Raw genomic sequence first — 57,671 nt, forward strand, 5'->3', positions numbered from 1 at the left:
AAGAACGAGGGAGAAGCATCGAAAGACTACATCACCGGCATAAAGGATGTGACCGAGGGCAGCGAAGCCGCAGGCGAAGTGGTGAAGACAATCGTCTACAGCATCAACGGCACGCAGCTCAACGCACCGGCCAAGGGCATCAACATCATCAAGGAGGTTTATGCCAACGGCCAGGTGAAGACCAAGAAAGTGATGGTTAAATAACTACAGGAAACCAACCCTGACACCGGCGGCGGGCCTTGTGGCCCGCCGCTTTTTCATTGCCACAAACCGCCGGCCATGGCCACAAACGGATGCCGACACCTGCCGCTCAAGGCTGCCGTAGGCCTTGCAAGAGGCGAAGGCTGCAACGGCAAGGCCAATGGGCGGCAGCGACGCCTGCAAGCGTGGCGAAGCATGGGTGACAACCGGCATGGACATAAGGGCAGAGAGGCGCAGCCAGATTGACGCTTGCGGGTAGTGGCGGCAGCCATGCCGCGGAAAGGGGCAACCGCCGGCCGGGGCCAAACGATGTAATAAAAAATCATGCCACGGGCCGCATTGCGCAATGGCCTGTGTGCCAGCGCATTGCGACACGGGCCGAAACGCCCGCCAAAACGGCCCGCATGGCCATCCCGAACGGCCCGTATGGCTCAGTGATATGGGCCGTTTGCCATGCCCGCAGAGCCATGCCGGCAAATTGGCTCGCCCATTGTAAACAAAAGCTACGGTGCATAAGCCATGGCCGCCGGGGCAAAAGAGGGACGGGCACGGGCATTTTATCCAAAATCAAAGAATCTTTATCATAATACCAAGTATAAACCATTGTGAGGTAAACAATATTTTATTAATTTTGCCAACGATCGACCTACCAACACAGACTAATAACCGACCGTGCCCAAAAAGGCAAGACATTACTAACAAAAAGAACTAAATTATAGTACTAATCAAAATAAACAATTATGAGAAAACTTTTTATGCTCACTGCCTTTTTTGCATTGACGATGAGCGCCAATGCAGAAAACAGGAAATGGGACTTCACCAACTGGAGTTCGGCAACGTTGCAAAACCTTGCCGCCGACGCCCAGACCAACGGCGGAACAAGGTGGACGACAATCGAAAAAGCAAGCGGCGACGGCGAGACCAACGGCAACTGCTATTGGTATGTGCCCGAAGAAGAGACCGAACTGGCAACAGTTGCCAACGGCCAGACTACCACAATAACCGAGACACAGGGCCTGGTGTTCAACTGCAGCGGCAGGTCGCTCGCCCTGGCCGTAAACTACCAGACCACCTGGGACGGCCTCGGCCCCTACTCAGGGCCCAGCTACCTGTGGATGGGAGGCAAGAACAACAAGTTCACAATAAAGGGTGTCAAGCCGGGAGCCAACATCACCATGGACGTAGAGTCGCACAGGCTCACCGACGGGCGCGGCGTGTCGCTGTCGGTCAACGGCACGGCCATTGAGATAATAGAAGGCTCGGAAAAACCCAAGGAGCGCACAACGTGCGTATGGCAGATACCGGCCGACATATCCAACGGCGAGCTGGTCGACGTCACCGTGACCAACAGCAACGGCTGCCACATATATTACATCGACCTGCAGGAAGACGCCCCGGCAGTAAACGGCGCCAAGATTGCCTACGTGTTCAACTCGGGCTACAACAACTACGACGCCTCTAACGATGCCTTCAGGGACATCATCGAGAACAACAGCGAGTTTACCAACATCACCTTCGACGCCCTCGACGTGAGCCAGGAGGCCAACAGGAAAACGCCCGACGAGCTGAAGGCCTACGACGTGGTGGTGGTGAGCGGATACATGCCGGCCGACGACCAGTATGCACCGACGCTGCGCGAGGCCATCGCCTACGTGCCAATGCTCAACCTCAACCCGCAGCTTTACGCCACATGGGGCTACGGCACGCCCAAGACAGCAGACTCTCCGTCGCTCGACGTGGCTGAAGAAGCGCTCGACGACGCCCTGTTCAAGCCGTCGAACGAGTCGGACAACTACATCACCGACGGCAAGCTTGCATTCTTCGAGGAGGGTTCGGCCACCGGAGTCGAGATACCCGAAGGGTCATACTTTGCAAACGACCGCGTGCTGGCAACCGTAGGAGGGGCCACCGCCATCCATGAGCACAACGCCGGGCGCAACACCTACATGCTGATACCCTACGGTGCCGACAACCAGTTCTACGCCGTGAGCATAGTAGACATTCTGACCAACGCCATCAAGGAGCTCAACTACTCGAAGAAGGAGATAACCAAGGCTGCCACGCCGAAGTTCACCGAAGACTACAAGCAGATGAACACCGACGTCACCATAGCCTCGGACACCGAAGGAGCCAAGATTTACTACACCACCGACGGCACCACCCCAACAGACGCGAGCACGCCCTACACCGGGCCGGTGAACATATCTGAGCCCGGCACCACCATCACGGCCGTGGCCTACGCCGACGGTTACGACCCCAGCGAGCCCGCCACGCTGAACGTGGCACTGCACGAGACATCGGCCATGCCTACCATCACCACGGCCGAGGAAGACGGCAAGGCCATCGTGACGCTGACAAACAACGAGCCCAACGCCACGCTCTACTACAACTTCACGGGCGTGAAGGATGCCAAGGCATCGTCGGTTTACACCTCACCGATAACGATAACTCACCCCACCACCATCTATGCCTTCGCCGGCGAAGTGCTCGAGGCCGAGAAGGTTGCGTCTGAGCTCGCCTCGAAAGACATCACCATAACAGGCAAGGAGGTGCGCCTCGACGTTGTGTCACACTTCGACGCCAACGCCGCCGACTGGTCGCTGGGCGAGAGCAAGACCAAGTACTACACCGAAGGCGAGAAGAACGGCTACAACTACTATGAGGTTGTGTCACACGTAGAGGAGCTTCCCGACGGGCGCGACACCACCATCATCGACAGCAAGGAGCCGCTGTGGAACCTCACCGTTGTCAACCCCGGCAAGGGATGGGAGGCTAAGACCTACGGCCAGGGCATGCTCTGGGAGCGCATAACCATATCGGACGACATCTCAGACGCCAACACCGACAAGCGCTACCGCGGCGAGACGGCATTCGACCAAGGCGCTTCAGACAACTCGGTGACATTCGGCAACATACGCAAGAGCGACGGTGTGGAGAACGACCCCTACTCTTGCCACATACAAAGCACCGAAGCTTTCCAGGGCCCGTTTGACATAGTGACTTACGTCGGCAACGCCAGCAGCAGCAACCAGCCCAAGGCTGCACTGTTCATCAGCACCGACACCCTGTCTGAAGACAACTGGACGTTTGTAGACTCGGTGTACTTCTCAAAGACGCAGCGCTACATCAAGAAGAACATAGCCAGCTACGAGGGCACCGATAAGGTGTTTGTAAAGCTGCAGGCTGCATTCTCCAGTGTCATGGTATTCGACATATACATCATGAACCATGGCGAACTGAGCGGAATAAAGGATGTTGACGAGGCCGAAGAAGCCACAGGCGAGGTTGTGCGCACGCTTATCTACAGCATCAACGGCACACGCCTCAACGCACCGGCCAAGGGCATCAACATCATAAGGGAAGTGTATGACAACGGCAGCGTGAAGACGAGGAAAGTCGTTGTAAGGTAATACCGACGGCTGCCAAGTGGCAACCAGGCACACAAAAGAGGGGGCACCTGAATAACGGTACCCCCTCTTTTCGTATCAGCACTTGCCTCCGTGGCGGCAGGACGAGGTCAGAAGGCGAGTTGGCGGCCGCGATAGAAGTCGACCAAAGCCACCTGGTACAGATACTCGTAGCGCGACTGCGCCAGGTCACTCTGTGCCTTCATGAGGTTGTTCTTGGCCTCGTTGAACTCTGTTATGGTAGCCTTGCCGTTCTCATATTTTGCCTGTGTCAGGCTGAAAGCGTCTTCAAAGCTGCGCAGGGCCGCCCTGCAACTGACATATTTAGCGCCAGCGTTGCGCGCATTGAGGCAGGCCGTCTGTATCTCTTTGTACAGGTTCTTCTTCACGTTTTCCAGTTGCAGCGCCTGCGTCTGCCGGTCTATGCGGGCTGCCCTCACGCTGTTACGGGTCTGGAAGCGGTTGAACAGCGGCACATTGAGGCTCAGCCCCACATACTGGCTGAAGTTGTTTCGCATCTGGGAGGCAAAGCTTGAGGCACTATACCCCGACGTACGGTAGTAGTTAGTGCCCAGCCCAGCCGTGAGCGACAGTTGCGGATAGAATGCAGCCTGGGCCACCTTTACACTGTAGTCGGCCCCCTTCAGGCGTATCTGCTCGGCCTTCACCTCGGGCATTATGCCCAAAGCCTCGGCATATACAGCATCGGCGGCGGGCAGCGACGAGCACCGCGCCTCCATCCCGGCGGTGTCGGGCAACGCTATGGCAAAGCCTTCGGCCGACTGAAGTTCGAGCAATTGCGACAGCGCAAGCAGCGACAGGCTGCGGTTTCCCTCTGCCTGCGTCGCCGTGAGACGGCTTTGCGCCAGCGTGGCTTCCTGCTGCGAGAGGTCTGCCGGGCTTGCCTTGCCGTGGCTCTTCATGGCCCGCAGCCGCTCCACCTGCATGGAGTCGATGGCCACCTGGCGGCAGGCCACGCCCACAACCTCCATGTCGTAGAGCGCCTGCACATAGGCCTGGGCCACCTGCACCCGCACGTCGTTGCCGGCTTTCTCAAGGTCTGCCGTGGCCGCCTCAAGGTTCAGGCGCCCCAGCTTTATCGAGTTGGTTATCCTCATCCCGGTAAACAGCGGCACGCTTGCGCCCACAGAGAACGATGTGCTGCTCGTGTTGGTGTTTGTATATGTGTTGTCTTCGGTCAGTCCGCGGCCGAACGAGAAGTTCTGCCCGGCCGAAGCGTCGACCGAGGGCAAGCGACTCCACTTGTCGGTATTTAGCTGCACGTCTTGCTGCATGAGCCTGTTCCGGCTCTGCTTAATGCTGATGTTGCGCTCCAGCGCACGGTCAATGCACTCGGCCAGAGTCCATTCGGCCCTGCCGGGGGTGGCTTCGCCCTGCTGCGCCACAGCGCTTGCAGAACCCAGCGAGAGCGCCGCCACGATAACGAAAATCTTGTTATGCACCATAGCCTTGCCTCCCGTCAATTGTCATCGCTGGCCACCTGCTGCGGCCCGCGCACGATGTCGCCGGCCTTGAGCCCGCTTTTAACCTCTATCTTCACCCCGTCGCTCAGGCCCGTCGTTACGCTGCGGCTCACATACTGTCGCTCCTTGCCTTCGCCCCGGGCCACATAAACCAGCGTGGAGTCGCCCTTGAACTCTATCGCACTCTCCGGCACGGTAAGCACATGGCGGGCCTCGTCGAGCACAATCTCGGCGTTGGCACTGTAGCCCGAGCGCATGCGGCCCTTGCCGTCGAGCCTCACCGCCGCCTTGATCTCAAACTGATTGGCTCCGTTGTTCTCGACAGCCTTGGGTGAGATGTACTCCAGCACGGCATCGAACGAAAGGTTCTCCAGCGCCCCCACGGTAATCTTCATGTGCTTTCCGACAGCGAGGCGGCCCACTTCCGTCTCGTCCACATTGCCGCGGAATATCAAGTCGCCCATGTCGGCCACCATGGCTATGGTCGTACCGTCGTTGAACGTGTTGCTCAGTATGACCGAATTGCCCACCTTGACAGGAATGTCGAGAATGATGCCCGATATAGTCGAGCGTATGAGAGTGGAGCTGGCGTTGGCATTGCTGCGCGATATGCCGTCGCGCACCACCTGCAGCGCGTCTTCTGCGGCGGCCTTCTCTTCGCGCGCCTGCTCCATTGCCTGCCTCACCTTGTCATACTCGTCGTCGCTCACCAGGCGGCGTTCGTAGAGCGCCTTCTCACGTCCGAAGTCGGTGGTGGCCTGCTTCAGGTTTATCTCGGCCAGCCTGACACGGCTCTGCGCGGAGCTAAGCTGGCTCATGTCGGGTATCACTTTCACCTTGGCGATGACCTCGCCGGCCTCTACCCTGTCGCCCGGCTCCTTCATGATCTGGCTTATTATGCCGCTTATCTGCGGCTTTACGCTCACCTCGTCGCGCGGTTCAATCTTCCCGGTGACGATGGTTGTCTTGCGTATGTCGCCCACCGTGGCCTTCAGTTCGGTGTACACCACAGGCTTCGGCCGCGATTTCTGATAGAGGAACACAAATGTCCCGATGAATGCCACGGCCACCAGTGCCGCAACAATGAGTTTGGAATATCTTCTCATATCTGTTGTTGTTAAGTTACATTTACATCTGCCCACAAGCCGGGCGCAGTGGCTTTCCAGGCCGCCACGCCTCGCAGAGGCAGCCCATACGGATGCGGCCCGGGGCCGTAGAGGCACGCTTCGGCCCTACTCCTCGCGCATGGCGTCTACGGGCTTCACCTTCATTGCCCTCCAGGCAGGGGCCAGTCCGGCCAGTCCGCCGAGCAGGCAGAGCATCGACGCGGCCGCGAAAGCCGTAGAGAAGTCCACCTGGAAGCGGGCTGCGGCTATGCCGTCGGTGGTTGAGCCCAGCTCTATCATCTGCAGGATGGCCACGCCCAGCATGATGCCGCTCATGCCGGCAACGGCCGTGAGCACCACGCTCTCGGCCACTATCTGCCCGAGAATCATGCGCGGCGTGGCCCCTATGGCCCGCCGTATGCCTATTTCCGAGGTGCGTTCCTTTACCGTTACCATCATAATGTTGCTCACCCCGATGGCCCCGGCCAGCAGCGTGCCCGTGCCAACGAGCCAAACCAGGAAGTTGACACCGCGGAAAAGATTGTCGAGCATGGCGAAAAGCACCTCGGTGTTGAACACCATCACGCCCTGCTCGTCGGTGGGGTCAACGTTGTGGGAGCGCGCCACCACACTGCGGATGCGCCCGGTCAGTTTGCTCATCACCACCCCGCGGCGCCCCGTGACGGCGATGACGTCGACCTGAGAGCCACGGTTGTAGGCCCGCTGCACCACGGTTATGGGCACCGACACATTCTCGTCTACAGGCCCACCGACGCTGACGGAGTTGCCGGTACGGAAGTCTACGCCCACAATCTCGTAGTAAACGGAATCGATGCGCATGGAATGGCCGCACGGGTCGCCCCCTTCGGGAAACAGGTCGTTGTAAATGCGCTTGCCAATGACGCACACCTTGCGTCCCTGCTCCATGTCGAGGGCATTGAGATAGCGGCCGTAGCGTATCTTGGGTGTCTGTATGTCGGCATATTCCGGCGTCACGCCCGACACGTTGCATGAGGCGGTGTGCTCGCCGTTGACAGCCCTCTTGCCGCCCACGAAGAGCACCGGCGCCACCCTGTCGAGCTGCGGCACCTGCCTGGCCAGGCGCTCCACGTCGCGGTAGTCCATGCTCCAGCTGCGCCCTTTGGGCAGCCCACGGTATGCCTTCGACGTGGGCTGTGCCCACACCATGGCCGAGTTTGTGGCAAACCCGGCGAAGTTGTTCTGCAGCAATTCCCTCAGCCCGTTGCCCCCTCCGATGAGCACAATGAGCATGAACACGCCCCAGAACACCCCGAAACCGGTCAGTATGCTGCGGCTCTTGTTGCGCATGAGCGAATCTATTATCTCTCTGAAATTCATAATCGCATTTCTTTATCAGGCCATCGGCCTGTGTTTCACTGTATGCCGCTGTGGCGGCAGCCGCGCCGCCCTGCCGCCGCCACCTGGCCTGCGCGTTGCGTCTCGGCCCCGGCCGCTCCCCCGGCGGAGGCTGCCTTGTGTAATTATTTTTCGCCATCCGCGCCGCTCAGCCCATCATACTGATTCTCAGGGCTTTGCGATACGGGCCGTATTGCACGGCCAAACGGCCCGTTCTGCACTGCCGAATAGGCCGTCTTGCGGCGCGATATGTGCCGTTTGACCGCGCCGTGGCGCGAGCGATGCCGGGCGGCCTCTATTTTGTCGGCATTGTTTGCCACCGCCGTCAGTTTTCCTTGAGCGCCTCGATGGGCCTCACGCGGGCAGCCCGGCGCGCAGGCACCAGCCCGGCCAGCGTGCCGGCCAGCACCATCACGAGCGTGGCCTCTATACACACATCGACGCCCACGGTGGGATTGACAAACATTGTGGCCTTGAACAGGCCCGTGTCTACCTCCGTTCGGCCTATTGTGGCGTTCATATACTCGTTTGCGGCGATGCCGCATAGCATGCCCACATAGCCAAACAATGTGGTCATGACCACGCTTTCTATTATTATGAGCCGCAATATAGACCACGGGCGGGCCCCGATGGCCTTGCGTATGCCAAACTCGCGGGTGCGCTCCCTCACGGTGATGAGCATGATGTTGCTCACGCCCACCACGCCGCTAAGCAGCGTCAGCAAGCCCACAACCCACAGCGCCGTGCGCAGTATGCCCATGCCCCGGGCCATCTGGATGTTGTCCATGAAGCGGTTCCACAGCCACACGGCGTTGTCGTCGTCGGGTGCTGCGCTGTGGTTCAGGTTCAGCTTGGCCCTGTAGTCGGCCTCGAAGTCGTTGTTCTGCTGCTCCGTCTCGAGCCCGTCGAACGTAAACTCGATGTTGCCCACGCGGCTGTCGGTGCTGTAGATGGCGCACACGGTGGCGTGGGGGCAGTAGACGTCGGAGGCCTTCATCATGCCGTCGCCCCTGTAGACGCCCACCACACGCCACATAAGGCCGTCGGCCTTGACGTATTTGCCTACGGGCGAGCCCCCGTGGGGCCACAGCTCGCGCGCCTGGTCTTCGCTTATCACGGCCACCTTGCGCCGCTCGCGCATGTCGATGTCGTTGATGAAGCGGCCTTCCACCACCTCTGTCTTGTTAATGTCGCGGTCCACCGGGTAGACACCGCTCAGCGTCTGGCCCGCCATGTAGTTTGCCCCGGCCGAGAGGGTGACGCCGCCATGGTCGTAGACGGCGCCCACATCGCCCACCACCCCGGCAAACACGCTGTCGGTGGTGGCCATGTCTTGCTCGCGCAGCGATATGCCGCGGCCGCTCCCCAAGCCCGAATATGGCTTCGAGGTGCGGCCCCCGAATGCCACCATCGAACTGGCCAGGTAGCGGTCTGTGCTCTGCATCTGGGCGTTGATAAGGCCGTTGCCCGCCCCGAGCAGGAAGATGAGCATGAATATTCCCCACGCCACCGAGAAGCCGGTGAGCGCCGTGCGCAGCTTGTTGCGCCTGGCTGTCGCCCATATTTCAGTAAAGATGTCGCGCATATATGGCTTGCTTTATTGTCGTCATTTCATCAGGCCGCCCGCCCCGAACGGCGAGGCATGGTGGTCATGGTTGTCTTCTATGAGCCCGATGACGCCGTCGCGAATGTGCACGATGCGGTTGGTCTCGTTGGCCACTCCGCTCTCGTGGGTCACCACGACGATGGTCATGCCCTGCTGTTCGTTCAGTTCCTTGAGCAGCTGCATCACCTCTACGCTCGTCTTCGAGTCGAGGGCGCCCGTAGGTTCGTCGGCCAGTATGAGCTCGGGGCGCGTTATCAGGGCGCGGGCTATGGCCACACGCTGGCGCTGTCCGCCCGACATCTCGCCCGGATAGTGGGTGGCCCAGGCGGCCAGCCCCAGCCGGTCGAGGTAGTCCATGGCCCTACGGCGGCGCTCGCGGCGGCCCACTCCCTGGTAGTAGAGGGGCAGTTCGACGTTCTCTACGGCTGTCTTGAAGCTGATGAGGTTGAACGATTGGAACACGAAACCTATCATGCGGTTGCGGTATTCGGCCGCGCGCCTCTCGCTAAGGTTCCATATCAGCTCGCCGCCGAGGCGGTATTCGCCCGTGTCATAGTTGTCGAGTATGCCCAGTATGTTGAGTAGCGTCGACTTGCCCGAGCCCGACGCGCCCATGATTGACACAAACTCGCCCCGCTCTATGTCGAGGTTGATGCCCTTGAGCACGTGGAGCGGCTGCGCTCCCTGGTATGTCTTGTTGAGGTCTTTGATGTGTATTACCATAATATAATATGTATGCCGGAACCGCCCCTGGTGGATTCAACCCCTCGGCGCGGGCCCGGCAGATATGCGTTGTTGCTTCTGCTTATGTCTTATAGACGCAAAGATACTAAACACGAAGTAGCCCAGTCCGCGGCGGTTGTAAATCACGTTGTCGCGCGCAAGGGCGTCGTAAGCCTTCACCGCCGTGTTGGTGTTCACCTCGAGCATCACGGCATATTCGCGCACGCTGGGCACGCGGTCGTCGTCGCTGTAGGTGCCGGCCAGTATCTCGTCGCACAGCCGTTCGGCCATCTGCAGGTAGATGGGCTTGTCGGGATTGAACGTTGTCATAGGCTTATCCATCTGCGCCCTACAATCTGTATGCGGCAAAACAGGCGGTAGGCAAGCATGTAGCAGCACACCGTGACGGCCAGAAGCGACAGCGACAGCCACGCCGCCGACACCGGCGAGCCATAGGCCGACCAGTAGAGCGCGCCAACCCAGTCGCCGTCCATCGTGGCATAGCCCATGCTTACCGCCACCGACAGGAGCACAGTGAGCAGCAGCGCCCTGCGCCGGAACACCACGCCGCAAAGCAGGCTGAGCGCCCTCGACATGGCAAACGTAAGCCACAGCACCACCAAAAGCCACCAACCGCCCGGCCCCGGCGGCAATTCGCGGCGGGCGAACTCCCCGAGCGTGTCGCCCAAGAGACCGGCCATGGCCAGCGACACCGAGGTGACGCCGGGCAAGCCTGCGGCAAGGCATGTGAGCATGAAGAGCGCATCGGCCATAAGCATGGCGCACACCACCAGACCGACAGCGCCGAACGCCGACAGCAAGAAGCGCACCAAAAACTTCTCGAGCGGCGAGGCGGGCAGCAGCCAGTATGCCGTGGACGCTGCCTTGTCGCAGAGGCGCGAGCAGACAAGGCTCGGACTGTAGGCCGAAAAGACAAAGAGCATCAGCAGGAAGACCGAGGCAATGTCACCGACACGGCTTTCCATTTCACCGACACTATAGGTGACGGTGAACGCCTTGTAGAAATTGAGGAACAACAATGCGTACAATCCCACGCTGACAGCGATGAGAAGAAAGGCCAAGTGGCGCGAGTTGGCCACAAGGTCGTAACGCATCAAGCGGCCGAAACGCCTTATGTCAAAATATGTATTCATGATTTTCTATTCCTGATTTATATGTTAAACCACTTTCCATTCACCAACTGCATACGCCGGAAACTGCGGTAGGCCACGGCATAATTGGCGACGGCGAGCAACAAGCCTAACGCCATACACATGAAATCGCAGGCCGACTGGCTGACGGTGTCGGGCAAACAATGGCGTAGCGCAACGAAAACGGCCCGGCAGACCACTGCCGAAAACGTAGCCACAACAAACCCGCCACGTGCCAACAGAAGCGGGCAGAGCAGATAAAGCGACTGGAAAAACAACAGCCCAGCCACGGCATTGAGCCCGTGTGCCAGAGCTGCTGGCCAGTCATGCGGAGCAGGCCGGAAGATGTCGGAAACGCTGCCTGCCGTCTCACGGGCGAGGCTGGCCATGACGGAACGCAGCCCGTCGGAGGTGCCTGCGGCCAGACTGAAGCCCAGGTGGAGCAAATCGGCCACGGCGACAGCCAGCAATACCAAGGCGGACACACCCACAGTTGACAGCAATAGCCGGCCGACAAACTTCTCGGCCGCCGAAGCAGGGCGCATCATGAACGCCAAACGGGCGTCGGGCCGGGCCATGCCGGCGTAGACAAACGAAGGGCCAAACACCATGGCCAGGACCAGACAGCCCTTGGACACGCTACCCTTCCACCTCATGGCAGCATCTGTAGTCACGCTGATGATGCCGCTGCCATCATACCCATACGTAGCCAGGAAATACAGGAACAGGAAGAACCCTGCGCCGAGCGTCACCTTGAGCAATGCCGGGCACACGCATTCTGCATCGCTGCGCAACAGCAACGCCACGCGCCTGAACGAGAAACGTCCACCCATGGTCACACCTCCTCCCCTCCTGCAAGGCTGCCGGCAGGCAGCTTGCCCTGCACCACGGCGTTGAACAGCAGTTCGAGGTTGAGCTGCGTCTCGGGCCAACCGGCCTGGCGGCGGACCATGACGAGGTTGCCCTGTAGCGAGGGTTCGACGTAGACCACGCCGCCGAGAGGCTCGCCCGGCTGCCTCAGCTCAAACGAATAGCGCCCGCACACGTCGGCCACCGAGGCGTCGAGCAACATACCGCCGGTGGATATGATGAGCAGATGGTCTATCAGTTGCTCCACGTCGTGCACCTGGTGGGTGGATATGACAAACGTGCGGTCGTCGGTGAAATGGCGCGCCACCACACGGCGGAAGATGCTTTTCGACGGTATGTCGAGCCCGTTGGTGGGCTCGTCCATCAGCACCAGGCGCGTGCCGGCGGCCAGGGCGAAGCTCATGTACACCTTGTTTCTTCTGCCCCATCGACAGCTTGCCGAGCCGCAACCGGCCGGGCAGCTCGAAGTCGGCAAGGCAGGCGTCGAGCACCTCTCGGCTGAAGCGCGGGTAGAACGGGGCGTTGATGCGCACGTAGGCATCGAGGGTGACGTCGGGCAGGAAGAATTCTTCGGGCACGACAAACATCTCGCGGAGCATGTCGGCACGCCTTTTTGATGCCTCGACGCCATCGACACAAACGCTGCCCGACCGTGGACGCAGCAGTCCGGCCATGAGATAAAGAAGCGTCGACTTGCCCGTGCCGTTCTTGCCCAGCAGCCCGTAGACACGCCCCGGGGCCATGCTGACACTGAAATCGGTGAACACGGGACGCTTGCTCCCGGGATACTTGAAACAGATGTTGCTTACTTCTATCATGATTTTCTATCGTTTTAATTATCGACCCATAGTGTACCACTGTATTAGTACACCGTAAAGATAGTACAAAACATGCAATACGGCAAGCATACGCGCATGTTTTTCTGCCAAATCGGTGATTTAACATTTCCACATAATTATATTATCGGCATGCAATCGGGTGGCAGGGACGAAACGCCTCCTACCGCAACATCGCGCCGGGCCCGAGCTGAGCCACAGCCGCCGCGGCCCTGCAGAAAACCGAAACGGAAGTGAACAATGTTTACAAACGGCAGCTGTGGCCACCGCCGACGGTCAAACTGTCGAGCCAAACGGGCCATACAGGCACACCGAACGGCCCGTTCGGCAGGGCAATACGGGCCGTTTTGCAGGCTGTCCCGACCCATTTGCCAACACACTGAAATCCAACCGGTTACACCAAGTGACCAAAACGGGTTTGCCACATCAATAATATTGACACGCGGAGTGCTGCAAAGCAAGAGCCCATTTAAATAAAATGGACATCGGCATTGGGCCAAATGAGGGGAGGCAGAAGGAGATATTTGGGTAGTTAAAACGAGTTTATTGGGGAGTAAGAAGGAGTTGGAAGGAGCTGCAACCAGCTGCGCCCGTCCATGAGTTTGGCCGGCATCACCCACCAAAGCAGCTGTCAGCCAACGCCGGGCGACCGCAGGCAAGCCCAACTCACGGCAACCCGCCATAACCATTCGGCAACGTCCAGGCATTTATTAAAATAATTTAAATAGACAGCAACCAATGTCACAAACCGCCACCGGCCGTGTCTGATAAATATATATGGAACAAAAGGAGTTCGAGATTGAGGTCGGGCGCATACGCCCACGCCTGCACCACGAAGCCATGAGGTATGTTTCCGACGCAGCCGACGCCGAAGACATAGCCCAGGAGGTGGTGCTCAAGCTCTGGGTCATGCACGACCGGCTCGAAGAATACCGTTCCACAGAAGCGCTGGCCGTGGTGATGGCCCGCCGGCTGAGCCTCAACAAAATGCGCAAGGCAACGGTGCCGCTGGCCGAGGCGCGCCCCGCCGACACCGCCACCGACCAGACGCCCGAGGCATCGCTAATCGAGCAGGAAGACGAAGAGCGCGTGGCAAGGCTCATAGACGCCCTGCCCGACACCCAGCAGGCAGTGCTCAGGATGAAGCACACCGAAGGCATGGAGGTGGGCGAGATAGCCAGGCTCACGGGCAGCTCGCCCGAGGCCGTGAGGCAAAACCTGTCGAGGGCAAGGCGCAACATATTGAAACACTTCGTAAACGAATAGACAGAGCTATGGATAAAGACAAGATAATGGAACAGCTCGTAGCGAAATTCCTCGACGGGGCGACAAGCAACGAAGAGGAACGCCGGCTCTACGACTACTTCACCGGCAGCCGAGTGGCAAGCCACCTGCATAAGTACAAGGCCATGTTCGAATGGTATGCAGGCGGCATGGCTGCACCACTGCCGCCAGTGGCCGAGCCGGAAGGGCGCCGCGCGCGCACGGTGCCGATGTGGGCCAAGGTTGCCGCCGGGGCCGCCGCAGCGGTGCTGATAGTAGCCGGGGCCGCCGTAGCCTACCAACGCCACGCCAAAACCGAACGGATGTATGCCATATACAGCGGCAGCTACATAGTGAGAGGGGGCAAGAAGATAACCGACCTGAAGGTGATAATGCCCGAACTGCGCCGCATAGAGCACGAGGCCTGCGCGCTGGGCAACAGGCACAAGGGCATCGGAAGGATGTCGCCAAAGGAGATATTCAAGATGATGGAGAACGAAAACAAGCAAAACAGCAACAGACCTACGATATGACAACTGCAATGAAAACAATGTGCACCAGAGCCGTGGCATCGCTGCTACTGTGCCTGGCTGCCACCACGGCGGCACTGGCGCAAGCGCGCATCGAAGAACAGATACGCGACCTGGAAAGCAAAAACGTGATGACAGACCGCATAGTGAAGCGCGACCCGAAGACACGGCGCGTGGGCATGGAGACAAAAAACTTCCACTTCTACAGCCAGGGGGGCACCGTGGCCAACGCACTGCGCGAAGCCTTCGAGGCCGAGACGCGCTCGGCAACCAACGTGGAGCGCGAACAGAGGGGCGAAAGCTACGAATGCGTGCTCACGTTCGTACAGGGTTCCACCAAGACGGTTTACCGGCTGTCGGTAAGCGGCGACAAGCTGCGCCCTGAAGTCGACGTCCAGACATACTTCCGCGACGAGTCTGTCAATATCGACGAGTCGTCGGTGGAGACCACCCACAAGCGCAACGGCGACATGGCGGCCACCGACGGCCACGCCGCCGGGGGCAGATACGCAATAAAGGAGATAAGTTAGCCATAATGGATTTTAGTTGATAGATGCAATAGAGATCTGATTAAGCAAGTCGTCTTAAGGCGTTAAGACTTTTCACATCATGATTTTGACGATGTCACGTCGGGAGACGGGATGTCAGCAGGTGCGCCCGTGGCAATTGCCGGGCGCACCTGTTGCTTTATGCAACGACGGCCGCGGGCTGCACAAACAGCGCCCGCGGCCGTCGGCCGTCGGCGCGGCAGCAAGCTCCGACAGCGCGGGCAAGGGCTGCCACGGCGCGGCGCGGAGGCATGCCACGGGCGCCGGCGCACCTGTGACAGGGCCGTCACTGGCCGCCGAGCCGCCCGAAGTATTCTATCACCTCCTCCCAGGTCTTGAACGCATCCGACCCGAAGTCGATGCGGGTGCCCATGAACGAGGCCGAGCCTCCGTCGGCACTGGCGTCGATAAGGTAGTCGCCATAGAGCAGGTCTTTGCGGTTGGTGAACACGATGTGGCGGAACGAGGGCACGCCGACGGTCTCGAACACCCACTGCGACACGCGCCCGGCATAGCCGCCGTCGGCCGGTGGCAACGCCCCGACGAAATAAACGTCGTACCACTCGAGCAAGAAGCGCACGGCCTTTACCACGCTCGACAGCGGGCGCCAGTCGTGCTCCATGGTCTGCTCTATGCCTATGTACACGATGTTGCGCTGCCGCCGGCGCTGGCGGTCGTCAATCCACTGCACCACAGGCAGCACCGAGTGGAGCAATATGCTGTCGTTCATGCGGTGCTCGCCGTGGAAGCGCAGCGCATTGGCATAGTGAGAGGCAAACAAGTCGTAGGTGTGCACCACGGGATCTTCTATCCCGAAGAGCCCCCAGACGCGCCCCTGGTCGCCGGCAACGGGCCCGGTGAAGCAGCGTTCGGTAGTCTCACGGTACTCTTCCTGCAACTGCTTGGTCATCATAAACTCCTTCATGCCGTCGGCGCGGGGGTTGAGAAACGTCACCTTGCCGAGCATGCCGTTCTTCAGTATGGTCTCGCCCATCCTGAAAGCGGGGTTCACCAATATGCGGTCGAAGCCGTAGAGCATCTCTGCATACATGCCTCCCATCGACGTGCCGACAACGAGGTCGGGCCTCTCGGAGTCGCAAACGCTGTGCAGCAAGTCCATGGCCTCGGCCGGATGTATGGGCAGGTCGGGGGCCACAACCACGGCCCCGGGCAGCAACTCGCGCAGCCGGGCCACTGTGCCCGACAGGCCCGACGATGCGAAACCGTGGACATATAGTATTTTCTTGCCCGACATGACGTCGGGAAACGACTTAATGTATGCGTTATCCATATCCTTTTGTTTATGCTGTTCGGTTCTTGGCGGAAGCGGGCCGGGGCGGCATGCCCTTCCGGGGGCACAGCCGCCTGGGCTCCTACCGGCGTGCAAAGTTACGCCAAAATAGACTAACGGCCAACAAACCACAACCTATAAATTATGCTATCAGCACCATTACATCTGTTAAACCATATTAACCATGACTGACAAAAAGAACGGAATGCTGTAATTTTGCAGCCAAACAAGACAACAACCAGAGCATGACAAAAGACGACTTACGCAGTTTCTACACCGCCAACGCCAACGCCCTGGCTGCAGACATCAGCCGGCTGAAACGCAAAAACGGACTGTTTCTGGGCACAGAACTGTTCACGTTCATCGCAGCCATCTGCTCGGTGGCGGCCTATACCGTGTGGGGCGGATGGGCATGGCCGGCCCTGGCGGCCGCCATGCTGGCCGCATACATTGTGACACGGAGGCGCGACGTGGCCAACGGCCGGCTCATAGAGAAGCAGGAAAGCCGCCACGAAGCATACTGCAACGAACTGAAATACCTGCAGGGCGACTTCTCGGCATTCGACGACGGCAGCCGCTACGCCGACACGAAGCATCCGTTCACCTACGACATGGACATCTTCGGGCCCCTCTCGCTGTACAATCGCATATGCCGCACCGTGACAAGCGGAGGCGCCGACTGCCTGGCACGGCATCTGTCAACCATCGACACCGCCGACCCGGATAAGGCCAAAGCCACGGCCGACAGGCGGCGACAGGCCATAAGCAGGCTGGCCGCAATGGAGCCGCTGCGCACGGAGTTCATGGCCCACAGGCGCCACGGGCACATCGACACGCCTGCGGTGAAAGAGGCACTCAACCAAGCCCGCAACATGGCCATACCGCGGTTTGCGCTCTCGCCGGTGGCCGCGGCAGTGGCGTGGATGGCCATCGCGGGGTTCATGGCCACCATACTGATGGCCGCCACCACCGACATGGAGGCCGGGGTGCCCATAACCTGGGGCGTGACACAGTTCGCACTGGTCTACCTCGTGTGCTCCAAGCCACTGCGACTGATAAGCAAGGCGGTGAACAACCTGCACAAACAACTCAAGGCCTACGCCGAGCTCACCGAACTGACGGCAACAACCGAGCTGCGCGAAATGGTCATGACACACGACGGCAACGGCAACGGCGCACCCGATGCCCACAGCGCCAGGCAGTCGTTCCGCGAGCTGCAGGCAATGCTCGACGGCCTCGACAGGCGGGCAAACGTGCTTGGACTAATAGCATTCGACACATTGCTGCTCAGCGACTTCTTCCTCGTAAGGCGCTTCCTGGGCTGGCAACGGCGCCACATGAGGCACACCGAGCAGTGGATAGACGCCGTTAGCGAACTCGACGCGCTCGTAAGCATGGCCACATTCAGCTACAACGAACCGGCGGCAACCACCGCCCTGATAAGCAGCAAGCCCGGGGTGAGCCTCGAGGCAAAGGCCATCTGGCACCCTTTCCTGGGCGAGAAGGCCGTGTGCAACGACTTCAGCATAGCCGAGAAGAACTACTATATCGTCACAGGAGCCAACATGGCAGGCAAGAGTACCTTCCTCCGCTCAATCGGGGTGAACTACATCCTGGCCATGAACGGCATGCCGGTGTTCGCCAAGTCGATGCGCACAACGGTGTTCAACCTGTTCTGCAGCATGCGCACAAGCGACGACCTGAGCCACGGAATAAGCTACTTCAACGCCGAACTGCTGCGCCTGAAACAGCTCATCAGCAGTTGCAAGCAGTCGGAACACACGCTGATAATACTCGACGAGATTCTTAAGGGCACCAATTCGCTCGACAAACTGAACGGCTCGCGGATGTTCCTGAAAGCAATCTCGACGCTACCCGTAAGCGGGGTGATTGCCACCCACGACCTCGAACTGTCGAAAATGGCCGACGAAAAGCCGCAAACGTTCCACAACTGGTGCTTCGAGATAGGGCTCGCCGACAAGATAACATATACCTATAAGATAACCCCGGGAGTGGCAAGAAACCAAAACGCAACATTCCTATTGGGCAATATAATTGCAGAAATAGGAAATAATTGATTTAAGTCAAGAAAACATTAGAGTCTACCGAAATAAGTTCGGCCGGCATTGCGCAATGGAAACAAAAAGCTATCTTTGCGGAAAGTGTTTTTCATAGTATTAGATTTAAGGTTTAAAAGATTTGGGGCTCGGCGGAGCCCCTTTTTTTATCGCCAGGCGAAACGGCCGCCACAGCACACTGACGGCAAAGCCCCGACATTGCAAAGTTTGGCTTGCAAAAGGCCGCCGAAAGCAAAGAGTAATGCAAATTAATGAAAAAGAAACGTTACCGTCACACGAAAACAGATGCAAAACTTTGGGAGTGCAAAATTAAAATGGTAACTTTGCGGTCAGAAAAGAAAAAGGATACACTCAATCAAACAATAAAATTATGGTAAACTACAAGTCTTTAGGTCTCGTGAACACACGCGAGATGTTTAAGAGAGCCATCAATGGCGGATGGGCTGTGCCCGCATTCAACTTCAACAACCTCGAGCAGCTGCAGGCCATTATCAAGGCAACGTCAGAACTGAAGTCGCCTGTTATCCTGCAAGTGTCAAAGGGAGCGCGCAACTACGCCAACCAGACGCTGCTTCGCTACATGGCCGAGGGTGCCGTTGAATATGCAAAAGAGCTTGGCTGCAATCACCCCGAGATAGCACTGCACCTTGACCATGGCGACAGCTTCGAGCTTTGCAAGAACTGCGTTGACATGGGTTTCTCGTCGGTAATGATAGACGGTTCGTCACTGCCTTACGACGAAAACGTGGCCCTCACGAAGCAAGTTGTAGACTATGCCCACCAGTATGACGTTACCGTCGAGGGCGAGCTGGGCGTGCTTGCAGGCGTTGAGGACGAAGTTGCATCCGAGGTTTCGCATTACACCAAGCCCGAAGAGGTGATTGACTTTACGACAAAGACCGGCGTTGACTCGCTGGCCATCTCCATAGGTACATCACACGGCGCCTACAAGTTTAAGCCGGAGCAGTGCACCCGCGACCCGAAGACAGGCCGCCTGGTGCCCCCGCCATTGGCATTCGACGTGCTCGACGAGATAATGCAGAAGCTGCCCGGATTCCCCATCGTGCTCCACGGCTCTTCATCTGTGCCCCAGGAGTATGTTGACATGATCAACCAGTACGGCGGCAAGCTGCCCGACGCTGTCGGAATACCCGAGGAGCAGTTGCGCAAGGCAGCCAACAGCGCTGTCTGCAAGATTAACATTGACTCCGACTCTCGCCTTGCCTTCACCGCAGCAGTGCGCAAGACTTTGGCCGAAAAGCCCGCAGAGTTTGACCCGCGCAAGTACTGCGGACCGGCTCGCGACCTCATGGAGGAAATGTACAAGCACAAGATTCTCGACGTGCTCGGCAGCGACAACAAGCTGGCACAGCTCGACTGACACATGCAACGGGGCCATGCCCCACTGCCATAAAGAGGCGGAACACCACTGCAGTGGCGTTCCGCCTCTCTTGTTTCGGGTTGGGTAGGCCCAGCGAACAAACGCAAGCGCACAGTGGCCCGACCCCTGCGGCAGCGACGCCTGCAATCCGCCGACGCACAGCCCCGGCCGCAAGGCCTGGCCAAAGAGGCCAAACGGAAACGCCAAACGGCCCGTTTCGGACTGCAAGACCGATTGTTTTGCAATCCGAAACGGGCCGTTTGGCGAACTCACTGAGACTCAGATATTTATCATTGGAATATTTCCGAGAAACAAACACGCCCGGAAATGAATCGCCACAAAAACGCCCCAAAGCTGAGAAGACGCCGCACAGAGAGCCGTCAGGAGATTGCCCCCCAGTTTATTTCGTTTCTGCGGAGCTCGCGCAAGCGGCTCCACAACAGTGCGTAGCGCTCCTTGCCACACTCCGGGTCGTCGTCGATGATGCGGCGTGCCTCGTCGCGCGCCATCTGCACGAGCTGCCCGTCGCGCGCAATGTCGGCAATCTTAAGGTCGAAAGCCATGCCACTCTGCTGCGTTCCCTCAAGGTCGCCGGGGCCGCGGAGCTTGAGGTCGGCCTCTGCGATGCGGAACCCGTCGGTCGTATCGCACATGATGTCGATGCGCTTTCGCGTGTCGTCGCTCAGCTTGTTGGGGGTGACCAGGATGCAGTACGACTGGTCTGCCCCGCGGCCTACGCGCCCCCGCAACTGGTGGAGCTGCGACAAGCCGAAGCGCTGTGCGTCGAGTATGACCATCACCGACGCATTGGGCACGTTCACCCCCACCTCTATCACCGTCGTGGCCACGAGTATCTGTGTCTCGCCATTGACGAAACGCTGCATCTCGGCATCCTTCTCGGCCGGCTTCATCCTGCCGTGCACCTTGCTCAGCCTGAACTCGGGAAAGGCCTGGCTGAGCACCTCGAACCCCTCTTCAAGGTTGCGCAGGTCGCTCTTCTCGCTCTCCTCGATGAGCGGGAACACTATGTATGCCTGCCGCCCGAGCCTTATCTGCCGGCGGATGCTGTCGTAGAGGGCCGTCAGCCGGGTGTCGTAGACGTGCTGCGTGAGCACAGGCTTGCGCCCGGGCGGCAGCTCGTCGATGACGCTCACGTCGAGGTCGCCGTAGAGAGTCATGGCCAGCGTGCGCGGTATGGGCGTGGCCGTCATGACAAGTATGTGTGGCGGGTTGGCGCTCTTGCCCCAAAGCTTGGCCCTCTGCGCCACCCCGAAGCGGTGCTGCTCGTCGACCACGACGAAACCGAGGCGCGCAAAGTGAACCGAATCTTCGATAATGGCATGCGTCCCCACCAAAATGTCGATTCTGCCCTCGGCCAGCGCCCCGAGCACATCGCGGCGCTGCCGCCCCTTGACCATGCCCGTTAGAAGCTCCACGCGCAACGGCATGTCGCCGAGAAAACTGCGTATGGTTGCCAGGTGCTGCTCGGCCAATATCTCCGTAGGCGCCATGATGCACGCCTGGTAGCCGTTGTCGACGGCCAGCAGCATTGACATGAGCGCCACGAGCGTCTTGCCCGAGCCCACGTCGCCCTGCAAGAGGCGGTTCATCTGGCGGCCCGAGCCCACGTCGCGGCGTATCTCGCGGATGACGCGCTTCTGCGCCTCGGTGAGCGGGAACGGCAGGTAATGGCTGTAGAACGTGTTGAAGCATTCGCCCACACGGGGGAACACGTAGCCCCGGTACTTGCGTCTCTGGTCGCTGGCATAGCGCACTATGCCCAGCTGGACGTAGAAAAGCTCTTCAAACTTGAGCCTGGCGCGGGCCCGCTCAAGCTCGCGCGCGTCTTTCGGATAGTGTATTGTGCGCAGGGCTGCGTCGCGCCCCATCATGTGGAGACGGGCCACCATCTCGTCGGTCAGCGTCTCGGCCAGGGGCTCTTTCATACGCTCGACGAGGCTCTTGGTGAGCCGTTCGATGGCACGCGAAGTCAGCCCGGCCTTCTTCATCTTCTCCGTAGTAGAGTAATATGGCTGCAGCCCCATTGCCGAAAGCTCCAGCGTGTCGGCCTGGTCGATGTCGGGGTGCACCACGTTGATGCGCCCGTTGAACACCGTTGGCTTGCCGAAGACGATGTACATCGTGCCGGGCCGGTATGCCTTCTTGGCATACTTGCCTCCGTTGAACCACGTAAGGTCCATCACAGACGTGCCGTCTGAGAAATGCGCGACCACGCGCTCCTTGCGCGGCCCCATCTCGAAGGTCTCGTAACTCAGTATCCGGCCGCGCACCTGCACATAGGGCATGTCGCCCGTAAGCTCGCTGATGGCGTACAGGCGGCTGCGGTCTACATATTTATAAGGGTAATACTGGAGCAGGTCGCCGTAGGTGCTGATGCCCAGCTCCTGGCTGAGTATCTTCTTGCGCGACGGGCCCACGCCCGGCAGGAACTGTATGTCTTGGGTCAGTATGTCTGGCACGGCTGCAATCTATGGTGCTGGTTGCGTCACTCCCTCCGCCGCCCCGGCCTGCCTGCCGAGCAGCGCCTCGGCCACGGCAAGGTCGAACGGGGTAGTAATCTTAATGTTCTCGCGGTTGCCTTCGACGAGCGTCACCTCGTGGCCGGCAGCCTCGACCACCGACGCATCGTCTGTGAAAGCCTCACGGTAGGGCTGTGCATAGGCATCCTTTAGCAACGATGCCTCGAACACCTGGGGCGTCTGCACCAGCCGATAGTCGCCTCTGGGCACGGTATGGCCGCCCACGTGGCGCAGCGTCTCGACCACGGGCGTGACCGGTATGGCCGCCCCGCTGGTGCGGGCCGCACTGTAGCAGGCCCTGATGGTGGCCACCGAGGCAAACGGGCGCACACCGTCGTGCACGCCGACCATGCCCCGCGCCCCGTCGGGCACAAGCCCAAGGCCGTTGCGTACGGAATGGAAACGCGTCTCACCCCCGGCCGCCACGAGGCAGTCGGCACCGAAACCGTAGTCGCGGCACAGCCCACCCCAATAGTCCTGTTGCTCGCGGGGCAGCACGAGGATGACCGTCACTCCGGGCAAAGCCTCGCGGAAGCGGGCGATGGTGTGCATCAGCACCGGCCTGCCGCCTACGGAGATGAACTGCTTGGGCAGGGGGGAGCCCATGCGCAACCCCTTGCCCCCGGCCACTATTATGGCATAATCGTCGGTCACTTCGCCTCCATCAGCTGAGTGTAAATCATGCCGTCGCGCACGGCCTTGGTTGCTCCGGCACCCACAAACTGCTCGAGCAGCGCATAGCTGAAAGGCAGTACGGCGGCCGGTCCGCGCCCTGTGGTGATGTTGCCGTCGACGGTGCAGAGGTCGGCCGTGTAGGTTGCGCCGGTCAGATACTTCTCAAACCCGGGGTAGCACGTGGCCTTTTTGCCATTGAGCAGCCCGAGCCCGCCGAGCACCAACGGCGCAGCGCAGATGGCGGCGATGCGCCCTCCGCGCTCGTTTTGCCCTACAAGCGCCTTGCGCAAGCCCTCATGCTCGTTGAGGTTTGTTGCCCCTGGCAGCCCACCAGGGAGCAAGAGCAGGTCGGCCGAAGCCAGGTCGGCGTCTTCAAAAAGCAGGTCTGCCTTGATTGCCACTCCGTGAGCCGACTCCACGAGCAGGTCGCCCGTGACGCTCACCGTCTTTATTTCCACTCCGCCACGGCGCAAGATGTCCACCGGGGCGAGGGCTTCCACTTCCTCGAAGCCCGTTGCAAGAAATTCGTAAACCATGGTTCCAAATGTTAGTCGTTAGTTATTGTAGCTGCCATATCGCACACGGCGCAGGCTCACCGGCCTATCGCCCGCCTGTACATGGCAATCGTTTCATGAAGCCCGAGGTAGAGCGCGTCGCATATAATGGCATGCCCTATGCTCACTTCATCCACCCATGGTATGCGCTCATGGAAGAAATGAAGGTTCTGCAGGCTCAGGTCGTGACCCGCATTGAGGCCGAGCCCTATGCGGCGGGCCTCCTCGGCGGCAGCCACGAAAGGCGCTATGGCCGCCTCGCGGTCGCGCTCGTAGCCGGCGGCATAGGGCTCGGTGTAGAGCTCCACGCGGTCGGCGCCGCACTCCTTGGCGTAGCCCACCATCTCGACCGAGGGGTCGACGAATATCGACGTGCGTATGCCTGCCTCGCGGAATCGGCCCACCACGTCGGTGAGGAACGCGCGGTTGGCCTTGGTGTCCCATCCGTGGTTCGACGTTATCTGGTCTTCTGCATCGGGTACGAGCGTCACCTGCGTCGGCTTGACCTCGAGAACAAGGTCTATGTATCGGTCGATGGGGTTGCCCTCGATGTTGAGTTCTGTTGTTATCTGCGGCCTTATTGCCCTCACGTCGGCATACCTTATGTGCCGTTCGTCGGGCCTTGGGTGTACGGTGATGCCGTCGGCGCCGAACATCTCGCAGTCGGCAGCCACCCTGAGAACGTCGGGATGGTTGCCGCCCCGTGCGTTGCGCAGTGTGGCCACCTTGTTAATGTTAACGCTTAATTTAGTCATCTGTAAGCAATTAAATGTCTCATTGCAATGCCATTTTCGCGATAATTGTGTATTTTTGCATACGTTTTGCGTGGCATTCTCAACCGCAAAAATACTAAATGTTTACCAAATAACGACATTTGGCATGGCTAAAGATATATAAAAAGACGATTTTGCATGACATCACACAGACTTAAGTTCGCCATCTTCGGCAATGTGTTCCAGCCCAAGAAGTCGGCATCAATAACCCGATTGCTTACCTGCCTTTCGCAAAACGGGGCCGAGGTGTCGATGGATTCGGCCTTCTACGACTTCATACAGCGCAGCGGCTGCAGCGCCCAGGGGGTGGCACGGGTGTTCGACGATGGCGATTTCGACGCCGACTTCGTGATATCCATGGGCGGCGACGGCACGTTCCTGAAGGCCGCGGCGCGCGTCGGGGCGAAGCAGATACCCATCGTTGGGGTCAACATGGGCAGGCTGGGCTTCCTTGCCGACGTAACCCCTTGCGACATCGAAGCCTGCATAAAGGCGCTGCACACAGGCGAGTTTACCATTGAAGACAGGGGCGCCCTGACGGTCGAGGCCGACGGATGGGAGCCCTCCGGGCCTTCGTGCGCGCTCAACGACGTGGCCATACTCAAGCGCGACGACGCCTCGATGATATCAATCCGCGCCGAAATCAACGGCGAGTGCCTAACCACCTACCAGGCCGACGGCCTCATAGTGAGCACCCCCACCGGCTCCACCGCCTACTCGCTGAGCAACGGCGGGCCCATAATAGTGCCGGGCACGCCCGTGTTTGCCATCACCGCCGTGGCTCCCCACAGCCTGAACACGCGCCCAATAGTGATATCCGACGACTCGGTGGTGAGGCTTTGCGTGGAGAGCAGGAGCCATAACTTCCTGATAGCCATCGACGGACGGTCGGAGAAATGCGCCGAGAGCGTCAGCATAACGCTGCGCAAGGCACCCTACAAGGTGAGGATTGTCAAGCGCCCGGGCGCCAGTTACTTCGACACACTGCGCGAGAAGATGATGTGGGGTGCCGACGGACGCGAATGAACGGGCGGCCGGGAGCACCCGCCGCCAATGCCCGCAAGGGCCCACAAAGCACCAATCGAAAAGGATGAAAAAGATAAAAGAAATACTGAGGCTGCAGAAGTCGCCTTACAGCGTGGGCCAGCTATCCGGCTGGCTGTGGCGGGCCCTGAGGGGCAACAGGCTGCAGGCCGCGCTCAATGCCGCCGTAGGCCTGGCCTCGGTGGCCGTGAGCCTGGCTGCCGTGTGGGCCGTGCAGCGCGCCATCGACATTGCCGCCGGCGCGCAACAAGGCTCGCTCTACTGGGCCGTGGGACTAATGGCCTTGTTCACGGCATGCGAGTTCGGGCTCGGCATAGCGCGCGTATGGATAAAGAACATTCTCGGGATAAAGGCGCAGAACCACATGCAGCAGCAAATGCTCGACAGGCTGCTGCGCTCCGAATGGCGCGGCCGGGAGCGCTATCACAGCGGCGACGTGATCAACAGACTTGAGCAAGACGTGGCCACTGTCGTCACGTTTGTCACCGAGACGCTGCCGGGGGCCCTGTCGGTGGCGGCCATGTTCACCGGCGCCTTTGCCTACCTGCTGCGCATGGACGCCGTGCTGGCCATAATCACCGTGGCCATGCTGCCCGTGTTCATGCTTGCAAGCAGGATATACATCACGCGGATGCGCAAGCTCACCAGGAGGGTAAGGCGCAGCGACAGCCGCGTGCAAAGCCTGCTGCAGGAGACAGTGCAGAACCGCATGCTGATAAAGACGCTCGAGTGCGACAGCCACATCGTGAGCCGGCTCGACTCAACCCAAAGCGTGCTGCGACGCCACGTGCGACGCCGCACGGCCTTCTCGGTGATGTCTAACCTGCTGCTCAACTCAGGGTTCTCGCTGGGTTACCTCGTGGCTTTCCTATGGAGCGCGCTGCGGTTGCAGCAAGGCACGCTGACGTTTGGGGGCATGACGGCATTCCTGCAACTGGTCTACAGGATACAGTCGCCGGCACGCGACCTCACAAGGCTGGCCCCGGCGTTCGTCGCAGTGTTCACCGCGGCCGAACGGCTGATGGAGCTCGAGGAGATGCCACAGGAGGAACACTCGGGCGGCAAGCCCATGGGCGCCCCATGCGGGGTGAGGCTGGAAGGGGTGAACTATGCCTACGACGACGGCAAGGACAACGTGATTGACGGGCTGTCGTTCGACTTCCGACCCGGCACATGCACCGCAATACTCGGCGAGACGGGCGCCGGCAAGACCACCCTCATACGACTGATACTCGCTCTAATACGGCCTACGGCGGGCAGCATCGCCATATACAATGCCGACGAGAGCCGCGAAGTGTCGCCGGCCGACAGGTGCAACTTTGTGTATGTGCCCCAGGGCAACACCCTGCTGAGCGGAACGGTGCGCACAAACCTGCGGCTGGCCGCCCCCGCCGCATCGGAACAAGACATGCTCGAGGCCCTGCACACGGCTTGCGCCGACTTTGTGGAGGAGCTGCCCGACGGGCTCGACACCAAGGTTGCGGAGGGAGGAGGGGGCCTGAGCGAAGGCCAGGCGCAGCGGATTGCCATAGCCAGGGCCCTGCTCAGGGGGCGAAGCGTAATGCTATTCGACGAGGCCACGAGCGCACTCGACCCCGCCACCGAGAAGCAACTGCTCGAAAACATTCTCTGCAACCGCGACAAGACGGTGATATTCATCACCCATCGGCCCGCCGTAATGGACTACTGCGACCAGACGCTGCGCCTGACATGACCGCGGGAAAGGCCATGCACCCACGGCACCGGGCCGCGGCATGGAGGCCGCACCGCCATGACTGAATGTTGACACCGAGCAGGGGCCGCGGCCAAATGGGCCGTACGGGCCTGCGATATGGGCTGTTTCACGACGCCAAAAGGGCCGTCTTGCAATGCAAGACGGCCCTTTTGGCAAACATGTCCGAAGCAAACTTGCAACGCGCTGGGCTGCAGCCGGTTGCGCCCCTCGGCCATACGAACTGAAAAAAAGCTACATCACAACGTGAGCCGCGGCGCCTCACGGCATGGCAGAGGCATGGGGTTGCCGTCACTTGCCCTTGGCCATGTAGTTGCGTTCCGACTTGATGGAAATGCTGCTGCCACTCTTTGTAAACGTGAGCTGCTCCATCTTGATGGCCTGGTTTGAGTGGTCGAATATCTTGCCAGGGTCGAACGTGCGGCCGTTGATGCGGCACTCGAAGTGCAGGTGCTCGGTGGTGGCACGCCCGGTGCGACCGGTCAGGGCTATCACCTGCCCTGCCTTAACCACGTCGCCCTTCTTGACCAGGTTCTTGGAGTTGTGGCTATAGCAAGTCTCAATGCCGTTGGCATGGCGTATCTTGATATAGTTTCCATAGGCATAATATCGCTGCGACATGGTGACCACGCCGTCGAAGGCGGCCAGAATCTTGTCGTGGGGCGTCGTCTTCAGGTCGACCCCGCTGTGCATCCTGCCTCCCCTGCGGCCGTATCGGCTTATCACCTTTGCACCGGGAAGGGGGTAGCACCACTCTCCGGGGTTCAGCGTGGCCAGGTTGACGGTAAAGCGGTTGCCACCGGCGAATGGGTTTGCTGTGTACGACTCCACCTTGCGCTCGACGGCCTTGCGCTCCGCAAACGCCTTCTGCTCGCTGTCCGGGTGGGTCACCGTAAGGCTTACGCGCTCTCCGTCTTTCCGGCACATGATGGTCTGGCGCAGCAGCCTGTGGCTCTCTACGCTCAAGATGGTGGCTGGGTTGATGCGCCCGCCATTCACCATTATGGCAAACGAGCAAAAGCCCTGGTCGCCGCAAGCGCCTACAATGGCTATGGTCTGACCGGCCTTCACCCTCTGGCCCACCTTCACGAGGTTCTGTGCGTTGTGACCATAGACCGTTTCAAGTCCATTGTCATGACGCACCACAATCACATTGCCGTGCTTTGGGTGGTGCCTTGACAGGCGTACCGTGCCGCCGAACATCGCCTTTACGGCGTCGCCGCGCTTAGTTGATATCTCAAGGGTGTTGTCATCGGTCAGCCTGGCCTTGCCAACGGGCAAGGGGAAGCTGTAGTCTGACGGACGCGCCGCGGCAAAATCGACGGTGAAGGCGTCCGAACGGGCAAACAGGCCCGGTGTAGAAATGCTTATCTGCTGCTGCTCCAGCGGCGTAAACCCGTCTTTGGTGGCCGAGGTAAGCGTCACGAGGGCCACCGCCGAAACAAGCAGGTGCTTCATCTTCATTGCTATTCCATGTTATTGGTTCATTGGCTTTTGTCTATCATTATCCCGGTGAATATCCTGCCCGACGCCGTTCCAAGGCGGCGCGCGGAGAAATAGTCATCGGCATGAGAGTAGGTGCAGGGGCCCTCGACGCTGACCGACGCGGGCTGCAACCCGGCAAGGCACAATTCGATGCGGTTGCATTCCCACAGGTCTATGTGCCACTTGCCGTGGCGGCGGGCCACCTTGTCCATGTCGAAACCGGCGTCGGCAAACAGCCCGTACACCTCGTCGCCCACCTCGAAATGCTCGAGCGAGATGCCCGGGCCTATGCAAGCCCGCAGCGCCGACGGCTCGGTGTGGTATGCAGCCGCCATGGCTGCCACGGCACGCGCGGCTATGTGGGCCACCGTGCCGCGCCATCCGGCATGCACGGCGCAGCAGGCGCGGTGGCACGGGTCGTAAAGGAGGATGGGCATGCAGTCGGCCGTTGACACACCGACGCAAACGCGCTCAACGTCGGTCATCACGGCATCGACACCCTCGAGCAGCATTTTCCGCGTAGACGGCGGCAGGGCCATGAACTCGCCGGCTATCTGCCTCACTTCCACCCCGTGGGTCTGGTGCGGCATTACCAGCCGTTCTTCGCCGATGCCGAGCTCGCGGCACAACAGGCCGCGGTTGTTTGCCACGGCCAATGGGTCGTCGCCGCAATACTCGTTCACGTTGAACGAACCGTGGTTGCCATGGCTGTAGCCGCCGTGGCGCGTGGTGCTGAAGGCAACCACGCCTTCGCCGAGGCTGTAGCGGCGCAATGTGGGCTCAGGGGTTGCCGTCGTCTTCGTATTCATACTCGAAGTCGTCGTAGTCCTCAATGTCTTCAACGTCGTCGTCGCCGTCGTCATCCCCGAAGCCCTCGTCGTCGTCTTCGCCCTCGGCCGCCAGCTCGGCAATGAAGGCGCTCATGTCCTTGTCGCGGTGCACAAGGGTCTCTTCGGCCGTTATTTCCTTCAGCTTGTTGCTCTCGCTGTTGAGCTCCCGCCACAGCACGTTCTTGAGGTCGTCGAGCCCCATGTGCGCCACTGCCGAGATGAACACCACGGGTATGTCGTCGGGCACGGTCTCGCGCAACATCTCTATGAGCTCCGCGTCGAGCAGGTCGGCCTTGGTCACGGCCAGCACACGATGCTTGTCGAGCATCTCCGGGTTGAAATTGCGCAGTTCGTTGAGCAGTATCTCATACTCGCGCTTTATGTCGTCGGTGTCGCCCGGCACCATGAAGAGCAGCAGCGAGTTGCGCTCTATGTGGCGCAAGAAGCGCAACCCGAGGCCGCGCCCTTCGCTCGCGCCCTCGATGATGCCCGGAATGTCGGCCATGACAAACGACTGGCGGTCGCGATACTCCACTATTCCCAACGACGGTTCGAGCGTGGTAAACGGGTAGTTGGCTATTTTGGGGCGCGCGCTCGACAGCGCCGACAGCAGGGTTGACTTGCCGGCATTGGGGAAACCGACCAAGCCCACGTCGGCCAACAGCTTGAGCTCGAGTATGACGGTCATCTCCTGCATGGGCTCGCCGGGCTGGGCAAAGCGCGGAGCCTGGTTGGTGGCGGTGCGGAACTGGTAATTGCCCAAGCCTCCGCGGCCGCCCTTGAGCAGCATTACCACCTGCCCGTCGCGCGCAACGTCGCAGATGTACTTGCCGGTCTCGGCGTTGTAGGCCACGGTACCGCACGGCACGTCGATGTAAACATCCTTGCCGTCGGTGCCATGGCATTTGTCTCGCCCGCCATTGCCGCCGTGCCCGGCGCGTATATGGCGGTCATAGCGCAGGTGAAGCAGCGTCCAATAGTTATGGTTGCCGCGCAGGTATACATTGCCGCCACGCCCTCCGTCACCTCCGTCAGGCCCTCCGTTGGGCTGGTACTTGGCCCGGCGCAGGTGCATCGAGCCCCTGCCGCCCTTGCCGGAGCGGCAGTATATCTTCACGTAGTCTACAAAGTTGGATGCTGCCATCTACATCAGTTTATGTTGTCAACGACCTCGCAGATGTCCTTGAAAATCCTGTCAAGCTCACCGAGGCCATCGATGTGGTTGTGTATTCCTTCTTTCTCATACCAGTCTATCAGCGGCGACGTCTGGTTGTGGTAAACGTCGAGGCGCTTCTTTATGGTCTCCTCGTTGTCGTCCGAGCGCCCGCTCTCCTGGCCTCTCTTTATGAGTCGCTTCATGAGCTCTGCCTCGGGCACGTCGAGTTCAATCATAGCCGCCACGGCATGGCCGCGCTCCGCAAGCATGGCCTTGAGCGCCTCGGCCTGTGCTATGGTGCGTGGGAACCCGTCGAAGATGACTCCCGCGTGGTCGGCGCCGAAGCCGTCGTAAACGCTTGCCAGTATGCTCACCATCAGTTCGTCGGGTATCAGCTGTCCGTTGTCAATGTAACCCTTGGCTGTCTTGCCCAGCTCGGTGCCGTTCTTTATCTCATTGCGCAGCACATCGCCGGTTGAGATGTGACCGAAACCATACTTCTTTATGAGCAGGTCGCTCTGTGTTCCCTTGCCGGATCCCGGCGCTCCGAATATCACAATATTCTTCATCGTAAGTCTTGTTTTGTCTATTGTTTGTATGAAACGTATACTGTCTAACTATTGTCCCTCCGCAGCCACAGCCCCGATGGGCGCGCGCCGCATGCCGGTACAAGCCGAAGGACACCCACGCCGTCAGTCGTTCTTCAGCGTATATATGTCTTTCAGCTGCCTGCCCTGCTGGTCATAGTCCAGCCCGTAGCCCAAGATGAAGTCGTTGGGAATTCTGAAAGCCACGTAGTCTATGGTCAATGGCACCTTCAGCCTGTCGGGCTTTAGCAGCAGGGTGCATATGTGCACAGACGCGGGGTTGCGCGTGCCGATGCTCTCTATCATCCTCTTCATGGTGAGTCCGCTCTCAACTATGTCCTCGACAATGATTACCGTGCGCCCCGACAAGTTCTCGTTGATGCCGATAACCTCTTTCACCGTGCCGCTCGAAGTGACGCCCTGGTAAGACGCAAGCTTCACAAACGATATCTCGCAGGGTATGGTTATCTCTCTCATCAGGTCGGCAGCGAAAATAAAAGCGCCGTTGAGCACTGCCAGCAACAGCGGGTTCTTGCCCGCCATGTCGCGGTTTATCTGTTCTGCAACGGCTTTAACGCGCTGCTTAATCTCGGCCTCAGATATTGAAGTCTCAAACAGTTTGTCTTGGATTTTGACTACACTCATGCTTCGTTTTTAGAAATTTTGAGGCAAAATTACTAAAATTCTGCCAAAGACTACGCAGCGGTTAGCATTAATTTTGTATTTTTGCACGTATGAAGATTTTCACTAGTGCTCAGATACATGAGCTTGACAAATACACAATAGAGCACGAGCCGATAGATTCCATCGACCTCATGGAGCGCGCGGCAAAGGCAATTGCGCGCTCGATAGCCGAAGAATGGAGCACGGCGACGCCTGTTGTGGTATTCGCAGGCCCTGGGAACAATGGCGGCGACGCCCTTGCCGTGGCCAGGCTTCTGGCCGAGCAAGGCTACGGTGTGTCTGCATTTTTATTCAACATCACCGGGCATCTGTCGGCCGATTGCGCCGCAAACAAGGACAGGCTCGTTTCCGTCAAGAAAATACAGCAGTTCATTGAAGTGAAGCAAGAGTTCGACCCGCCCCACCTCGACGCCGGCACCCTGGTGGTCGACGGGCTGTTTGGCTCCGGGCTCAACAAGCCGCTGGCCGGCGGTTTCGCCTCGCTGGTAAAGTATATCAACGCTTCCCCGGCCAGCGTGGTGAGCATCGACGTGCCGTCGGGGCTGATGGCCGAGGACAACACCTACAACGTGAGGGCCAACACCATACATGCCGACCTGACGCTGACGCTCCAACAGCCCAAGCTGTCGTTCCTTTTCGCAGAGAACCAGCACTACATCGGCAGGCTGAAAGTGCTCGACATACGCATCAGCGAGGAAGGCATGGCAAAGACAGACGCCCGCTACCACATAGTAGACGAGAACGAAGTGCGCCCCCTGCTGAAGAAGCGCAGCGACTTCGCCCACAAGGGAAGCATGGGCAACGCCCTGCTTGTGGCAGGCAGCTACGGCATGGGCGGCGCCGCCGTGCTGGCAGCACGGGCTTGCCTGAGGGCTGGCGTGGGCAAAGTGACGGTGCACTCGCCAAAGTGCAACAGCCTTGTTCTGCAGATATCTGTGCCCGAAGCCGTGGTGCAGCTCGACCAGGAAGAGACAGTGTTCTCGGAGCCTGTCGACGCCGAAGACTACACCGCGCTGGGCATAGGCCCCGGCCTTGGGCAGAGCGAGACCACTGCCATTGCGCTCATAGCGCAGCTGCGGCGCACCCAATGCCCCATCGTGGCCGACGCCGACGCGCTAAACATACTGGCCAACCACCGCGCATGGCTGCAACAGTTGCCCAAGGGCATAATACTGACACCCCACCCCAAGGAGTTCGACCGCATCAACGGGCACTGCGCCGACAGCTACGAAAGGCTGTCGAGGGCGTGCGACATGGCCGAGAGACTGGGGGCATACATCATAGTCAAAGGCCACTACTCTGCGCTATGCAAGCCCGACGGGCACGTGGCCTTCAACCCCACGGGCAACGCCGGCATGGCCACGGCCGGCAGCGGCGACGTGCTCACAGGCATAATCACGGCCCTGCTGGCACGCGGCTACAAGCAGGCCGACGCCTGCACTGTCGGGATGTACCTTCACGGACTGGCCGGAGACATTGCCGCGCGCAGCCTGGGCAAGGAGAGCCTCACGGCCGGAGACATCATCAACTACCTGCCGCAAGCGTTCATGCGGCTTGAAGACTGACCATAATACACTCAAAAAGTAACCATCAGCATCATGAGAAAGTTATTCATAGCAGGGCTGCTCGCCGTTTGCAGCGGAGCGTTCGCCCAGACCGAGACAAGCAATTACAGACCGGGGGTGACCCCTGAGGGCGCTGTATACTTCCTCCCTAAGACCGTGCTGCGCTTCGTTGTCAGGGTTGAAAAGACCACTTACACGCCGGGAGACTTCTGCCGGTATGCCCAGCGATACCTGCGCCTGAACGATGTAGAAGCCGAGGCTTCGACAACCCACAAGCTCATCAGCATGACCATGGGCACCTATGGCGAGGCCGACAAGGCAAAGGGCTACGCCGTGAAGTTCAACGCCAAGACCTCGGCATGCAACATTTCGCTGGCCGACGACGGCACGTTGCTGGCCGTCAACGCCACGGCCCGCAAGCCAGAGGCGCCTGTCCCGTTTGCCCCGGCACCCAAACCGGCACCCGTAAACCCGAGGCAGTATCTCAGCGAAGAAGTGCTCGCCGCAGGAAGCACGGCCAAGATGGCCGAGCTGACCGCACAAGACATCTACGACATACGCGACAGCAAGAACTACCTTAACCGCGGAGAGGCCGACTACATGCCCAAAGACGGGGAGCAGCTGCGCATAATGCTGGCCAACCTCGACAGGCAGGACAAGGCGCTGACACAGCTCTTCACCGGCACGACAACCAAGGACACCACTGAGTATGTGCTCACGGTGTGCCCGCAACCGGGCATGCAGAAGCAGGTGCTCTTCCGCCTTTCGCAGAAGCTAGGGCTCGTTGACAACGACGACTTGTCGGGTGAGCCATACTACATCAGCGTCACCGACGAGCAGAGCCTGCCGGCGGCAGCACCCGAGACCGAGGGCGGAAAGAAGAAGAAAGAAAAGGAAGACGGCATATACGTCAACATTCCGGGAAAGATTACCGTCAATATATACAAGGGGGCGACCCTGCTCGACAGCTTCGAGACGAGCGCCGCGCAGTATGGCTACACCGAACTGCTGAGCGGCGAGCTGTTCAACAAGCGCTACACCACCCACCTGACGCTCAACCCCGCCACCGGGGCCATCGACAAGCTCGATGCCGAGCAGCCTGAATAAAGGCGCTGGGCGGCGGCAGAGGGCCACCACCCGCCAAACCGGAAAACCAACAGTGCGCCGGAGCCCATGCGGCTACCGGCGCACTGTTTTTATGCCACGCCTGGCTGCCAGAGGCCCTACAGTAGCGGCAAAAGGCCGGGCAACGACCACCTAAGCACCCATCCGCGGCAACCGGACAGGGGCAAGGGCGCCCCTCGATGCGGAATTGACCACACCTATACATATATATATTATTGTGGGGATTGGCCGACGGCCGGGCGGCGCCCCCCGGCTGCACGACAAACGGGAATGGGGAACACCCGCCATGAAGCGCAACGCCGGCGCGGGCATACCGCGACTGCATAACCGACCCACCGCCCCTGGCGGCCGCCATGCAGCCCACAACAACGGATGAGCCACAAGGCAACGCAACGCCACGGGCCCACAGGCGCAGCCACACCAAGGCCGGCCCATGCCGCCAACAGCCGCAGCCCCGGGCCGTCAATGCAAGTCAAAGCTCTCGCCGTTGGCCTTAGCCCAGTCTACAAACGCCTTTTCCATGTCCTTTATCAGCTTCATGGGGTCTGAGGCCATGCATGACGCAGCTTTGAGCTGGGCCCGGTAACTGTCAGAGCGCATAAGCAGTATCACGCAGTCGAGCTCCGACTCGCTGACACTGCCCACAAACCTGTTGAGCATCAAGGCCTTGGTCATGCCGGTAACAAAGCCCAACACGGTCTTCACCTTGTCTTCGTCGACGCCCACGCCAACCTTAGCCAGCACATTGTCGACGGCCGAAGTCATAAGCTGCTCCGTACCGCTGGCCTGCCAATATGCCTCAAACTTCTCCTTGTATGCCTCGGTACACTCGGCCACCGACGGCAGCGTGGGTTGGCGCCCATCCTTCAGAGCGCCGAAAGCCGACGACATTGTGGGCATTATGTCCTTTACTATGTCTGCGTAAAGCGAAGAGATGTGGGCGTTGGCCTGCCTTATGTCGGGGCGCGCCAAGAGCCCGGCCAGCCCCACCAGTTGCTGTTCAGACACATTCTCGCGGAAGCATGGCAAGGCCATGTCAACCATGTCGTCGCCATATTGCGTGGCGATATACCTGTCGAGGCTTTTCTCAAGGCGCAACGCCTCCTCGCTGCTCACACCGTGCCGGCTGCGCGACAACGCCCCGGCAACAAACATTTTCATCTGCGACTTCCTGATGGCCATGCTGGCACTATCAGCAAACAACACCTGCTTAAGTGCCTCACGGTAGCGGTCGGTGGCAGCCCCGGCGGTGCCTCCGACCATCAACGCCATGGCTGCGGCCATCAAAATCCTGTTCATTCTCATAAGTCAATGCTGTGTATATGGTGGTTATTTCGTTCGAGAGCCATGCACACTGCGCTACGCAACGCGCGTCTCAACAGTGGCCGACCGGACAAAGATAGCTATTTTTTGCTACAAACAGCACTGCCATGGCCTGAAAAAAACTCTTTCCCACGGTTTGTAACGGCGGAAAGGCCCGCCTACCCACACCTACGGCAGCAACCTCACGCCCACGCCGCCTTGGCGCCACCACCACGCCCCGGGCAGCGCATGGCGCAACCGCCTGTCTGACAGCGGATTGCAATACAGCCCGTTTGGGCCTGCAAAACGGGCCGTATTGAAGCCCAAAACAGGCCGTTATGCACCACAAAACGGCCCATACTGCCATCTGCCACTGCAGCATAGGCGGCACGGTTGCCGCCAGCCGACCTTCAAGCGCAGTCTGCTTTGTAATGTTTTTCTACCAAATATGCGCTTCGCGAGGCAATCCGCCACACAAGCAACCGGCGCCGAATCCACCGGCATACGGGCACGGGGAAGGCGTTTTTTTTGTTAAAACAAATAAAAAATGCCGCTTATTCCGGCTTTTTGATTATAATTGGACTCGAAATGAAAACATATCGGCAAAAGGCCCTACAAGCGAAGGCAGTAAGCCCGACAGACAAAAACGATACAGAGATATGTTAGGAGCAATAGTTGGAGACGTGGCCGGTTCTGTATATGAATCGAGCCGAATGAAATGCAGCGACCCAAGCAAGATAACGCTGTTCATGGCCACGAGCCGCTTCACCGACGACTCGGTGATGACGCTCGCCGTGGCCCGGTGGCTTACAGACAGCCGCGACAAGAGCGCGGCCTCGCTCGTTGAAGCCATGCAGAAACTGGGCCGCAAGTATCCCAACGCAGGCTATGGGCCGGCCTTCGCCCGCTGGTTGGCCGCCGACAACCCCAAGCCCTACGGCAGCTGGGGCAACGGCGCGGCCATGCGCGTGAGCCCGGCTGGGCTTTATGCCACCACCCTCGACGAGGCACTGCGGCTGGCAACGGTGTCGGCAACGGTGTCTCACGACCATCCCGAGGCCGTCGGGGCGGCCCGGGCCGTGGCCGCGGCGGTGTTCATGGCGCGCCACGGGGCCGGCAACGCCGAGATTCGGACTTATGTGGAAAACAGTTTCGGCTACGACCTGAGCCGCACCATCGGCGAGATAAGGCCTGCCTACGCGTGGGATGTGTCGTGCCGGGGCTCCGTGCCCGAGGCCATCACGGCCTTCCTCGATGCCGACAGCGTGGAGCAGGCCGTGCGGCTGGCCATCTCGCTGGGCGGCGACGCCGACACGCAGGCAGCCATAGCCGCAGCGATAGCCGCAGCGCGGTGGCCCGTGCCCGACTGGATGGAGCAGGAATGCCGCCGCAAGCTCACACCCGAACAGGCTGCCATCATCGACAGTTTCGAGGGCGCCGCAGCCGACAGGGCCGCCGGCCGGGCCACTATGCAGACGCGGCCCGGCGCCACCCACTGAGGTGCCGCCGGGCCGCAGCCGCCGTCATGCCCGCCGGGCATGGCCATGCGGGTCAGAGCTTAATCTTTCCCGGGAAGTCGCGCTGGTTTTTCTTCCAGTACTCCTCGAGCCTCTTGGCCTCTTTCTTTGTGAGCCACGTCACCGCCCCATGCTTCTGTCCGTCGAAGTTGGTGCGCTTCATCACGCCCTCGTCGAAGCGGCCCAGGGGCTTGAACGTCTCGAGGTCGGTGGTCTCCGAGAAGCCGAAGTTCATCGGGTTGGCGCGATAAACGTCGTACATCAGAATCCATTTGTCCTGCCCTATCAGCTTATAGACACTCGGAGCCTCACACCCAATCTTCTCCGGGTCGCACAGGCGGTCGTCAAACGTCCACGGGCCGGTGATGCTCTTCGACGTGGCCTGCTTCACGCCGGTCTTGCCGTCGTGAGAGCAATAGAACAGATGGAATGTGCCATCCTTGTAAACCATGTTGCCGTCGATGGCCTCCTTGCCCTCCTTCGGGTAAGTGAACAGCACCTCGGGCTTTCCCTCGGGCTTGTTGAAGTCGTCGTTAATGTAGAAGTAATAGAGCTTGGTCTTCTCCTTGCCGTGGCGCATGGTGAAGTGCACCATGAGCTTTTTCTTCACCGGGTCGAAGCAAGTCTCGGGCGCCCAGGCGCATCCTATGTCGGCGAGCGATGGGTCGAGCTGGTCTACGCGTATGTTTGCGCGCGTCCAGTTGATAAGGTCTTTCGACTTCATGAGCACCAGTCCGAGGTTGTTTCCCCACCCGAACTTATTCCCGTCGCGCTCCCATTCGGTCTGGCGGAAGCCGGCTTGCTTGGCGTAAATGTGCAAGTCGGTCATGGCGAGGTAGAAAGCCCCGTCCGGCCCGCGGAAAATGTGCGGGTCGCGTATGCCCCGCTGCATGGCGATAGTGTCGCCGGCAATCACAGGCTCGTTGTTGTTGACGGCCGTAAACGTGTGCCCGTCGTAGCTGATGGCCATGTGCAGGCTGTGCGTGTCGTCCTTGTGGTAAACCATGAGGTATGCTCCCATGTCTTTCTCCTCAGGCACATCTGCCCCCATGGCAGGTGCCGCGCCTGCAGCGAACAGCGCCGCCAGCGCAATGATTGCTTTCAGTGGTTTCATCTGTAATGGCTATTTTAATTATTGATATACTGTCTTGAGGCATGGCCGCCGGGGCGCCCGCCATTGCAAGCGAGGTGTGGCGGCAATGCCTTTGCGGTGCAAAGTTACAACAAGTCCGACATTTCCACAAACCAGGCGCCATATTTATTGCCCACAACGCCCATGATTTTCCACCTGGCCCCACCGCCATCACAGCCCAATAGACACTGAATGCAGCGATGTGGCACGCCATGAGGCATGCCGCAAACAGCCGTACCTGGCACCACCAACGAACAGCCCGCCAACAACCTGTGCCACAACCAGTTAGGCATAGAGTTCGTTTTGCATTCCCAAACGGCCCGTTTCATGGTGTAACATAGGCCATTCGGGAATGCAAAACGGGCCGTATGACAGCGCCGTTACGGCCGTGCCGCCGCAACGTCGGGCTACGACAACGACAATGATGGCCTCATGACGTGGCGCATAAACAAAAACACTTGCACGGCTACGGCACGCAATAGCATACTGGCCGACAGCGTGCCGGAACACGCTTCGGAAGCAGGCGCCTCGCATTACGTTTCGTTAACATCCTGACTATCAGCAGGGCTGCAAGTGTTAAATAACCAACAAATTGTGTTAACCCCGCTCGATTTTCATGAAATATTTGCTACCTTTGCAACGTTCAAGCAAAAACGAGGAATATGACATGGCTATAATTGGGTTATAATTATTATGTCATTCCTTTGCACAATGGACGTTATTCTCACTCGAACCAATAACGATTATAATGATTAGAAAGTTAAAGACAGCCGTTATATTAGCCTTGATGTCAGTGAGCGCACTTCCAATTGCAGGACAAGACCTGCTGGCACGACAGGCACCGATAGACAGAAGGATGAAAGCAGTGGACTCTGTTGCGCTGCACAGGCTTATCCAGAACGAGCAACTTGAATCGCCCGCAGCCGACCTCTACGCCGACTGGGACAACAAATATGCCCACCGCGCCACCGAGCTGCCCGACTCGTTCCGCATCGACCTGCGCCACTTCTGCATGCCAACGACGAGCCGCGTGCTTACATCCAACTTCGGCGCAAGATGGGGAAGGCAGCACAAGGGGCTCGACATCAAGGTGTATATAGGCGACACCATTAGGGCTGCATTCAGCGGTAAGGTGAGAATAGTGAAATACGAAGCCCGCGGCTACGGCAAATACGTGGTAATACGCCATTACAACGGGCTTGAGACCATCTACGGGCACATGTCGAAGCAGCTCGTGGAAGAAAACCAGGAGGTGCGCGCAGGCGACCCGATTGGCCTCGGCGGCAACACCGGCAGAAGCACGGGGTCGCACCTTCACTTCGAGACAAGGCTCTGCGGGGTGGCCCTCAACCCCACCCTCATGTTTGATTTCGTCAACCAAGACGTCGTAAGCGACTTCTACATGTTCCGCCGCGACAGCTACCAGAGCGAAGGGCTGGCTGCCAACAAGCTACGCGGGGTGGGCGCGCAGGAAGTTGACAACGACGACAGCGAAGACGAGGAACTGGCAACCACGGCGCCGGCGGCAAAGGTGGAGCGCACCATTCGCTACCACAAGGTGCGCCGCGGCGAGACTCTGGGCCACATAGCGCGCAAGCGCAACACTACCGTCAACGAGCTTTGCCGCCTCAACCACATCAGCAAGAGCACAAGGCTCATGCCGGGCCAGATACTGAAATACAACTGACATACTTATATAATAGCGCTCAAAGGCAACGTGGGAGACAGTGTTTGATGCACTGTCTCCCACGTTGCTTTTGCCATCGGGGCAGATGCTGCAGGCCCACATGCCCCATGCGGCTGCACATACCGGCCCACGGCATGCATGCCCCCGGCCGCGAGCATGGCTCACCAGATAAATCCAAGAGGCTTTTTAGGAGTTAAGGAGTTAGGAAGTAAAGGAGTTAAGACAATAAGTAGCTGTTCAAAATTAACCGATACAATAGACCTTGCAGGTGTACTCTATATCTTTGCCACCATCTTGTGTACTCTTTCGGGCCGCATGCCAAAGTCTCATCGGTGGCGTAGCCCGCTACGCTCTCTCTTCGGACTTTGGCATGCATCTCCGAAATAGCGCACAATTTGATGGCAATTAATTTTGAACACCTACTTAGTTTTGGGTTTATTTTGGAGGCGGGAGACAGGAAACAGGAGTACAGACAATAGCTATGGAAACATGGAAGCCATGGGAGCATGAGGAAAGTGTTGCAGGAAGATAGTCAAATTCTATTGTCTTAACTCCTTTACTCCCTAACTCCTTAACTCCCCAAAAGCCCCCCTATGTTTATCGGGTGTTCCCTGACATTGCCATCAAGGCCAAGGCCAATCAGCCGAAGAGCACCACACCCTCCTGCTTCTTGCCGTCCATCATTATCTTCAGCGGCCGTTCGAAACGCACATGGCGCACATAAGCCGTCTCATCCACAGCCGGCATGGCATCGAGCACGTCGGCCCTGAGCAGCCCGTCGCCACGGTATGTGTTGATGGTGAAGTAGCCCACGCCAAACGACGTGAGGTTCTGGAAGAAGTGAGTGCCCTGACTCGGGTCGACGCGATAGTTCTTCAAGCCTGCCTCGACGATGACCCTTGCGGCGCTGATGTGCGGCCATTTGACCGGGATGCCAAGCCACGGGTCGCTCGATCCCCATCGTCCCGGGCCCACAAGCACATAATTGCGGCCCTCGGCCAGGAACTTCCTGTTGAGTCGCTCAATCTCGCATGCGATGGCAGGGTTGTTGGATGCCGTGAAGTCGTCGCCCGTCTTGACATACACAACATCGGTCACGTCTTCGCTGATGCCGTGTCCCAACGAGTTGTGCGAGCGCAGCAGGCAGCGCGAGTCGGGTATCGAGGCCACGTCTTCGTCAAGCATCTGCTTGCTGTCGACAATGGGCCTGATTTGCAACAGGTTCAGTTCGCCGGTCTTGTCGGGGCCGAGGTTGCACGCAAACTCAATCTCAACGGGGCGCCTCATCTCCTCCGTTCCAAGCTTCTGAACCATCTGCAACAGTTCCGGCAACGGGAAGACGCCGTGCTGCAGCACCCCGCAGAAGGTGATGACCTTGCGCCCTCCCTCGTAGATGCCGTCGCGGATGACCTGGTCGTAAGGGTCGAACGTCGAGGCGATGTACTGCAGCGAGCCATCCTTGTCGGCCTCCTTTACCCTCAGGTTGAGAATGTTGAAACCGTCGTCCACCTTGAACCCGCCCCCGATGTCGGTCATGTCGAGCGCGTAGAAGCGCGTCTGGGTTTCCCGCAGGGCCATTTCCATCTCGCTGGTCTGCAGCACCTGGCTCGGGTGATAGGGGCAAACGCGCAGCGTCTGGCCCCCGTCAACTATATACTTGCCCAATCCGAGGGCCAGGTTGACAATACCCTCCTCTGCCTTTTCCTCGCCTATGGGGTAGTAATTGAGCGACCTCAGCACACCGCTGAAGCTCGGGTAGAACCTGTCGCCATATCGCCTGCCCACCACCTCCTGCAGTATGACGGCCATTTTCTCCTGGTCTATGATGTTGCTCGTGGCAGTCATGTAAGCCTTCGAGTCGCGGTAGTATACCGATGCGTACACTCCCTTGATGGCAGAGGCCAGCATGCGCAGCATCTCATACTTGTCGTCGAGATACGGAATCATGTATGTCGAGTATATTCCGGCAAAGGGTTGGTAGTGACTGTCTTCCAGAAGCGACGACGACCTGATGGCTATAGGTGCCTTGACGGCATCGAAGAACGTGAAGAAGTCGGCAATGAGCGAGTCTGGCAGTTGCGCCCTGAGGAAGTGCGACAGTATTTCCTCGTCGCTGGCATCGCTCAGTGCCACCTGGTAAAGGTTGTTCTTGTCCATGAAATCGTCGAAGACGTCGGTGCAGAGCACCAGTGTCTTCGGTATGCAAACGGCCGCCCCGGTATACTGGTTGAGCTCGGGGTGGCGCTTGATGATATTGTCAAGGAAAGCCAGTCCGCGCCCCTTGCCGCCGAGCGAGCCGTCGCCGATGCGCGCGAAGTGGCCGTAGGCGTCAAACTTCCCCCGGTCGAATACAGCCACCACGCCAATGTTCTTCATCCGCCTGTACTGCACAATGGCGTCGAATATAATCTGTCGGTGCGCGTCGACGTCCTGCAGCTTGTGCCATGTGACGTGTTTCAGGAATGCCGACACGGGGAAGATGGCCCTGGCCGACAGCCATCGGCTCATGTGGTTGCGGCTCACGTGGTAGAGCATCGAGTCGTTGGGTATGGTAAAGATATTGTCCTGCAACTCCTTGAGGCTGTGTATGCGCAGAATCTCCTTGCCCGTTTTCGGGTCGTGGAACACAAAGTCGCCGAAGCCCATGTGCTCCTCCATGAGGCGTCGCAGGTCGATGTCCATCTTCTTCGAGTTCTTGTCTACGAAGCGGAAGCCCTCGGCCTCGGCCTTGAAACGGTTGTCCGACTCGGCGCTCTGCAGTATCAGCGGCACATACTCGTCGCGTTTCCTTATCTCGCGCAGCAGCTTGAGCCCGGCCTCTGGGTCTTTCGCGCCATCTTTCGGGAAGCGCGCGTCGCTTATTATGCCCAGCGCATTGTCGCCATACCGGTCGTACAGCTCCATGGCCTCCTCGTAAGTGCGCGCCAGCAACACCTTTGGCCGCCCCCTCTTCCGCTGCGCCGCGGCATGCGGGTTGAGCGCCTCGGTAGAGAAGCGCTTGGCCTGCAGCAGTATGTAGTTGTATAGATTGGGCAGTATGGAGGAGTAAAACCGTATGCCGTCTTCCACAAGCAGAATCATCTGCACGCCGGCTTCGGCCATGTCGTGCTCTATGTTCATCTTGTCTTCGATGAGCTTTATGATGGAGAGGATGAGGTTGGTGTTGCCCAGCCAGCAGAACACGTAGTCGAACATCGACAGGTCTTCGTTCTCCATCCGCTTCGTGATGCCGTGCGAGAAAGGCGTGAGCACCACGCACGGCGTCGACGGCGAGGCCTCCTTCACGGCCCGGGCCACATCGAAGGCATCGTTGTCGGCATTGCCCGGCATGCATATCACAAGGTCAATGTCGGTGGTCTTTAGCACCTTGTCAGCCTCTTCTGTCGTTGTCACCTGCGTGAACGTGGGCGGATAGCGCAGCCCCAGGTCCATGTACTCGTCGAAAATCTTCTCGTCAACGCGCCCGTCGTCCTCAAGCATGAAGGCGTCGTAGGGATTGGCCACGATAAGCACGTTGAATATGCGGCGCGTCATAAGGTTGACGAACGACACGTCTTTCAAGTAGAACTTGTTCCACTCGGGTGGTATGTTTGCTCTCATAGAATCACGGTTTTCAGTATTTCACGGCCCTCCGCGGCCAACATTGTCCGGCGGCATGGCGGCGTCGGGCATTACACATTGCAAATGTAGCCATAAAATCCGACATACGCAAGAACACGGGTACTGTTTTGGCAGCATGCCGCTGCATAAAATGGCAAAGGGCACAGCGCATGCCCTGCGCCGTGCCCCCAGCTTCATCCATCCATCGGAGGGGCCGCCCTCACCACGCCTGGGTCACCTGTCCGTCGGGCGTCACCCTGAGGTCGCGGTCGGGGTTGTCGGTGTCCACGAGATAATAGCTCTCTGTAGCGGTCTGCACATAGTCGCAGTCGTCGATGCGCGCCCCCGGCAAGGCCTGCCGAACGGCGTCGGCTACCACTGCCGGCACGTCGCGGCTGCAGTCGGTCTTGGTCATCACCCACTCGTAAGCGGCGGTGAACAACACCTCGACGCTCTTGCCGCCGTGGCGCAGGTCGACCTCTATCATGCCGTTGTCCTCGATGTCGAAGTCAACCACGGCCGCCCCGGCAAACGCTGAGTCGACGTATGCCTTGACCTCGGCCGGCATGCCCTGCTGTATCATCCCGCCGTTGCCGCTGCCTGAGCCCGAGCCTTCAACGTCGCGGTAGAGCGTGCCGCCGAGGTCGAAGTATAGGTCGTGGTCGGCCTGCCCGCGCTTCTCAACCTCTATCTTGTACACCGTCTCGTAGTCGGGGCGCTGTATCTCGTCGATGTCGTCAACCGTCCAAGCATCGAGCGCATAGGCCGTGGCGGCATATCCCGACTGCACCGCCTGAGGCAGGTCGGCCAGGCTGCGGCCATAGTCAACCTCGGTCATGGCCCACAATCCGGCCTGCGTGTACCATGCCTCGTGGTCGCGGCCGTCCTTGCGGAACTCGGCCACATAGTAACCGCCACGCTCTGAATCCCACTCCACATAGCCCGGGTTGCCATATTGGTGAGAGAAGGCCGCCGTAACGGCGTCGGGCACGCGGGCGTAATCATCGTTGTCGTCGTCGTCGCACGACGTGAACGCCACCATACCCACTGCACAGGCCATTGCCATTCCAATCCATTTCCATTTCTTCATAATCTATTCTCCTTTTCTGTTTGTTTGTTTTCTAATTGTCTGTTCACGCAGGCAAAGATACGGGGTGAATCTGAAAAGATTCTGAAAAATGGCCAAAAATGAAACAAAACTGCAATATATGTTACCCCAGGCAAATGCCACTGCCCAGCAGGCGCTACTGAAATCCTGGGTGGCAACGCCCCACCGGCGGCGCCAGATTTGTAAGACTACGTTACCCTGGCGCAGGCCTGCCGCAACAGCCTGGGCCACAGCCGTTTGCCAAACGGGCCACTCGGCTGCACAAAACAGCACGTTCCACGGTGCCGGACGGCCCGTTTTGCACCGCCATACGGCCCGTTTCGCGCAGCCATACGGCCGCGGGCTCGCCCGCGGGCCACGTTTGTCGGCTTTTATTACCGCCTTGGCAGCCACGGACTACGCCCCATGCCCTGCTCCGGCGGGCATAGGCCTGCAAACCGCCGGCACCCAGACGCCATTCCAATCCACATGACTATTCTGTGACATTGCCGTGCCCCTTGCATGCCGCCGTGGCCAAAGGCGACGCCATCCAAGCCGTGGCCGGACTGAAGCAAGAGGGCTGCAAGGGGGCTTAAGCGCTTGTGAGGCATGGCATTAATGTGGAAACAGGCATGCGGCGGCGCAACAATCGATTTGGGTTAAATATAATTAAGAAAGCGGATGGCAAGCCGCCCGGTAGCGAGAAAACAGCTACCTTTGTACTCAAATAGCAGCATCCGGCAATCGGCAACAATACTGTTGCCGGGGCATTGGGCCCCGCCGTGGCGGCAATGCAGCACCGGGCAAACGGCCGCGCACCGGCCGGCAAGCCATGAAACAAACTTAATTACCAACAAAAACCATAATAAGGACAATGAAAAAAGCCTTGATTTGCGCCATGCTCATGGCCTCAAGTGCCATCGGGGCAAGGGCCTCGGAGAGCACCAACGACTCACTCTACCTGTTTTCTTATGCCTCAGACAACATCAACGGCAACGGAGGGCTGCGCCTGGCCTGGAGTTCCGATGGGAAGATGTGGCACAAGATAGGTGGCGGCTACGACTTCGTGAAGAGCGACTACGGCGCATGGGGCAGTGGCAAACGCATGTTCGACCCTGTGCTCGAAAGGCAGAAAGGCGGCATGTGGGTGTGCTCGTGGCTGGTCAAGAAAGACGGCAGCGTGATGGCGCTGACCGAGAGCCGCGACCTGCTACTGTGGAAACCGCAAGACTATATGTCGGCCCGCGTCATGATGGGGCCCAACCGCAACGTGCCGCGCGACACCGTGGCATTCAACGACGGCACCCGGGCCACCGGCAGGGTGCACCGCGTGGAGAAGCAGGTGGTGGAGAACGTAATAGCCGAATACGAGCGGAGGCAATACCGCACGGCGCGCAACAACGAGCTGATGAAGGACGACAAGGCGCGGTTTGCAGGCCTCGGCAAGGTGACGGTGACGGTTACGCCCCGCCCACAAGACCAAAAGGCCATCAGCCCCGACTTGTTCGGGGTGTTCTTCGAAGACATAAACTATGCTGCCGACGGCGGGCTCTACGCCGAACTGGTGCAGAACCGGGGGTTTGAATACTCCGACGCCGACCACCCCAGGCACGAGGGCTGGGGGCCGGCTTACGCATGGCGCACCTACGGCGGGGCCGCGCTCAGCTTTGACACCGCCAATCCAATACACGCCAACAACGCACACTATGCCGTGCTCGACGTCAGCAAGCCCGGTGACGCCATGGCCAACACTGGCTTCGACGGCATCGCCGTGAAGCAGGGCGACACCTACCTGCTGTCGCTCTTCGGCCGCATGGTCGAGGGCAACGGACGGCGGGTGCGCGTGGCTCTGCGCACCAAGGACGGACGCGAGATTGGCTCGGCAACAGTAACGCTGCCCCGCGACGGGTGGCGCAAGCTCGACGCCAAGATAAAGGCCACCGAAACAGCGGCCGACGCCGAGCTGGCCATAATGCCGGAAGCAGCCGGACGATATGCGTTCGACATGGTGTCGCTGTTTCCAAAAGACACTTACAAAGGGCGGCGCAACGGCCTAAGGCGCGACCTGGCGGAGGCCATAGCCAACCTCAAGCCGCGTTTTGTGCGCTTCCCAGGCGGATGCGTGGCCCACGGCAACGGCATACAGAACATCTACAGGTGGAAAAACACCGTCGGACCGCTGGAGAGCCGCAAGGGCATGGCCAACATTTGGCGCTACCACCAGTCGGTGGGCCTGGGCTTCTATGAGTACTTCCAGTTCTGCGAAGACATGGGGGCCGAGCCGCTGCCGGTGCTCGCCGCAGGAGTGCCGTGCCAAAACTCGTCGTGGGGAGGCGACGGGCAGCAGGGCGGAATACCCCTGGGCAAGGAGATGGACGAATACATACAGGACGTGCTCGACCTCATTGAGTGGGCCAACGGCGACAAGACCACCAAGTGGGGACGCGTGCGCGCCGAGGCCGGACACCCCAAGCCGTTCAACCTGAAGTATGTCGGCATAGGCAACGAAGACCTCATCTCCGAGGTGTTCAAGGAGAGGTTCAAGCTCATCTACGACGCCGTCAAGGCGAAATACCCCGACATCACGGTCATCGGAACGGTGGGGCCGTTCTACGAGGGCTCCGACTATGAGTACGGATGGCAGTTTGCCAAGGAGCTCGACGTGCCCATCGTCGACGAGCACTACTACTGCCCGCCGGGCTGGTTCATACACAACCGCGACTTCTACGACGCCTACGACCGCCGCGGGCCGAAGGTTTACTTGGGCGAATATGCCGCCCACGCCCCCGGCAGGCCTAACAACATGGAGACCGCCCTGAGCGTGGCGCTCTACCTGACCGACCTGGAGCGCAACGCCGACGTGGTGAGCCTGAGCAGCTTTGCACCGCTCATGGCGCGACGGGGCAACACGCAGTGGACTCCCGACATGATGTACTTTGACAACACTTCGGTGAGGCTCACCACTGATTATTACGTGCAGCGCATGTACGGACAGAACGCGGGCGACGACTATATACCCGCCACGGTGGCCTCAGACAACGACCGCGAAGACGTCAACCTGCGCTTCGGGCAGTCGGTGGTGCGCGACCAGGAGACTGGCGACGTAATCATCAAGCTTGTCAACGCGCTGCCCGTGGGCGTGGAATGCAGGCTGAACCTCGGCGACATGGTGGCCGACGGCACGCCAACCGAGGTGGAGCGCATGGCCGGGGAGCCGTCGGACACCCGAGCCAAGCCGTCGAAGACCACGGGAACGATAAGCAAAGAGCAGGCCATAAGCCTGGAACCCTACTCGTTTACGGTGATAAGGGCGAAGGCGGGAAGCACTCTAAAGAAATAGACCAACAACGTAAAGGATTATGAAAAAGACTCTCAAAGCGTTAATGGCGGCCATGATTGCAATGGCTGCCGCCACCAACGCCACGGCGCAAAACCCGCAGAAGGGCGACTACGGCTACCTGTTCTGCCACATGAGCGGACGGGGTGAATGGACTGCCTACGCCATCAGCCGCGACGGACTGAACTACCACGACCTGCGCGGAGGCGGACCTGTGTTCGACCAAAAGGCACTTGCCGCCATCGAAGGGGGCACACGGGATGCCTACATCTGCCGCAAGCACGACCTGTCGGGCTATCTCATGGTGACAACCGACATGTGCGTGGGCAAGAGCAAGGTGTGGAACAACTACGGAATCAACCTGCTCACGAGCGACGACATGATAAACTGGAAGTCGACGACGTTCGACTTCCGCAAGGGGGCGGCCATATTCTCCGACAAAGACAGCCCCGACCCATACCGCGACTACTCAACCGTCAACCGCGTATGGGCCCCGCAGATATTCTGGGACCCCACATACACGTGGCCGGACGGACGCCGCGGCGGATACTTCATATACTTCTCGATGTGGAACCAGGCCGAAGAGAAGTACGACAGGATGTATTACTCGTATGCCAACGAGTCGTTTACCACCCTGACAAAGCCGCGACTGCTCTTCGACTGGGGCTACGCCACCATCGACGCCGACATCAATTACCTTGAAAGCGACGGCCTTTACCACATGATGATAAAGAAAGAGGGAGGCACGCCGGGCCTGTTTACGGCCACCGCCCCCAAGCTAACAGGCCCGTGGAGCGAGCCGGTGGACGACGATTACGTAGACTTCGAGGGCAAGAAGAAGTGTGAGGGCGTGTCGGCCTTCCAGCTGGCGGGCGACTCAACGTGGCTCATCGGCTACATAGAATACTCGTCGAAGCCCAAGAGATACCGTATATGCCGGGCCGACAAGTACTTGCGCAACTTCCACTCGCCGCAAGACATCAAGGGGGTAGAGGCCCCGCAGCACGGCTCGTTCATGCGCCTGACAAAGGAGGAATACGATCGGCTGGAGCGCTGGGGCGCCGGAAAGTGAGGGCCACAAGGCATTGTGGCCGCCTCGGCCAACCCTCATCTACAATCCTCCACCGCCCTACGGCAAATAAAAAGAAACAACGAGCCGCGCCAACGGGGCGCGGCCATCATCACAATCAACACGAAATGGAAAAGAAACTACGACCGGCTTCACTCTGCGTGCGCGCAGGATGGAGCCCAAAGAACGGCGAGCCCGTGGAGCCGCCCATCATCCAAAGCACCACATTCAAGTACGACGACAGCGACGAGATGGCCATGCTCTTCGACCTGAAGAAGGAAGGCTACTTCTACACACGGCTGCAAAATCCCACCAACGATGCCGTGGCGGCCAAGATTGCCGCCCTCGAAGGGGGAGTGGGCGCTGTGCTGACGTCGTCGGGCCAGGCCGCCAACTTCTACGCGGTGTTCAACATCTGCGAGGCCGGCGACCACATCGTGGCCTCCAACGAGATTTACGGCGGAACGTTCAACCTGTTCGGCGTGACGCTCAAGAAGCTCGGCATAGAGTGCACCTTCGTCAATCCCGAAGCCGGCGACGACGAGATACAGAAGGCTTTCCGCCCGAACACCAAGGTGATGTTTGGCGAAACCATCTCCAATCCGGGCTGCAAGGTGCTCGACATTGAGCGGTTTGCACGCCTGGCCCACAGCAACGGCGTGCCACTCATAGTCGACAACACCTTCGCCACGCCCGTCAACTGCCGACCGTTTGAGTGGGGGGCCGACATCGTTACGCACTCCACGACCAAGTATATGGACGGCCACGCCACGCAGGTGGGCGGATGTGTGGTAGACAGCGGGCGCTTCGACTGGATGGCCCACGCCGACCGCTACCCGGGGCTGTGCCGCCCCGACGAGTCGTACCACGGACTTGTCTACGCCGAAGCCTTCGGAAAGATGGCCTATACCACCAAGCTCGTGGCACAGCTCATGCGCGACCTCGGCTCCATACCGGCGCCTATGAACGCGTTTCTGCTCAACATCGGGCTGCAGACGCTGCACCTGCGCATGAGGCAGCACTGCGCCAACGCGCAGACGGTGGCCGAGTTCCTCAACGGCGACCCGCGCGTGGCATGGGTAAACTACCCCGGGCTGAAGGGCAACGAGTATCACGAGCTGGCCGAGAAATACCTGCCCGACGGCAGCTGCGGAGTGATTGCCTTCGGACTGAAGGGCAACCGCGACACAGCTATCAAGTTCATGGACTCGCTGAAGATGATTAACATCGTGACCCACGTGGCCGATGCGCGCACCTGCGTGCTCCACCCGGCAAGCCACACCCACCGCCAGCTGTCCGACGAACAGCTGAGGGAGGCCGGCATCGCGCCCGACCTGATACGCCTGTCGGTGGGCATCGAAGACGTGGAAGACATTCTCGACGACATACGCCAGGCCCTCGACAAAATCTGAACGCAGAAAGCCATCGGGGCCGAACGGCCTGAGGCAAAAGCCAGCACGGGCCGTAAGCGAAAGCGGATGCGGAGCCTTTCCGCATCCGCTTTTGTTTTCCGGCCAAGGGGCGTTGCCCGCAACAGCGGCCCGGGGCGGCTGTATGGCCGGGGCGGCTCAACTCACCGCGCCCCCTCTATTTGCAATCCTGACGGGCCGCCCGGCCCCACCAACGCAACACGCTGTGCCACAGCCACTTGCAAAACGGCCCGTTTTATACTGCAAAACGAGCCGAATGGCGTTGCGAAATGGGCCGTTTCACAATGCAAGACGGCACGTTTTGGCTACCGCCACCACTCTTGCCCACAAAAGACTGCCGTGCGGCCGCCGCTGAGACAGGCCGCGCCCGACTACGGCGGCGCACGCAAACAACAGCCAAGACAATGTCACGACACGCCCTACAAGCATGGGCCAAAAGCGCCTCCGCCCTGTTCCAGGCATTAGCCCTGCCGCCTTAGGCCGAAGCCAGGCAGGCGGCAGAGAGGAAAACGGCAGGCAGGATGGCGGCACGGCGGCCCGAAGGCATGTGGATAAACGCACAGGCGCAAAAACAGACACATATAGAAACAAGGTGACATTTGGGTTAAAATCTGCCAAATAAAGATATAACAGTTTTATATCGGGCTGGTTTGGCTTGGCGTTAAGGCAAAATTCACTATTTTTGCAATACCGCTACAGGCCGCGGCATGGCTGCAGGCACCTGACCGCCGACCCAATACGCGGTGACACCTGCGCCAAGACCGCTTGGCCATCCCGTGCCCAACACTGTAACATCCTGCCGCCGTACATATCTAGCAGAGCCTTTCACCGTGGAACGGCGGGCTGCGCCGGGGCCGGGCGTCAGGCATGGTGGCGGCAATACGACGCAAGGGTTTGCAACGCATTATATTAATGTGTAAACAAACATCAGCCGTAACGGTGGCATGCCAGGGGCCTTACCGGATGGCAGCGTCAGCCATCTGGCCGCCATGGACACCGTGACAGGCAGGGTGAACCAGCCGCCCCGACTGTGACCCAGCAGCCGCCGGAACACATGGCGGCATGCAAACATCCGAAGCGAACCGACAGCGCCAAACAGCAACGGCAAGGCTGTCAACAGCCATTACAAATGCTCACGACAGACACAAAAGGCGCAACACACCGGCAAGCCGCGCAAGGCCGAATGGCGACTGTGTTCGCAGACAGCGAAGACAAGAGCCAGACGGAAGCAGAAAATTAACAAAAAGAAAGCATTGGCAGCAAAATTTTCCGATTTTCGTTTGGTGTTTCAAGGGTTTTTTCTTATTTTTGTGACGTTGTAATGACACAATGACACAGTAATAGTTGAACCCTTTAAATATCGGATTACTATGGAGGTGGAGAAAATAATGCAGTCGCTGGAGCAGAAGCATCCGGGCGAGCTGGAGTACTTACAGGCAGTAAGAGAGGTGCTAATCTCGGTAAAGGACGTTTACAATCAGCATCCCGAATTCGAGAAAGCCAAGATAATTGAGCGCATAGTGGAGCCGGAGCGCATCGTGACGTTCCGTGTGCCATGGGTCGACGACCGCGGCGAGGTGCACGTAAACCTCGGCTATCGCGTTCAGTTCAATAGCGCCATAGGTCCGTATAAGGGCGGACTAAGGTTCCACCCGTCGGTGAACCTCTCGATACTGAAGTTCCTCGGATTCGAGCAGACGTTCAAGAACGCGCTCACCACACTGCCCATGGGCGGTGGCAAGGGTGGCTCAGACTTCTCCATCCGCGGCCGTTCAGACAACGAGGTAATGCGCTTCTGCCAGTCGTTCATGACAGAGCTATACCGAGTGATTGGCCCGGAGGAAGACATACCCGCAGGAGACATCGGTGTGGGAGCACGCGAAATAGGCTACCTGTTCGGCATGTACAAGAAACTGACGCACCACTGGAACGGTGTATTGACGGGCAAGGGCCTCGAATGGGGCGGCTCGCGCATACGCCCGGAGGCAACAGGCTACGGAGCGCTCTACTTCGTAAACCAGATGCTCCAGACCCACGGCTACGACATAAAAGGCAAGACCGTTGCCATAAGCGGATTCGGCAACGTGGCTTGGGGAGCAGCCAAGAAGGCCACAGAGCTTGGTGCCAAGGTGATAACGATATCCGGACCCGACGGCTACATCTACGACCCGGCCGGCCTCGACGACGAGAAGATTGCATACATGCTTGAGCTTCGCGCAAGCGGCAACGACGTTTGCCAGCCCTACGCCGACGAGTTCCCGGGCTCGGAGTTCCGCGCCGGACGCAAGCCGTGGGAAGTGAAGTGCGACATCGCGCTGCCATGCGCCACACAGAACGAGCTCAACGGTGCAGACGCCGACCTGCTGCTGGCCAACAAGCCTATCTGCATTGCCGAGGTGTCTAACATGGGATGCACGGCCGAAGCCGCAGAGAAATTCGTTGCCTCCAAGCAACTCTTCGCCCCGGGCAAGGCTGTCAACGCCGGCGGCGTGGCCACATCGGGCCTTGAAATGACCCAGAACGCCATGCGCCTGAACTGGAGCGAGGCCGAAGTGGACGACAAGCTGCACTACATCATGCACAACATACACGACCAGTGCGTGAAGTACGGCCGCGAAGCCGACGGATATGTTGACTACGTAAAGGGTGCCAACATTGCCGGTTTCATGAAGGTTGCCAACGCCATGATGGCCCAAGGCATAGTTTAATACAAAATTTTCAACGTGAGATACAGGTTAATAGGTATAGCACTAACAACACTTTTAACAGGCTTTGCCTCATTGCACGCCCAGTACGTGCAACGGGGCAAAGCCACTTATTATTCCAAACGAGCCACCGGGGCGCGCACAAGCAGCGGCGAAAGGGTTCACCACGACAGCCTGACATGCGCCCACCGCACCTATCCTTTCGGCACGAAGCTCAAGGTTACCAACCCCGCCAACGGCAAGTCGGTCATTGTCAAGGTTACCGACAGGGGCCCGTTCGCACGCGGACGCATCATCGACTTGTCGTGGAAGGCGGCAAAAGAGCTTGGAATGCTGGCCCAGGGAGTGGCCATGGTCGAAGTGGTGAGGGCCGACAAGATAGTCGTGCCGTTCAAACCGAGCGAAGAAAAGCACGTAATTGAATTTGATTTTGAAAGCAGCAACGTGGCCGAGATGCTGCGCCCTACATGGCAAGAGATGAAGGAAGTGAACCGCCGAACCAGCGCCGGGCAGCAAAACAGGCATCAGGCCAAGCGAAACGACAGCAAAGAAAAGCACAGGCCAACCTCCAAAGTCACCAAGCGACAGGCGTCGGGCAAGCAAAAATGAAAGCCTGCCGACGGCATAACCACTTGCCGACAGCATGGGCCGGCCACAGAGACAAGCGACAGACGCATTGCAGCACCACACCTTTAAGCAGCCAAAGACAGCTATGGCCGGCAACGGCTTTGCCGCCGGCAACTTCCGGCAACGGGCAAAGGCCGTAGGCACGCGGCAATGGCAGACAGCAAGGCGGGCGCCCGTCAGCGCCGCCTCAGCGGCACACGGAACTCCCTAACCTGCGATGTTATCTCCTTGTTGCCCTGCACCACGGCCACCCTTACCACCGCTTCGCCATCCTTTACGCGCGAGTCGGCATAGACAGTTGCCGTATACCGCACGCCACGACCGGGGGCGATGCTCTCTACCCTCAGCGGTGGCGACACGTGGACATGCTTGTTTCCAGTCACCTCGACCACCGTTGGGTTGACATCGTAGAGCGTAATGCCCGAGCAATTCATTATCTCGAAAGACACCTTGCCGTCTTCGCGGCGGCTCAGGGCGCCGTCGCCGCTGGCATCAACAAAAGTGATATTGCGCACTTCCACGTCTTTGTTGACAGCCAGTTTGTAGCCCGGCATGCTGCTGCGCAACTCGTCCACCGACACCGAGGGGGCCACCTGGCGTCCTGCCACGCCCACCCTGCTGTCGCCGCCACCGCCATACGGTGGCACCTGTGCGCCTCCGTCATCGAACACAATGCGGTCGTCGCCGCTGTGGGTAGGGTCAAATCCGCTCTCATCGCTGCCCTGCTGCGGCGGCACATAGGCACTACGGCCGCTCCCGTAGCCCTCGCCATAGTCGCCGCCGCGGCCGTACCGCGAATCGCGGTACTCCATATACCTGCGGTATTCGTCTTGCTTCGCCTTGTCGGCCGACACCCCCACAGCTGCACCGACCGCCGCTCCGCCTGCCATGCCTACAAAGGTGCCAATGTCGCTGCCCCGCGGCCCTCCGGTGATACCGCCTATGGCAGAGCCGAGTATAGAGCCAAACGTGGCTCCAGTGGCTGCCCCCTGGCCTGTATAAGTGCCGCATGAGCCTAATGACAACGCCACACCCAACAATAAAACGATGCTATTCTTCATATCAATATTGAACATGTTACCGGCGACTAAGATACTAATAATAGTCGGATGTCGTGCAATAAAAAAGTGAAAAGAACGCCATCATAACACCGTAGGCATGCAAAATATGAAAAAAAGGATATTTCTCGAGCACTCACAGACATAAACCGGCTTCTCAAAACAGCCATTGCCATGGGCCGAAAGGCCTCATGATACCATCGCCAAACGGCCGTGTGCACTTCAGCGCGAGCGACACGGACGGGCAACAATGCCGCCGCCCACAGCAAAAGCCACCGCGCAGGCAAGATGCCGGGGCTGCCGCGCCACGGTCATCTCACCTTTACTATGCGTATGGCAGCACCCCCTCCGCGCGCAAGCCTTAGGCTCAAGACAGAGGCTGCCGTCACTTCCACCTGCCTGAAGCCCATGGAGTAAGGGTTTGCCTGGTAGTCGGCGCCCTCGCCGTCTTCGTAGACGAAAGCCTCATACACGGCATCCCGGTCGAGGAAATCGAGCTTGAGGCTTATTTCCCTGCTGTCGGAGCCGGTGAGACTGCCCACAAACCAGGTGTCGCCACCGCGCTCCTTGCGGGCGATGGTGACATAACTGCCTATCACCCCGTTGGGAACAACGGTCTTGCTCCATGTGGTCGGGCAACTCTCGATGAACGAAAGGGCCGGGTGAAACTCATAGTTGGCAATCTCGTCGGCCGCCATCTGCAGCGGACTGTAGAGCACAACAAACTCAGCGAGCTGCTTGGCCAGCGTGGAGTGCGGGTGAGTGCCCTCCACCACTTCGCTGAAATTGAATATGGCCGGGGTGAAGTCTACCGGGCCGGCAAGGCACCGCGTAAACGGCAGAGTGGCCGTATGCTCAGGCGGATTGCCCCCGCGAGTGTCCCAGGCGTTGTACTCCTGCCCCCTCACACCCTCCTGCGTCATCAGGTTCGGGTATGTGCGCTGCAAGCCGGTGGGCATTGCCGGCTCATGGTTGTCTATCATTATATGGTGCCTGGCGGCCGCCTCGACCACCTTGCGGTAGTGCCGTATGCCGTATTGCGATGCCGACAGCTCCCTGCCGTCCATCAGACGGCCCACGTATCCGGTCTTTACCACACGGATGCCCATGCTTGCGTACCAAGCAAAAGCCGAGTCCATCTGCTCTTCAATGAGCCGTGCGTTGCCCCACGACTCCATGTGTGCAATGAAGCGCAGGCCCTTGCCGAGGGCATAGTCGGCCACCCCGGCAATGTCGAAGTCGGGGTATGCCTTCATAAAACTGAGCTGTTCGCCCTGGCCCCAGCCGTAGTTCCAGCCTTCGGCCAGCACCCCGCTGAACCCGTGGCGTGCCGCGAAGTCGATGTATCGCTTAACGTTGGCGGTGGTAGCCCCGTGTTTCGGGCCCATCTCCCATGTGTTCTTCTTCTTGTGGATGCTCCACCAGATGCCCACATACTTGCCCGGCTCGATCCACGAAGTGTCGGTAATGCGGCACGGCTCGTTGAGGTTGAGCATCATGCGCGACGTTATCAGCCCTCCGGGCGTGTCGGCCATCATTATGATGCGCCACGGGCTTTTCATCGATTGCGACGCATACACCTTGGTGCCGTCGCTCCACGGTGTGAGGGCTGTGACGAGAGTAGTGCCGCGCGAAGCCAGGTTGATGCCCGCATAGTCTTCGAGGGCCGCCTCGTGAATGGCCATATACAGGCCCGGTTCATACTCGATGGTGAGCGGCGTGCACACGGTATCGAGGTCTGAAACGCGCTGCCGGGTGTATATACCCTCGAAATACTGCGTACGGTTGGTGGGTATCGACCACGCATAGGCATCGTGGGTCAGTGAAAACTGTGTGACCTCGTCCTTCACGGCAATGCGCCCCACGGTGGGCTGGGCGGGTATCACATAGCGGAATCCTATGCCGTCGTCGAACGCCCTGAACACAATGTCGAGCCGCCTCCGCTTGCCGTGCTTCTGCACGAGGTGCAGAGTGAGCTCATTGTAGTGGTTGCGCACATACTCATCTTCGCCCCACACCTGCCTCCAGGTGTCGTCGTGGCTTGCCGTGTCGGTGCCCGCCACCGCAAAACCGCTGTCGAGCCTGCCGTCGGCCAGCACAAAGCCGAGCGCCGACGGTTTCATCACCGCCGCTCCATCGCGCTCCAACTCGTAGAACACCTTGCCCTTGCTTACGGCAACCGACAACACTATCCGCCCGTCGGGCGAACATATCTTCGTGGCCGCAGCTGCCCTTGCGGACAATACGGCAACCATCATGATTAAGAATACCAATCTGCTCATTGCGTCAATATCATTATTTTCGACAAAGATAATGCAAGCGATGGCAATGTGAGCTTACTCACCTGTTGCCGAGCGCAGCTTATTTTCTACAAAGATATGAGTTTATATTACCACGTAAAAGACCGCCTAACGAAAATCTAAACCAATAAAATTGCAATATATTGATTATCAGCCCATTCATTCGGAAACACCTCTTCGAAATCTAAACATTATCAACCACCGGCGCAAGGTATATG

General features: G+C 59.2%; 40 protein-coding genes and 3 pseudogenes. 18 read left to right on the forward strand and 25 right to left on the reverse strand.

Going from position 1 to position 57,671, the window contains the following annotated elements:
• Nucleotides 1–204 (forward strand): annotated as a pseudogene (locus H6B30_RS12215) (hypothetical protein); the annotation flags it as partial.
• A 737-nt stretch (nucleotides 205–941) separates the two neighbouring features.
• Nucleotides 942–3,611 (forward strand): chitobiase/beta-hexosaminidase C-terminal domain-containing protein, encoded by a 2,670-nt coding sequence (locus H6B30_RS12220; protein WP_205110974.1) that lies wholly within the window; start codon nucleotides 942–944, stop codon nucleotides 3,609–3,611.
• 107 nt (nucleotides 3,612–3,718) lie between these two features.
• Here H6B30_RS12220 and H6B30_RS12225 read toward each other — a convergent pair whose 3' ends face one another.
• From H6B30_RS12225 to H6B30_RS12265, 9 genes and pseudogenes are all read right to left on the reverse strand, one after another.
• Nucleotides 3,719–5,074 (reverse strand): TolC family protein, encoded by a 1,356-nt coding sequence (locus tag H6B30_RS12225; protein WP_205110976.1) that lies wholly within the window; start codon nucleotides 5,072–5,074, stop codon nucleotides 3,719–3,721.
• Between the two features lie 14 nt (nucleotides 5,075–5,088).
• Complete coding sequence (locus tag H6B30_RS12230; RefSeq protein WP_205110978.1) at nucleotides 5,089–6,198, reverse strand: efflux RND transporter periplasmic adaptor subunit; 1,110 nt, start codon at nucleotides 6,196–6,198, stop codon at nucleotides 5,089–5,091.
• 126 nt (nucleotides 6,199–6,324) lie between these two features.
• Nucleotides 6,325–7,557 carry an ABC transporter permease gene (locus tag H6B30_RS12235; protein ID WP_205110980.1) on the reverse strand — a complete coding sequence of 411 codons (1,233 nt, stop codon included), beginning with the start codon at nucleotides 7,555–7,557 and terminating at the stop codon, nucleotides 6,325–6,327.
• A 343-nt stretch (nucleotides 7,558–7,900) separates the two neighbouring features.
• Nucleotides 7,901–9,160 carry an ABC transporter permease gene (locus H6B30_RS12240; protein WP_205110982.1) on the reverse strand — a complete coding sequence of 420 codons (1,260 nt, stop codon included), beginning with the start codon at nucleotides 9,158–9,160 and terminating at the stop codon, nucleotides 7,901–7,903.
• Nucleotides 9,161–9,181: 21 nt separating this feature from the next.
• Nucleotides 9,182–9,904 (reverse strand): ABC transporter ATP-binding protein, encoded by a 723-nt coding sequence (locus H6B30_RS12245; protein WP_205110984.1) that lies wholly within the window; start codon nucleotides 9,902–9,904, stop codon nucleotides 9,182–9,184.
• Between the two features lie 36 nt (nucleotides 9,905–9,940).
• On the reverse strand, nucleotides 9,941–10,246 hold the full coding sequence (locus H6B30_RS12250) for a GntR family transcriptional regulator (RefSeq protein WP_239483992.1): 306 nt from the start codon (nucleotides 10,244–10,246) through the stop codon (nucleotides 9,941–9,943).
• Complete coding sequence (locus H6B30_RS12255; protein WP_205110986.1) at nucleotides 10,231–11,058, reverse strand: hypothetical protein; 828 nt, start codon at nucleotides 11,056–11,058, stop codon at nucleotides 10,231–10,233. The genes H6B30_RS12250 and H6B30_RS12255 overlap by 16 nt, the downstream gene beginning before the upstream one ends.
• Nucleotides 11,059–11,075: 17 nt before the next feature.
• Nucleotides 11,076–11,888: a hypothetical protein gene (locus tag H6B30_RS12260; protein ID WP_205110988.1), complete on the reverse strand. Its 813-nt coding sequence runs from the start codon at nucleotides 11,886–11,888 to the stop codon at nucleotides 11,076–11,078.
• Between the two features lie 2 nt (nucleotides 11,889–11,890).
• Nucleotides 11,891–12,743 (reverse strand): annotated as a pseudogene (locus H6B30_RS12265) (ABC transporter ATP-binding protein).
• Between the two features lie 795 nt (nucleotides 12,744–13,538).
• Between H6B30_RS12265 and H6B30_RS12270 the strand changes: the two are divergent.
• From H6B30_RS12270 to H6B30_RS12280, 3 genes are read left to right on the forward strand one after another with little or no spacing between them, the layout of a single operon-like run.
• A complete protein-coding gene (locus tag H6B30_RS12270) occupies nucleotides 13,539–14,027 on the forward strand; it encodes a GFO_1088 family ECF-type sigma factor (RefSeq protein WP_205110990.1) in 489 nt (162 codons plus the stop codon).
• 8 nt (nucleotides 14,028–14,035) lie between these two features.
• Nucleotides 14,036–14,557: a PG0215 family putative anti-sigma factor gene (locus H6B30_RS12275; protein WP_205110992.1), complete on the forward strand. Its 522-nt coding sequence runs from the start codon at nucleotides 14,036–14,038 to the stop codon at nucleotides 14,555–14,557.
• An 8-nt stretch (nucleotides 14,558–14,565) separates the two neighbouring features.
• On the forward strand, nucleotides 14,566–15,084 hold the full coding sequence (locus H6B30_RS12280; protein ID WP_205110994.1) for a DUF5024 domain-containing protein: 519 nt from the start codon (nucleotides 14,566–14,568) through the stop codon (nucleotides 15,082–15,084).
• 304 nt (nucleotides 15,085–15,388) lie between these two features.
• Here the strand turns inward: H6B30_RS12280 and H6B30_RS12285 are convergent, their stop codons facing one another.
• Nucleotides 15,389–16,393, reverse strand: coding sequence for a YqiA/YcfP family alpha/beta fold hydrolase (locus H6B30_RS12285; RefSeq protein WP_205110996.1), 1,005 nt, complete (start codon nucleotides 16,391–16,393; stop codon nucleotides 15,389–15,391).
• Nucleotides 16,394–16,638: 245 nt separating this feature from the next.
• Here H6B30_RS12285 and H6B30_RS12290 point away from each other — a divergent pair, with 245 nt between their 5' ends.
• Nucleotides 16,639–18,471: a MutS-related protein gene (locus H6B30_RS12290; protein ID WP_205110998.1), complete on the forward strand. Its 1,833-nt coding sequence runs from the start codon at nucleotides 16,639–16,641 to the stop codon at nucleotides 18,469–18,471.
• A 370-nt stretch (nucleotides 18,472–18,841) separates the two neighbouring features.
• On the forward strand, nucleotides 18,842–19,852 hold the full coding sequence (locus tag H6B30_RS12295) for a class II fructose-bisphosphate aldolase (protein ID WP_205111000.1): 1,011 nt from the start codon (nucleotides 18,842–18,844) through the stop codon (nucleotides 19,850–19,852).
• Nucleotides 19,853–20,232: 380 nt separating this feature from the next.
• On the opposite strand, the gene recG is transcribed toward H6B30_RS12295, so the two are convergent.
• The 4 genes from recG to H6B30_RS12315 are packed head-to-tail and all read right to left on the reverse strand — an operon-like array spanning nucleotide 20,233 to nucleotide 24,376.
• A complete protein-coding gene (gene recG / locus H6B30_RS12300; protein WP_205111002.1) occupies nucleotides 20,233–22,332 on the reverse strand; it encodes an ATP-dependent DNA helicase RecG in 2,100 nt (699 codons plus the stop codon).
• A gap of 9 nt (nucleotides 22,333–22,341) precedes the next feature.
• Complete coding sequence (locus H6B30_RS12305) at nucleotides 22,342–23,046, reverse strand: 2-C-methyl-D-erythritol 4-phosphate cytidylyltransferase (protein ID WP_338088991.1); 705 nt, start codon at nucleotides 23,044–23,046, stop codon at nucleotides 22,342–22,344.
• On the reverse strand, nucleotides 23,043–23,603 hold the full coding sequence (locus H6B30_RS12310) for a DJ-1 family glyoxalase III (RefSeq protein ID WP_205111004.1): 561 nt from the start codon (nucleotides 23,601–23,603) through the stop codon (nucleotides 23,043–23,045). Before H6B30_RS12310 ends, H6B30_RS12305 begins: the two co-directional genes overlap by 4 nt.
• 56 nt (nucleotides 23,604–23,659) lie before the next feature.
• Entirely contained in the window at nucleotides 23,660–24,376 is a 717-nt protein-coding gene (locus tag H6B30_RS12315) for a pyridoxine 5'-phosphate synthase (RefSeq protein WP_205111006.1), read from the reverse strand.
• A gap of 156 nt (nucleotides 24,377–24,532) precedes the next feature.
• On the opposite strand from H6B30_RS12315, the gene H6B30_RS12320 reads away from it, so the two are divergent.
• Both H6B30_RS12320 and H6B30_RS12325 read left to right on the forward strand, forming a co-directional pair.
• Nucleotides 24,533–25,420: an NAD kinase gene (locus H6B30_RS12320; RefSeq protein WP_205111008.1), complete on the forward strand. Its 888-nt coding sequence runs from the start codon at nucleotides 24,533–24,535 to the stop codon at nucleotides 25,418–25,420.
• Between the two features lie 64 nt (nucleotides 25,421–25,484).
• Nucleotides 25,485–27,152 (forward strand): ABC transporter ATP-binding protein, encoded by a 1,668-nt coding sequence (locus tag H6B30_RS12325; RefSeq protein ID WP_205111010.1) that lies wholly within the window; start codon nucleotides 25,485–25,487, stop codon nucleotides 27,150–27,152.
• A 309-nt stretch (nucleotides 27,153–27,461) separates the two neighbouring features.
• Here H6B30_RS12325 and H6B30_RS12330 read toward each other — a convergent pair whose 3' ends face one another.
• From H6B30_RS12330 to hpt, 5 genes are all read right to left on the reverse strand, one after another.
• Nucleotides 27,462–28,634 carry a M23 family metallopeptidase gene (locus H6B30_RS12330; protein ID WP_205111012.1) on the reverse strand — a complete coding sequence of 391 codons (1,173 nt, stop codon included), beginning with the start codon at nucleotides 28,632–28,634 and terminating at the stop codon, nucleotides 27,462–27,464.
• A gap of 20 nt (nucleotides 28,635–28,654) precedes the next feature.
• Nucleotides 28,655–29,464, reverse strand: a complete 810-nt coding sequence (locus H6B30_RS12335) for a purine nucleoside phosphorylase YfiH/LACC1 family protein (protein WP_205111014.1) — start codon at nucleotides 29,462–29,464, stop codon at nucleotides 28,655–28,657.
• The gene (obgE, locus tag H6B30_RS12340; RefSeq protein WP_205111016.1) at nucleotides 29,436–30,629 is read right to left on the reverse strand and encodes a GTPase ObgE; all 1,194 of its coding nucleotides are present in this window, start codon (nucleotides 30,627–30,629) and stop codon (nucleotides 29,436–29,438) included. The genes H6B30_RS12335 and obgE overlap by 29 nt, the downstream gene beginning before the upstream one ends.
• Nucleotides 30,630–30,634: 5 nt before the next feature.
• Entirely contained in the window at nucleotides 30,635–31,210 is a 576-nt protein-coding gene (locus H6B30_RS12345) for an adenylate kinase (protein WP_205111018.1), read from the reverse strand.
• A 123-nt stretch (nucleotides 31,211–31,333) separates the two neighbouring features.
• Nucleotides 31,334–31,873, reverse strand: a complete 540-nt coding sequence (hpt, locus tag H6B30_RS12350) for a hypoxanthine phosphoribosyltransferase (protein ID WP_205111020.1) — start codon at nucleotides 31,871–31,873, stop codon at nucleotides 31,334–31,336.
• 89 nt (nucleotides 31,874–31,962) lie between these two features.
• Between hpt and H6B30_RS12355 the strand changes: the two genes are divergently transcribed.
• Both H6B30_RS12355 and H6B30_RS12360 read left to right on the forward strand, forming a co-directional pair.
• Nucleotides 31,963–33,477: an NAD(P)H-hydrate dehydratase gene (locus tag H6B30_RS12355; RefSeq protein ID WP_205111022.1), complete on the forward strand. Its 1,515-nt coding sequence runs from the start codon at nucleotides 31,963–31,965 to the stop codon at nucleotides 33,475–33,477.
• Between the two features lie 33 nt (nucleotides 33,478–33,510).
• Complete coding sequence (locus H6B30_RS12360) at nucleotides 33,511–34,584, forward strand: DUF4831 family protein (protein WP_205111024.1); 1,074 nt, start codon at nucleotides 33,511–33,513, stop codon at nucleotides 34,582–34,584.
• A 480-nt stretch (nucleotides 34,585–35,064) separates the two neighbouring features.
• Here H6B30_RS12360 and H6B30_RS12365 read toward each other — a convergent pair whose 3' ends face one another.
• Nucleotides 35,065–35,901, reverse strand: a complete 837-nt coding sequence (locus H6B30_RS12365) for a hypothetical protein (RefSeq protein WP_205111026.1) — start codon at nucleotides 35,899–35,901, stop codon at nucleotides 35,065–35,067.
• Nucleotides 35,902–36,335: 434 nt separating this feature from the next.
• Between H6B30_RS12365 and H6B30_RS12370 the strand changes: the two genes are divergently transcribed.
• The gene (locus H6B30_RS12370; RefSeq protein ID WP_500684410.1) at nucleotides 36,336–37,403 is read left to right on the forward strand and encodes an ADP-ribosylglycohydrolase family protein; all 1,068 of its coding nucleotides are present in this window, start codon (nucleotides 36,336–36,338) and stop codon (nucleotides 37,401–37,403) included.
• A 52-nt stretch (nucleotides 37,404–37,455) separates the two neighbouring features.
• Here H6B30_RS12370 and H6B30_RS12375 read toward each other — a convergent pair.
• Nucleotides 37,456–38,460, reverse strand: a pseudogene (locus H6B30_RS12375) (glycoside hydrolase family 43 protein); the annotation flags it as partial.
• A gap of 838 nt (nucleotides 38,461–39,298) precedes the next feature.
• Here H6B30_RS12375 and H6B30_RS12380 point away from each other — a divergent pair.
• Nucleotides 39,299–40,240, forward strand: a complete 942-nt coding sequence (locus H6B30_RS12380; protein ID WP_439116968.1) for a peptidoglycan DD-metalloendopeptidase family protein — start codon at nucleotides 39,299–39,301, stop codon at nucleotides 40,238–40,240.
• A gap of 639 nt (nucleotides 40,241–40,879) precedes the next feature.
• Here the strand turns inward: H6B30_RS12380 and H6B30_RS12385 are convergent.
• Nucleotides 40,880–43,840, reverse strand: a complete 2,961-nt coding sequence (locus H6B30_RS12385; RefSeq protein WP_205111032.1) for a PEP/pyruvate-binding domain-containing protein — start codon at nucleotides 43,838–43,840, stop codon at nucleotides 40,880–40,882.
• A gap of 220 nt (nucleotides 43,841–44,060) precedes the next feature.
• Complete coding sequence (locus H6B30_RS12390; protein ID WP_205111041.1) at nucleotides 44,061–44,930, reverse strand: PepSY-like domain-containing protein; 870 nt, start codon at nucleotides 44,928–44,930, stop codon at nucleotides 44,061–44,063.
• 871 nt (nucleotides 44,931–45,801) lie between these two features.
• Between H6B30_RS12390 and H6B30_RS12395 the strand changes: the two genes are divergently transcribed.
• From H6B30_RS12395 to H6B30_RS12415, 5 genes are all read left to right on the forward strand, one after another.
• The gene (locus H6B30_RS12395) at nucleotides 45,802–48,267 is read left to right on the forward strand and encodes an alpha-L-arabinofuranosidase family protein (RefSeq protein WP_205111043.1); all 2,466 of its coding nucleotides are present in this window, start codon (nucleotides 45,802–45,804) and stop codon (nucleotides 48,265–48,267) included.
• A gap of 19 nt (nucleotides 48,268–48,286) precedes the next feature.
• Nucleotides 48,287–49,336: a glycoside hydrolase family 43 protein gene (locus tag H6B30_RS12400; RefSeq protein ID WP_205111045.1), complete on the forward strand. Its 1,050-nt coding sequence runs from the start codon at nucleotides 48,287–48,289 to the stop codon at nucleotides 49,334–49,336.
• Nucleotides 49,337–49,461: 125 nt separating this feature from the next.
• Nucleotides 49,462–50,745: an O-acetylhomoserine aminocarboxypropyltransferase/cysteine synthase family protein gene (locus tag H6B30_RS12405; protein WP_205111047.1), complete on the forward strand. Its 1,284-nt coding sequence runs from the start codon at nucleotides 49,462–49,464 to the stop codon at nucleotides 50,743–50,745.
• 1,388 nt (nucleotides 50,746–52,133) lie between these two features.
• Complete coding sequence (gene gdhA, locus H6B30_RS12410) at nucleotides 52,134–53,471, forward strand: NADP-specific glutamate dehydrogenase (RefSeq protein ID WP_205111049.1); 1,338 nt, start codon at nucleotides 52,134–52,136, stop codon at nucleotides 53,469–53,471.
• Nucleotides 53,472–53,501: 30 nt separating this feature from the next.
• Nucleotides 53,502–54,077: a septal ring lytic transglycosylase RlpA family protein gene (locus H6B30_RS12415; RefSeq protein ID WP_205111066.1), complete on the forward strand. Its 576-nt coding sequence runs from the start codon at nucleotides 53,502–53,504 to the stop codon at nucleotides 54,075–54,077.
• Nucleotides 54,078–54,271: 194 nt separating this feature from the next.
• On the opposite strand, the gene H6B30_RS12420 is transcribed toward H6B30_RS12415, so the two are convergent.
• The gene (locus tag H6B30_RS12420) at nucleotides 54,272–55,156 is read right to left on the reverse strand and encodes a hypothetical protein (RefSeq protein ID WP_205111051.1); all 885 of its coding nucleotides are present in this window, start codon (nucleotides 55,154–55,156) and stop codon (nucleotides 54,272–54,274) included.
• Between the two features lie 308 nt (nucleotides 55,157–55,464).
• Nucleotides 55,465–57,435: a glycoside hydrolase family 97 protein gene (locus H6B30_RS12425; protein WP_205111053.1), complete on the reverse strand. Its 1,971-nt coding sequence runs from the start codon at nucleotides 57,433–57,435 to the stop codon at nucleotides 55,465–55,467.
• Between the last annotated feature and the right edge of the window lie 236 nt (nucleotides 57,436–57,671).

Origin of the sequence: Marseilla massiliensis (assembly GCF_016899955.1) — a bacterium.
In the GTDB taxonomy this organism is placed as follows: domain Bacteria; phylum Bacteroidota; class Bacteroidia; order Bacteroidales; family Bacteroidaceae; genus Prevotella; species Prevotella intestinigallinarum.

Excerpts from the sequence above, each read along its gene's own strand:
- H6B30_RS12220 (WP_205110974.1), top strand. The coding sequence starts at position 942 with ATGAGAAAACTTTTTATGCTCACTGCCTTTTTTGCATTGACGATGAGC.
- H6B30_RS12225 (WP_205110976.1), bottom strand. The coding sequence starts at position 5,074 with ATGGTGCATAACAAGATTTTCGTTATCGTGGCGGCGCTCTCGCTGGGT.
- H6B30_RS12230 (WP_205110978.1), bottom strand. The coding sequence starts at position 6,198 with ATGAGAAGATATTCCAAACTCATTGTTGCGGCACTGGTGGCCGTGGCA.
- H6B30_RS12235 (WP_205110980.1), bottom strand. The coding sequence starts at position 7,557 with ATGAATTTCAGAGAGATAATAGATTCGCTCATGCGCAACAAGAGCCGC.
- H6B30_RS12240 (WP_205110982.1), bottom strand. The coding sequence starts at position 9,160 with ATGCGCGACATCTTTACTGAAATATGGGCGACAGCCAGGCGCAACAAG.
- H6B30_RS12245 (WP_205110984.1), bottom strand. The coding sequence starts at position 9,904 with ATGGTAATACACATCAAAGACCTCAACAAGACATACCAGGGAGCGCAG.
- H6B30_RS12250 (WP_239483992.1), bottom strand. The coding sequence starts at position 10,246 with ATGGATAAGCCTATGACAACGTTCAATCCCGACAAGCCCATCTACCTG.
- H6B30_RS12255 (WP_205110986.1), bottom strand. The coding sequence starts at position 11,058 with ATGAATACATATTTTGACATAAGGCGTTTCGGCCGCTTGATGCGTTAC.
- H6B30_RS12260 (WP_205110988.1), bottom strand. The coding sequence starts at position 11,888 with ATGGGTGGACGTTTCTCGTTCAGGCGCGTGGCGTTGCTGTTGCGCAGC.
- H6B30_RS12270 (WP_205110990.1), top strand. The coding sequence starts at position 13,539 with ATGGAACAAAAGGAGTTCGAGATTGAGGTCGGGCGCATACGCCCACGC.
- H6B30_RS12275 (WP_205110992.1), top strand. The coding sequence starts at position 14,036 with ATGGATAAAGACAAGATAATGGAACAGCTCGTAGCGAAATTCCTCGAC.
- H6B30_RS12280 (WP_205110994.1), top strand. The coding sequence starts at position 14,566 with ATGAAAACAATGTGCACCAGAGCCGTGGCATCGCTGCTACTGTGCCTG.
- H6B30_RS12285 (WP_205110996.1), bottom strand. The coding sequence starts at position 16,393 with ATGGATAACGCATACATTAAGTCGTTTCCCGACGTCATGTCGGGCAAG.
- H6B30_RS12290 (WP_205110998.1), top strand. The coding sequence starts at position 16,639 with ATGACAAAAGACGACTTACGCAGTTTCTACACCGCCAACGCCAACGCC.
- H6B30_RS12295 (WP_205111000.1), top strand. The coding sequence starts at position 18,842 with ATGGTAAACTACAAGTCTTTAGGTCTCGTGAACACACGCGAGATGTTT.
- H6B30_RS12310 (WP_205111004.1), bottom strand. The coding sequence starts at position 23,603 with ATGGTTTACGAATTTCTTGCAACGGGCTTCGAGGAAGTGGAAGCCCTC.
- H6B30_RS12315 (WP_205111006.1), bottom strand. The coding sequence starts at position 24,376 with ATGACTAAATTAAGCGTTAACATTAACAAGGTGGCCACACTGCGCAAC.
- H6B30_RS12320 (WP_205111008.1), top strand. The coding sequence starts at position 24,533 with ATGACATCACACAGACTTAAGTTCGCCATCTTCGGCAATGTGTTCCAG.
- H6B30_RS12325 (WP_205111010.1), top strand. The coding sequence starts at position 25,485 with ATGAAAAAGATAAAAGAAATACTGAGGCTGCAGAAGTCGCCTTACAGC.
- H6B30_RS12330 (WP_205111012.1), bottom strand. The coding sequence starts at position 28,634 with ATGAAGATGAAGCACCTGCTTGTTTCGGCGGTGGCCCTCGTGACGCTT.
- H6B30_RS12335 (WP_205111014.1), bottom strand. The coding sequence starts at position 29,464 with ATGAATACGAAGACGACGGCAACCCCTGAGCCCACATTGCGCCGCTAC.
- obgE (WP_205111016.1), bottom strand. The coding sequence starts at position 30,629 with ATGGCAGCATCCAACTTTGTAGACTACGTGAAGATATACTGCCGCTCC.
- H6B30_RS12345 (WP_205111018.1), bottom strand. The coding sequence starts at position 31,210 with ATGAAGAATATTGTGATATTCGGAGCGCCGGGATCCGGCAAGGGAACA.
- hpt (WP_205111020.1), bottom strand. The coding sequence starts at position 31,873 with ATGAGTGTAGTCAAAATCCAAGACAAACTGTTTGAGACTTCAATATCT.
- H6B30_RS12355 (WP_205111022.1), top strand. The coding sequence starts at position 31,963 with ATGAAGATTTTCACTAGTGCTCAGATACATGAGCTTGACAAATACACA.
- H6B30_RS12360 (WP_205111024.1), top strand. The coding sequence starts at position 33,511 with ATGAGAAAGTTATTCATAGCAGGGCTGCTCGCCGTTTGCAGCGGAGCG.
- H6B30_RS12365 (WP_205111026.1), bottom strand. The coding sequence starts at position 35,901 with ATGAACAGGATTTTGATGGCCGCAGCCATGGCGTTGATGGTCGGAGGC.
- H6B30_RS12370 (WP_500684410.1), top strand. The coding sequence starts at position 36,336 with ATGTTTTTCTACCAAATATGCGCTTCGCGAGGCAATCCGCCACACAAG.
- H6B30_RS12385 (WP_205111032.1), bottom strand. The coding sequence starts at position 43,840 with ATGAGAGCAAACATACCACCCGAGTGGAACAAGTTCTACTTGAAAGAC.
- H6B30_RS12390 (WP_205111041.1), bottom strand. The coding sequence starts at position 44,930 with ATGAAGAAATGGAAATGGATTGGAATGGCAATGGCCTGTGCAGTGGGT.
- H6B30_RS12395 (WP_205111043.1), top strand. The coding sequence starts at position 45,802 with ATGAAAAAAGCCTTGATTTGCGCCATGCTCATGGCCTCAAGTGCCATC.
- H6B30_RS12400 (WP_205111045.1), top strand. The coding sequence starts at position 48,287 with ATGAAAAAGACTCTCAAAGCGTTAATGGCGGCCATGATTGCAATGGCT.
- H6B30_RS12405 (WP_205111047.1), top strand. The coding sequence starts at position 49,462 with ATGGAAAAGAAACTACGACCGGCTTCACTCTGCGTGCGCGCAGGATGG.
- gdhA (WP_205111049.1), top strand. The coding sequence starts at position 52,134 with ATGGAGGTGGAGAAAATAATGCAGTCGCTGGAGCAGAAGCATCCGGGC.
- H6B30_RS12420 (WP_205111051.1), bottom strand. The coding sequence starts at position 55,156 with ATGAAGAATAGCATCGTTTTATTGTTGGGTGTGGCGTTGTCATTAGGC.
- H6B30_RS12425 (WP_205111053.1), bottom strand. The coding sequence starts at position 57,435 with ATGAGCAGATTGGTATTCTTAATCATGATGGTTGCCGTATTGTCCGCA.